Here is a 57,671-nt window from a genome sequence, read left to right on the forward strand (position 1 = left end):
AATACATTGATAAGCTCACTCGTATAGATGTACTTGCCGTTAGATTTACCGTGTACCTCCATTTTAGTGATTTGAGCCGTTGGTGAAGCGTCCGATAGTGTTAGGGTCTTGATGAGAACGCCATTTTCGTACAGGTTGAACAACGTGCCATTATTTCCCCACCACATGTTCATTGTGATCATATAGTTGCCATCCTTGAAACCTGAATATCCGTTGTCGGAGGATAGGACCGGCTGCCCAGGAGCACCCTTGGCAAGGGTAACCGGAGCCGCAGGAACGGTATACGCTACACTTGAACTCACAACGGATAGATGACCCAAGCCATCGTACGCCATGATGGAATAATGATAAATTCTGCCTTCCTCCAGATTGCCGTCGATGTATGAAGTATTGAACGTTCTGGCTACTTCCGTACCATCCCGATACACGATATACCCTACTTGACCGGGATCTTGAGACGCGGAGAGTATCCGCACTTCCTTCTTCAGATCTTGCACTACGGCTACCGGTGTGCCAGTCGTCGCTGTGGTAACCATGTTGGAGGCATCAGAAGCGGCCGTTCCTATCACTGCTGCAACTTTATAATAATATGTCTTCCCGCTTTGGAGTCCCGTGTCGGTGTAGGTCACCGCGGAACCGGTATATACCATCTGGTAGCCTTCGTTAGCATTAGTGGAACGGTACAGCTTGTAGCCTGTAGCTCCCGCTGAAGCACCCCAAGTTAATTTGATGCTTGAATTGGTGTTTTGGCTTGCGGCTAATGCCGTTGGCATAAAAGGCTTGAAATATGCTTTGACATTGTCAAATTCGAAGCTGCTCACATTGTCGACAGCCATTTTCACGCCGTAAACTGCGTTTGTGACGGTTCTAAAATTAAATTGGCTCGCAGCCGCCGTAGCAGAATCATTTAAGAATAAATCGTATTTCTTCGTGTTTGTATTCACAACAAGCTTCGTTCTATACCAAGTCCCGTCGAAAACAACCGGAGAGAAGACCGTTGTCTTGGTGCCGGAATTGTAGGCAATGATTTGGCCTCCGCTAAAATACACGTGAGCGGCTGCATTATTGCTAGCATCTATGATGACAGGTATATTCTTCCAGTTTGTATCTTTCGGTAAAACCATCGTTTCTACCGTAACAATGCCTTGAATCCCTTGCGGATTTCCGAAACTTCTTAATGCACTCGTCTCGAGCTTATTACCACCGGTAACTCTAACCGCATGGCCTGGCGCAGCCGCATAGGTAGCATTGACAACCGTCACCGGTCTGCCGGTGTCCTCTACAATCGTCCAACCTGCAGGATCGGCTCCGAGCGCATCGTTATCGAAATTATCGTCAATGAGCGTCTGCACGACACCGAATGCGGAAGAGACGATATTCGAATCCGGGGAAGTACCTTCCTCATTCATTGCAACGACCTTATACTGATAGCTCGTCACTCCGTCAAGTCCCGAATCCACGTAGGACAGAGAGGCCGTGCTGCCGATTAGCTCGAACAAGTCACCGCTCGCTGTAGATCTGTAGATCGCATAGGTAGCCGCATCCTTGCCAGGCTTCCAGTTTAGCTTAATAGTCGAGCCTATGGAATCACTGGCGTATAGCTCTGTAGGCGCTTTAGGGATGTCCGTACCTGAGTCATTCGTTGTTGCCGCCCTCAACACGCTCGATTCTGCCGAGACCGCACCGCCGCTTAACGTTACGATTTTGTAGAAATGGTTCGTATTCGGAGTTAGACCACTGTCCGTAAAGGTGGTACCGGAAGCTACCTCCGCCACTTGTGTGAAGCCAGCAGTCGGATTCTGGGAACGGTACAAGCGGTAGCCTGTAGCTCCCGTAACGGAATTCCATGTCAGCTTTATGCCTGTTCCATTTCTCTCAGCTACCGCTAAATTCGCTGGAGCAGCCGGAACATAGGATATCTTGATGTCATCCAACGTCATGGCGCTGGTCGTACCTGCTAAAGCAAACATAACCGTATCCAGATTGTTAACCGGACTTTCTCTATAAGACCAATTGGAGCCTAATAATTGATCATCCACATACATATCGAATTTCTTAGTTACTGTATTGATAACAGCTTTCAAACGGTAAGTTCGATTGAATTCTATCGGATTCAGCAGATCCACCTTGATTGAGCCGCTGTATCCCCAAATTTTCCCACTCTGCATGATGATGTTAACCGCTCTTTTACCCGCCACACTATCCCTAACATCAAGTACGGTTTTGTATTCCGAGTTTGAGGCACTTACGGTTACTTCTGCCGTTACATAAGCTCCAGCAGGTACGCTAAAGGCATGGCTAACGACAGGATCGCCTGTGCTTTCTTTCTTCAACACCACCTTCGCACCTGTTGCCGAATCTTCCTTGACCGAAACTTCCCCGCCGATGGTTCCTGTTGGTACCGTCGCAATCCACCCGCGTTGCCCGTTCAGCTCACCTCTGGGCATATCATCGAAGTTTTCATTAATGGCATATGCCGGAATGTTAAATAAGGTTGAAATCGGAGCCGATGTAGCAGACAAGCCTCCGGGATTTACAGCAGCGACTTTATAATAATAATTCGTCCCCTCTGCAATTCCTGCATCCGTATAGGTCGCTGTTGTGACAGCCGGCCCCGTCAAAGGCTCGTATTCGCCAGTCAATGAAGCAGACCGGTAAAGTCGATATTCCGTAGCTCCCGGCACTTCATTCCAAGCAAGTGATATGCTCGTTCCCGCAATATTCACGACTTTCAAACCGGAAGGCGGAGCCGATACCGTCCAACCTGAGGCAACGGCTGAATAAGCGGACATTCCATTGCTGTTCATCGCTGCTACTTTATAATAATATGGGCTGCCACTATACAGCTTCGTGTCCGTATAGCTCAAGGCTCCACTCGGAAGATCAGGGATCGAATAATAATCCCCATTTTCTGAAGTGGAACGGTACAGTCTGTAATCCGCTGCGCCTTGAACGGCATCCCATTGCACGCTCAAGCTATTTTCCGTATTTCCGTCAACCTTTAATCCTGTAGGTGCGGAAGGCACTGTAACGGCTCGATCAACACCATTCCACGTCAGCTTGACACTATTGGCGGAGTTTTGTACTGCTGACAAACCGGTTGGCGTAGCAAGAGCTTGGTTTTTCCCCGGCAAGCGAAATTTAACTTTAAACGTTTTTCCTAATGCGTTATTGACATAAACTGACAATTTCGCTTTACCGTCAACATGGTTCAAGGATACGCCCGTATCCAAATAAACGATATCGCCAAAATCTGTATCCAGTACAAGATCAATCGTCCCCGTATTGGCCATCGTAGGATCGGAAACAGACACCTCGGTATCCTCTTCCGTCTTTCTGATCATGACGGAGGCCTTCTTATTGCTTGTAATTTGATCTACAGTCGTAACGCCATCGTTCCAAAAGTTGATCGCAGTGATGCCTAGCTTCGTTTCCTTGACAGCTTGTACATTCGGCGTATTGGCCAGCACTTCAATATCCGGAAGATTAGCGTATTGATCAACTTCTTCACTTGATTTCCCAGGTAGCAGCACATAATCATATGTTCCGTTGGTAGGATTCGTACCGTGATCGAACCACAAATTCATATAGTTGCGTGTATATTCAGTTGTATAATCAGAGCCTTGATAGTATTGGTTCACACTCGACCATTGGTCTGTTCTCGACTCTCGCAAGCCATGAATCGACGCTGCCGTAGGGAAATAGTAGCCGATGTCCGAGCCTGGAGCATTACCAGCCAAATGAATCCTGTTCACTTCGTCCATGGTCTCGCTCCAGCCTATTGCCGCTGGTTTCGTTGCACCGTTTACTGTGAGCGTATTGTCTCCGCTGTCGTTCAACTTGCGATTCTCAACAATCGTTTCCACAATCTTGTTATCTGTGGACGTAATGCCGGCGCCAAGACTTACGATCTCATCATCGAACATGAACCACGATTTCTTCGCTTTGAGACTGTATCCGTTGGCCGTGTACTGCATGCCTGTAGCACCATACAATCCCTCTATCTCCGTGCCTCCAACCCAATTATTCGGATTTTTGGCGTTTGGTGCAGCCGTCGTATTCTGATTGACTGTCGTCCCTGGCAAGCGGTAGCTGTTAACTGTAGGCCAGAAGGAATCCTTGTATTGGCCCAAATCCGAATTGTATAGATACGTCATCCCATCTCCGGTATGCCATCCCTTGAGATTCTCTTCATTGACGATTTCAAAATTCCCGACTTTGTCGGAGGACATACTGATACCGAAGACATATCCCGGTCTATGATGTACGGCTTTGGCCATATTCGGATATTGTTTATTTCCGATATAGGGTGCTCTCGGTGTAATGGAGGAATCGTTTACAATTTGTTTGGTCTGAATAATAATGATGATCGAGCTCAAATCCGCATATTTCGTAGGAGAAGTAGACTCCAACATCCACTTCTTAACCATCGACTTATAAGCAGCCCGATCTTCGGCCGAAGGCGCGGAATAAGACATTCTCACAACCGCCGCACCCAACGCTCCCATGGAGGTTGCTCCGTTATCATCGCTGGCTTTTCTAGCAATATTTCTTCCTCTCACCATGTCAAACATGGAATTATTGTAAAAGAGGGGCTCGAAGGCAGTATAAATCCACTGATAAATATTGTTGACATCTGGATCCGTAATATCCCAAGTCGAGCCTGCTATTATATACATAACCTTGGTCAAATTATCGATAAGATTAATCCCATATCCACCGTTATAGGCGATGAGAGCAGTATGTTGTAGAAATGAACCGTCACTATACATCCCTTCTCCGGAAGTAACATAATCGAATACCGAGCTAAGCTGATCTCTTCCCTCAATCATCTTCGCACTGTTCTTGACGATAATCCCGCTTGAAATTTTGATGTTGCAGGCCCACACGCGATTGGCTCCTGTCAGACCTGCTCCCCAAGTAAGAGCTTGATAGTCGATTACCGCGTGCCAATTGTTAATCTGCGTCGGTGTCAGACTGGAATAAATCATCGTCGTGATGTTGTTAATACTTAACGGTGAGCTGATCTGCCAATCAAACCAGTTGTCGTAGCCTCGATAGACCACACTCTTGTTATATCGATTAGCATACATCCAGTCCATCGCGCTGATGATATCTGCCAGCATGGCTGCGTTATGTTCTAAGCTTGAGCCTCTTGTCGCATAAGCTAGCGTCATCGCTTCCAGCCGCTGATAGCTGCCCGAAACATGCTCCGATTCCGTAGTCGTAGCCATGTCACTCCATAGGTAGGCTCTTCCTTCGCTTTTATTCATCGTGTCCCAGTTATTCTGAGCAATAGCAGTAATGCTTGTGATTTTTTCGGCTATGACCGGGTCTGCCGGATCATAATCCGGTCCGCCGGTTAGCATATCATACATTCTAGCCCGGAGTTGGTCATACTCATCTGCAGCAGCATCCGCTGCAGCAGCAGAAGTCATTGGCAGCGCCACTAAGTTAACTAACATGGCTATCACCAACAAAAGCGCTTTCAAACTTCGTGAGTTACTGGTCATTACACCTATTAACCCCTTTCTTAAAGCAATTTGAATTGACCTTACTTCTTTCAGCTTCAAGCATGAAGGTCACCTCCTAGCTGCGGTGACTAGTTCATCTTACTTGGCTGCTCTCGCCGGCACAATATACAAGATTCCGATTAGTTTACAGGCGTGCGCAGATGTGAACTTATCATATAGCTCTATAGGGTCCGCTTCAATATACAAAATTTTGTTGGGTTAACACGTATCTTCCCCTATGGAAATGAAAAGAAATGGCGGTTACTGGGAGGCAACCCGGTTCCACCATCTTGAGAGTAGGAGAATCCTTAGTTGGCATTTTGAATGCTGGATCGGAGCCGCTTGCATCTTATTCAAAATATATACTAGTACGCGCCGACGTGTTGTTTAAGTGCTGCAGCATTGCCGCCTCTGCTATTGACGAAACCCCATGCTTGCCTGCAATTTCGGCGGGGATAAATATTGGACAAGCAACTTCCAAAAAAAATCCTGTCCTTAAGACAGGTCAGCCTAAATACGTGTATTTAACTACCGCTTCGCCTTATAAAATTCATGATACAGCTTCATCAGCGCCCGCTTCTCAATCCGTGACACATAGCTGCGGCTAATGCCCAGCTCCTTCGCAATCTCCCGCTGCGTCCGCTCTTCCCCGCCAAGCTCCAAACCAAACCGCCCGACAACGACTTCCTTCTCGCGATCATCCAAAATCTCTAAGTTCCGATAAATCTTGCTCTTCTCTATTTTGAGCTGCACTTTATCTACGACATCGTCGGCTTCCGTACCGAGGATGTCAATCAAAGTAATTTCATTCCCCTCTTTGTCCGTTCCGATGGGATCATGCAAGGACACATCCTTGCGTGTTTTCTTCAGTGAGCGAAGATGTATCAATATTTCGTTCTCGATACAACGCGCCGCAAACGTTGCCAGTTTTGTCCCTTTGTTCGGGGAAAACGACTCGATGGCTTTAATCAAGCCTATCGTTCCGATCGAGATCAAGTCCTCTAGATCTTACCGCCCTGAGCGCTTATAATCGCACCTAAAAAAAGAATGGAAGCAGATAAGCCTCCATTCTTTTTTTATGCCGGATTAACCGAATGAATAGGTTTCCCTTGTAAAAATGCAGCCACATTTCCCACAGCAATATCCATCAAGCGGCTCCTGGCCTCGAAGGTTGCCCATGCCATATGCGGCGTTACGATGCAATTCCTGGCAAACACAAGCGGATTATCCTTACTAGGCGGTTCTGAGGAAAGTACGTCTAGAGCGGCTCCTGCAATATGCCCCTCGTTCAAAGCATTAGCCACATGCTGCTCGACCAACAGCCCTCCCCGTGACGTATTAATGAGAAAGGCGGACGGTTTCATAAGGGCAATCTTCTCCGCATTGATCAGCCCTTCTGTCTCCGGTGTAAGCGGGCAGTGCAGGCTTACAAAGTCGGAAGCGACGAGCAGATCCTCCAATGGAACACGTTCCACGAATTCCGCTCCTGCTTCGGACACCGCCCTTCCCTCTCTACCTGCGACCATCACGCGCATGCCAAATACCTGCGCTAAACGGCTAACCTGCTTGCCTATGCGGCCATAGCCGACAATCCCCAACGTTTTGCCTGCCAGTGCGATTTGTCTGCTAAGCGTATAGCAAAAGTCCGGAGATTCTTCCCAATCCCCCGCACGCACACTATCGCGATGCATGCCGATTTTGTGGCATAGTTCCAAGATAAGGGCGAAAACAAATTGAGCAACAGAGTCCGTACCATACGTCGGTATATTGGTTACGACAATACCTTGGCTGGAAGCTGCTTTGACATCAACGACATTATAGCCTGTTGCCAATACCCCGATATATTTCAATCGGTTCAAGCCAGTAAGCACTTCCTTCGAAAGTGGCGTTTTATTCGTCAGCACGATATCCGACTCCTGAATGCGTTCCTTTACTAGCTCTGGCGGCGTTCGGTCATAGACATTGACGGTACCAAGCCTCTCCAACTCTTCCCAACTCAAATCTCCGGGATTGAGCGTAAAACCGTCAAGTACAACGATATGCATTGTTTCACCTCTTGTTAATACAACGTATAAATGACTTTATTCTCTGTATAAAATTGCTGATTCGTACTCCCGATGGAAAAAGCACCGAATCCGGATTGCTTAACGCCCCCGAACGGCATATGCGCTTCACTTGCAGTCCCATGATTCACATGCACCATCCCCGCTTCAAGGCGAACAGCGAACTCATTGGCATCACTCAATTCATCAGTGAATACCGATGCTGCAAGGCCATATTCGGTCCCATTAGCGATACGTAATGCATCCTCTTTGGAATTTGCTTCAATGACTGTAAGCACCGGGCCAAAAATTTCCTCGCGGGCAATGGTCATATGCTCAGTTACCTTCACGAATAAAGCAGGTTCCATATAAGCTCCATTTTCATATGTGCCGCCGCTTAGTACTTCGCCGCCATACAGCAGCTCAGCCCCCTCTTCCTTACCTAGGCGGACATAACGCTGTACGGATTCCAACTGCTCTTTATTCACGAGTGGGCCCATATGAATGCCCGGTTCCCAAGCCGGACCTACACGAAGTTGTTTAACTTCTTGCAGTAACGCCTCTGTTAGCTTATCTGCCTGCGACTTAATTACCACTACCCGGCTAATGGACGTGCAGCGTTGACCGGAGCAAGCAAACGCAGCAGAGACAATCTGCTTTGCTGCTCCCCCGAGATCCGTGTAGTTTAGCACCACAGCGGCATTCTTGCCTCCAAGCTCCAGCTGAGTACGTGCCAAACGGACGGCTGCCGTTTGTTGGATTCTTAACCCCAGCTCTGTTGATCCCGTGAAACTGATTCCCTTCACCCGCGGATGTTTAGTAAGCGGATCTCCGACCCGCGATCCTCCGCCCGTCACCATATTCACAACCCCGCTCGGCACCCCGGCTTCTGTAAACAGCTCCATAAGCCTTGCTGATGCCCAAGGCGTGGCAGATGCCGGTTTGAATACGATCGTACAGCCATAGGCGAGCGCAGGTGCGATTTTGCGAACAGGTGTAACAACCGGGAAGTTCCATGGCGCAATTGCAGCAACAACGCCAATCGGATAACGAACAACCGTATTCCGTACATTCCGGCGTTCGCTCGGAACGGTTTCTCCTAAGATACGTGAGGCTTCTCCTACTGCAAAGCGTGCTTCTTTCACCGCCCTGGCCACCTCGCCCCGGGATTCGGCAATCGTTTTACCCTGCTCGGCGGATAGCCGGAAAGCCAACTCATCGCGATCAAGCTCCATCAAGTCTGCGAAACGCAGAAGAATCGCCCCCCGTTCCGGGCCAGGCAAGGCAGACCAACTCGTGAAAGCAGCATCAGCCGCCTCAACTGCGCTGTTCACGTCATCGGAGTCGGAATCTGCAAAATATCCGATTACCCTCTCATGCTCTGCGGCATGAACAACTTGGAAAGTACGCCCGCCATTTGCGGGCCTCCATTCGCCGTTTATGTAATTTCCATAGGTCTGACCGCTGGATTCTTGTAACCAACTAAGCATTTCATGGTCTGACATCATACTTTCGCTCCTTTCATTACCTTGCAGTAATGGCATTGGTCTTGGACATTGCAGCTCGACATAACTGTTTAAGATCTTCGTGCGTTGGTTTTACAGGATTGACAGGCACATTGCCCGACTGCATCGCTTCTTCAGCGATCATATTGAGGGCCTCTTCTGTTACGCCGTAATCCGAAAGCGTCTGTGTAATGCCAATATCCTCTTTTAAGCGACGTATAGCTGAAACAGATAGATCGGCTGCTTCCCGCAAAGAAAGGTGGTCGGTCTTCTCCCCAAAAATGACGGCTATTTCCTTAAATTTCTCCAAATTCCCAATAAGATTGAACGCCATAACTTCAGGTAAAAGGATCGCGTTTACGATACCATGCGGAATCTTGAAATGTGCTCCCAGGGGGATGGCCAATGCGTGCGAAAGCCCAAGGCGAGTCGGGTTAAATGCCATCGCCGCGATCAGACTGGCAAGCAGCATGTCGTGACGTGCCTGCAAATTCTCCCCCTGAACGACGGCAGTCCGCAGACTGCGGGCAATCATCTTCATGGCCTGAACGGACATACCTTCGGAAATCGGCTGTGTCGCTTTATTGACGTAAGATTCCAATGCGTGCGTCAAAGCATCCATCCCTGTAGATGCAGTGAGAGATGCTGGCAAGGATGCCGTCAGCTCAGGATCGCATAAAGCGAGCGATGGACAATTGTATGGGCTGCCCACGCTGAGCTTGACCTTCGCCTTTTTGTCAGATAGCACAGACCAAATGGTAAGCTCACTGCCGGTCCCCGCAGTCGTCGGAATAGCAATAACCGGCGCTCCTTTCCTCGGCACTTTATTAATGCCGACATAATCGCGAATATTGCCCTCATTAACGAGCATCAAACCGATAGCCTTAGCCGTATCAAGGGAACTTCCGCCGCCAATGCCGACCACCAGGTCGCACCCCTCCGTCTTAGCCAGATCCGTAGCGGCGGCGACCGACTCAATATTGGGATCGGGTTCAATGTCTGAGTAGATGACATACGATATTTGCTCTTCGTCCAACGGTGCAGTCAATCGCTTAACGCCTCCAACCCTCAGCACACCGGGGTCGCTGACGATGAGCACCTTGCTTCCTCCAAGTTCTCGAACATGATGCGGCAATGTTTTTGCAGCTCCATTGCCAAACTCGATAATCGTAGGCATTTCGTAACGAAAAATCCGGTTTATCATTTTGTTTCCTCCCTCTATTTCACTCCATATTCTTGGGTAGCGAAGCCACTACACTAAAGCCTCGATCAGGCCTCCTGTCAACCTGAAGGCCATACTCATTTCCGTACAACATTTGCAAACGCTCATGAATGTTCCTTAGGCCAAGACTCTTTTTCGGCTCAGCATACTTTCCTGCAGAAGCAAGCAATGATCTACGGATTGTCTCCAACTTCTCTTCGCTAATCTCAGCCCCATCGTCTTCCACGCCGATATGGAGCGATTGCTCATCGACAGCTGCCCAAATCGTAATTGTTCCTTGTTCTTCCTTCGTCTCAATGCCATGAAAGATGGCATTTTCCACTAGCGGCTGAATAATCAACTTCGGAATCTGACAGCCCAGAATGTCTTCAGGGATACGTGTTTCGAGCTCGAACCGGTCTCCATACCGGAACTTCTGTATGCTGATGTAATCTTTGACATGTTGAAGCTCTTCATACAAGCTGACGATGGGTGCCCCCTTAATACTGAAACGAAAAATTTTCGCAAGACTTATGGCCATCTCCCCTATATCCGGTGCTTGATGAATATCAGACAGCCACTTAATGGACTGCAGCGTGTTATAGAGGAAGTGGGGATTAATTTGTGCTTCAAGTGAGGCGAGTTCGGCTTCCTTTTGCTTCAAATTAGAAACAAATACCGTAGAAATTAAATTCTGAATGTCTCCGATCATGATGTTAAAATGCTTATTTAGCTTTCCTATTTCGTCTGTATTGTCCACTTTGGCACGGACAGACATGTTGCCCTCCGCTACTTTTTCCATAAGACGAATCAGGTTGGAAATCGGACGCGTAATACGCCGACTTAAAAAGTAAGCGATAATCGTGCTCATCACGATCATGATTAACACCGACACCATAATTATGTTTTTGACTCTGGATGCATCAACGAACAATTCGTTAGCAGGAACAACAGAAATCATTTTCCATCCTGTCGTATGGATGGTAGCAAAGGCAACCAGCATGCGAACATCGTCTTCATCCGTAAAATAGTAGCCATTATCCTCGGCAAAGACCGGTTTGAGCATCAAACTTTTCATTGGCTCCAGCTTTTGAGTGACGAGCGTCTTGTCACTTATGGAGATCACATTGTTGGCATCGTCCAAAATCATGGTGTAACCGTTAGGAGCCACAAGCCCGGTAGTATAAATATTTTCTAAGGTTCGCTCATTGACGTCCATCCACAGAATACCGATTTGATTCCCATACGAATTGCGAACTTTTTTTAAGAAAGAAACTACATTCGCATTCGAACTGACCGTATAACCGCCTACTTTATGTGAAGGCGACCAATTCGCATCTGCTGAACTGGATTCAGTAAAGGTCTGAAACCAGGGAAAATCGGTGAAATTCGGCTTTTCTCTTAATTGATTAGCGGATGAGAAGTAGGTCCCCTGTGTGTCAATGAAATACATGCCGTTAATATCATTGCGGTAAATTGTATATTTGTTCATCTCGTCTTCAATACTGCGGCTGATTTGGCTTTTTTCGTAATCAGACGCAGCCGGGTACGCTTCGATTTGCTTTTTAATTGGATTGGGTAGATTAAAAGAGTCGTAAAATGCGGTATTAGCCGCTTTCTCGGCATCCTCCAATATAACTTCCGAGTTGAGTGAAAGTTGATGCACGGTTTGTTGGATTGAGCGGCTCAAGTTATTGTTGATAATGTGCGTCGCTACGCTGTAAGCGAAAGAACTGACCACCGTCAGAGGCAATACGACTAGACTTAGAAAGGAGAGCATAAGCTTCGTGAATAAATTGAAACTAATTTTCTTCATGGCGCGATTTTCCTGAAGTCGCTCGGCGTCATCCCTGTATGTTTTTTAAACATCTGCCCAAAATGGCGAAAATCTTTGTAGCCCACCGCTTCTGCAACCTCATAATTTTTCATTCCGCCTGCTGCAAGCAATTCTTTTGCTTTCTCAAGTCGCAGAACCGCGAGGAAATCCGAGAAGTTGCTTCCCGTTTCCTGAACGAATAAATAACTAAGATAGCTGCGGTTAAGGAACACACGATTAGCTGCGTCAGCCAATGAAATATCTTCTCCGAAGTGCAGATTTAGAAATTCAATAACATCGCGGATGACTTTACTGTACAGTTTAGGCAGGTGTTGATGCGTTTGTACCGATTCCTGAAATAAAATATCCAAGCTTGCCACCGCGTCGATCAGTGTATCGGACAAATACAACACTTCACGCACCCGCTCCCGCAGGTCTGTCTGACTCTCACGGTTGCGATCCTTCTGCAAGATCTCCAGCGATTCGGCCAACTTCAAATAAAAAGCTTCGATACTTTCCGGATCATAGGTACAGTCTTTGGAAAATCGATCCGTCATCTTCTCCAATTCGTCCAGCAGCGGCTTCGTGCTGCCAAGCTGAAGAGCCTGCGTAACGGTGTGAATGGTGTCATTCACCGGTAAAGATTTACCCGCCCTTTCTTCATTGAAGGCAAAAATGCGTTGGGTCGGACTCATCCAACGTGATTTTAGCGCGCGGTCCGCATCGCGATAGGATTGGCGCAAACCCTGCAGACCGGAAGCTATACTGCCCAGTCCCCAAGTAGTGGGCACACGCAAATAGTCCAGTACTGCTGCTTGCGCCTGCAATACAAATTGATCTATCGGTTTGAATGCGCTCTCATCCTGTCTTAAAACTAATAGGAGACTACCCGGTCGAAGATCAACCAGTTCACCACTGCCTTCCGTTCGAACCAGTTCTTCCAGAATGTTCTGTACGGCAAAATGCAGCAATCCGCCATCACGGAACAATGTGCTTTTCTCTTTAAAAGAATTTATTTTGACCAATGCAACCGCGTTTCTGCCACATATGGAATCATTTAAGCCGAGCACGTGCTCATAGCGTTGAATTTCTTTTTCCCCTGCCTCGCCAAACAATAGTTCTTTCAGCACTTTTTGTCTGGCAATGCCTACCGATTGCTGAAGGAGGTGCGACATTTGATCCTGCTCACGAATTTTACCCCGTTCATCAGCAATTTCCTGGGTCACTTTATCTATCGTTTGTCCCAAAGATTTACTGTCGATCGGCTTCAAAAGATAGTCCGTTACCCCGCAAGCAATGGATTTTTTGGCATAGCTAAAATCATCGTAGCCGGAAATAATGACAATTTTTATAGAAGGCCATCGTTCTTTGACGATTCTAGATAGCTCCAAACCATCCAGTCCCGGCATCCGGACGTCTGTCAGCAGTACATCAGGCTGTTTTTCCTCAACCATTTGAAGAGCTACTCTCCCGTTAGGAGCCGTATTCATTTCGCCAATTCCATAGTTGCTCCAATCAATCGCCTTTTGGATACCCATCCGCATTAACGGTTCATCATCTACGATCAATACTGTCAACATGCTCTTGTTCCCTCCTGCAGTGGATACTTGTATACGGACGATAGGTCTGCTAACTAAGGAATTCAACGAAACTGCCCCTTTCCCTCTTCATTCTTGCATAGATTGAACCACTTCCACTAAATGGAAGATCGTTTGATTACTCTCTAATTACACGGCTCACCGCTGCAAAATCCAGCTCGCCGTTCTCTTTAGCGGCCATTTCATATAGCTGAAAAGCCTGAGACGCTACAGGCAGCGGTTGGCCTTTACCTTCCTGAAGGGCAATACCGATGTCCTTTTTCATTAGATTAAGTTTAAAGCCGGGCTGGAAATTCCGCTCTGCGATCGCCTGCGCTTTGTTTGCAAACATCCATGAGCCGCCGGAACTGCTGCCAATGACTTTCTGTAAAGCATCCAAATTAACGCCAAGCCGTTCGGATAAAGCAATAGCCTCAGAGGCAGCCAGCATATGCACGGCTGCAAGCATCTGGTTGATTGCCTTAACCGCCTTGCCTGCCCCGATAGCTCCGATGCGATGTACCGTTTGCGCCATCGCCTCAAGAATTGGCTGTGCCATCTCCAACGCCACATCGCTGCCTCCGGCCATAACCGTCAGCGTTCCTTTCTCTGCACCAATCGTACCTCCGCTGACAGGAGCATCCAAAACATGCGCTTGTTTGGCTGCATATGCCTCAGCAACTTCCTTCATCGCGCCAGGGGAGCCCGATGTCATTTCCAGCAGCAGTTGGCCTTCCCGCACTTCAGCCAGCACTTCGTCGGCCAGCAGTACCTGCAGCATTTGCCGATCCTCCGGCAAAATACTAATGATCGCGCCGGCTGCGGCTATCGCTCCCGCCGGGGAATCGTGTACCTCTGCCCCCAGTTTGCGTAGCTCATCGGCCGGCCCTGGGTCTCTGTGAACAGTCACATGCAGCTTGAAGCCTGCTCTCACCAAGTTTCTGGCCATCGGCAATCCCATTGCTCCCAGTCCAAGAAAAGCAATTTGGCGCATATCTAGCGGATTCATCGTGATTTCCCCCTTTTGAGTAAACATAATGATGGAATATGGAAAAACCCCGGTATAACCGGGATTTGTAGGTTTAGTAGCCAGCAACAGACGCATCGACAGACAAGCCCATTTTATCGTACAACTTACGGCGGCTCGTTTTATCCGCTTCCATTTCCTGTGTCGCATATTTCGCTACATCCCATGCTTTTTCCAGAGGTACGACAACGATTCCATCTCCGTCTGCAACGATAATATCGTTTGGACGCACGAGTTGGCCATTAATGTTAACAGGGATATCATGGGCTTGATATTCCACACGGCCTTGAACCATCGTTTGCGACACGTGACGGGAGAATACGGGCACCTTGTTCAAGATCAGCTCATCCGTGTCCCGCGCTCCGCCGTTTGTGATGATGCCACGGCAGCCTTGGCTTTTATACTCCAAGCCGTTATTTGAACCAATAATGCCAACGTTCGTATCGCTAGCGTCGAGCACCAGCACATCGTCTTCACCGATACTTTTGCCCCAGTGATAGGTTGCGATATTGCCGTACCAATGATTCGAGAATTTCGTGTACGCTTCCGGCTCCATTGTAGGGATCGTGCGGTTCGTCGGTACGAATTGAACCGTTTTGGCAAACCCGCAGAAGCTTGTGCGGAACAAAGGCTTGATCGTGTCCGTGTGGATGCTGCCCATGAAATGCATCATGTTCCAGTCCATCCCGTCGCGAACATCGGCAACGCGCAGTTTACGGTAAACTTCCATCAGTTTTTGTTTTTCCTCTTTTGTCAATTCGATCATTTTCAGTCACCTCTACATTGGATTTGGTTTGTTCATTTGCAGGCTGTATAGAAAGAGCGATTCCTATTAAAGCTTCAAACCGCTCGATGCCACACTTTCAATGACGTATCGTTGCAGGAACAGGAATAAAACAACCATTGGGATGATGGTTAGTGTAGCAAGGGCAAGACTGCTTCCGATGTACGTTCCATTCGGTCCCAGCGTGAAATTCGCCACACCGATGGAAACGGTGAACATGCTGCTCTTTGATAAAATGAGGAGCGGCCAAAGCAGCTCGTTCCACTTGTGCATCACCGTAATGATGGACAAGGTAGCAATGATCGGCGACGTGAGCGGCAAATAAATTTTCATAAATATCGTAAAGTGATTGGCACCGTCCATTTTGGCTGCTTCCCCCAGTTCATTCGGCAGCGAATCCATGAACTGCTTCACCAGGAATACGCCGAATGGATAAGCGAGTGTTGGAAGAATAACTCCAACGAACGAATTGATCAGGTTTAGTTGGTTAAACACCAGAAAGCGGGTGAACACAATGACTTGATCGGGTACCATCATGGCGGTGAGAATGATCAGGAGCCAGATCTTTTTACCCCTAAACTCCCCTTTGGAAAGGGCATATCCTGCCAGCGTGGCGCCTACAATGTGACATACCACGGAACCAGCGACAATAATGATTGAATTTATGTAATACGTGCCTATCGGCAGGGACTTGAAAATTAAGGAAAAGTTTTTCCACCCGATCTCCTCGGGAACGATGCGAGGCGGAAAGCTAAGCCCGAAATTCGCATTAACGTCCAGAGAGATGCCGATCATAAGCACAAAGGGATAAAGAAAGACTACGGCCAGCGCTGCCAAGACGAGCAGCCGGATCATTTCGAACAATTGATTGCGTCTTGTCATTCGAACCTGCCTCCTCTCATCGTTCCGCTCTCCGGGAGATTTTCAGATTTATGATGGTGATGATCAGAATCATCAGGAACAGTGCAACCGAAGCTGCTGAACCGTAACCATATTGGGACTTCTCCATCGTTTCTTCATAGAAAAAGAGGACGATCGTTTGCAGCGAGCGGAGCGGACTACCAGAGGCACCGCCGAAGGTATACACATCATCGAACCGCTGGAAGGCGCCAATGACGCCCGTTATTAATAGAAACCAGAGGATGGGCCGGACGCCCGGCATCGTAATATATCGCATTTCATCCCAGCGGGAGGCGCCGTCCACACGGGCGGCCTCGTAGTAATCTTTGGAGATCGACTGCAGGCCGGCCATCCAGATAAGGATGTTAAAGCCGACCGACTGCCACAGCGCCAAGGCAATAACGACCCATTTGATGAGCATGGGGTCGTTGACCCATTGTTTCGGCCCGATACCGAACCAGGAGAGTACATAGTTGACCGTTCCTGACTGGTCGGGGAAAAACAAGACCTTGAACACGAGCACCACTGCCACCGCCGAAGTCACATTCGGTAAAAAGTAGATTACTTTCAACAACCCTTTGCCGTACATTGCCCGGTTAATCAGGGCAGCCAGCAGAAACGATAGCGGCAGTCCCAGCAGTAAACCGAACAAACCAATGTACAGCGTGTTATAAATGGCGAGGAAGAAATTCGGATCCGTCAGCAGGTGCTTGTAGTTAAACAATCCTGCGAACTTTTCCAAACTGCCGTCGCCTGAAACATAGAAACTGAGGAGCAACGTTTTGATCATCGGGTAGTAGCTGATTAATGCTAAGACGCCTACTGTCGGAAGCAGATAAAGATACCAGGTAAACTCCTTGAAGAATCTGCCTTTCCTCGGAAAATGCTGTTTGGATATCGGTAGAGCCTGCTTGGCATCTGTAACCGTACTCGCGTATGTCGTCGGTTTCATATTGAACCCTCCTTTAGCGACTTTACGGTTTGCGAGAGAGTTACTTCTGATCGGCGGCTTTGTTTTTAGCGAATTCATCCAATACTTCTTTTTGGGCCGCATCAAGTGCTTCTTGGGCCGGAGTATTTTTCAGCAGCACCTTTTCCATGCCTCGTGTTAGCGCAAATTTGGCTGTCGTGAACCAGATTGGAGACATATATTGCGCTTGACTCACCATCTTGAACATCTTCTCATCGTTGGCATCCGGCTTGTAATCCGGTCCAAGCGACTTGGTCGAAACCGGCATCGTGTTCTTCGTTTCCCAAAGGAATCGCTGTCCGTTGCCAACAGACATCCACTTGACGATTTCCCAAGCAAGCTCTTTATCCTGCGTGTTCTTGACCATTTGTACTCGAATGCCGCCAAGGAAGCCGCCGGTTCCTTGAGGACCTTTTGGAATCATCGCCACATCGTACTTATCCAGCATTTTTAGCGATTTAAATTTTTGCAGCTGGATGGCCGGCAGATTAATGTACATCGCGATGTTGTTTTTCGGCGTGGACCATTTCTCGGCACCTTGCCCTTGAATCATGCCCGGAGGTGTAAAAGGGATCATCGATTTGTAATAATCTGCCGCTTTAACCATGCCGATGCTATTCAAAGTAACCTGATTCAGGTATTCCTTATTACCCATTTTACCCATGTCTGCGCCGAATGTATTGGCGATGATGGAGACTGCGTAGCCCGCTTGGTCACCAGGAATACGGGTGTATACGCCATAGGTTTGTTCGCCTGTTTTTGGGTTTTTGCCGGTTAGGTTCTTCGCTTTATCGAGCACTTCATCCCAGGTCGGATTCTCTGACAGCGGCGCTACGCCGAAATCAGCAAAAATCGTCTTGTCAAAGTAAATTCCTGAACCGTCTACTGCGATAGGCAAAGCATTGTTGACTGTTTTCCCATCCTTATCGACTTCCAATGGACCGGTAAGCAACGTCGGTGATAAATATAAATCTTTGCTCCACTCTTTGTCTTTCTCTTCAAACGGCGTCAAATCCTCGCTCAAGCCCTGGTTCCACATAAATTTACTGTCTGATTCTATGGATACATCGATTTGACGCGATTCTACCAACGCCTTCGCTTTCGCTTGATGATCCTTATACGGATATGTGACAACCTCAAAGTCAATGTTCGGGTAATCCTGCTTAAGCCGCTTCTTCAACTCGTCTGCTCCGTAAACCATTTCCCCCGTGAGCGGGTCAGGTGCTGTCTGATCGTTCAAACCTACATAGCCTATTCGAATTTTCCCTTTTAATTCGGGCTTCGCCTTAATCGGAGAAGTCGATTTCCCAGTTGTTTCACCTACTGTACTTCCGCCTTGAGCAGCATCCTTACTCTCTCCGCTGCTGCAGCCTGCAGAAGTTGCTAGTACTATTGCAGCCATTGATAACGTAAGCCATTTACGATTCATTTATTCGGCCTCCCTAAGCTCTTATGTACGGTACCGCTTACATCATTATTGTAGCGGAGCCTGGACATAATTGTTAGGCGGCCCTGTTTGGATTATGTTGATTATGTTTGGGAGCTTTCAATGACTGGGGCTATAGCAGCTTCGCGAAACTGCAAACCGTATTTCAAGCCAATGTCATTCAACTCATCAACCACCTTGAGCGGAAGCTGAATACCTTCTCGCTTAAGTCTTTCCGTCTGTCTATGTTCGATTTCACCGGGTACCAAAATCTCATTCACACCGGGTGCTTTAGGTTCATTCTTTATTTGGCGGATGTACAGATCGACCCTTTGTTTAAACAACTCCAGCGGAATAAAATGGCTAATGTCCACCGCTATGAAAAAGTGACCTACGTTTTGCGGTTCATCCCAATTTTCATACATGTTATTCACGTACTGCCCATAGCCCGCGCCGGTTAACACTCCCGACAAAATATCAATAAACATGGATATCGCATAGCCCTTCGGACCTCCGACCGGAAGAACAGATCCTTCCAATGCGGCTTCCGCATCGGTCGTCGGATTTCCCTCTTTATCGATCGCCCATCCTAAAGGAATCGCTTCCCCCTTTTGTGCTGCAACGATGATCTTGCCTCTTGCAACAACGCTTGTAGCCATGTCCAGAATAAAAGGGTTCTCCTCTCCAGCCGGAACCCCAATACATAAAGGATTCGTACCGATGAAGGGGCGAATTCCGCCCGACGGCGGCATCGTCTGCGATGCGTTAGACATCACAAGCAGAATCAGATTTTGTTCAATCGCTTTCTTCGCATAATAAGCCCCCGTGCCGAAGTGATTGGAGCCCTTTACGCCCACGACTCCCGCACCATATTGCTTAGCTCGTTTCATTGCCATATCAAGCGCAAAACTTCCCACCACAGCTCCAAAATTATTGCTCCCATCTAGCAAGGCGGTGCTCCCGTGCTCTGACACAATGTTCGGCTCAGCGTGAGGGTCCATCATTCCTTTTTCGACACGTTTCAAATAAATGCCAGTTCGCACTACACCATGAGATTCAACTCCGCGAAGATCTGCCTGTACCAGTGACTCCGCTACCGTGGTTGCACGGTCCGCAGGTACGCCAGCACGAGTGAAAACTTCCCTGCAAAAGGATTGCAGTTTTCCCCAATCATACGTATGAGGCAAACTCATAACCCCTCACAGCCCTTCTGTTTTAAAGTCTGATCCACCCAATCACGGTTTACCGTGCCATCCTCAATGGACTGTAAAATAAGCTGTTCACGTACCTGCTGCTCACGGATGAGCTGTAGCAAGTCTTCTGCATCTCTCAGCGGCACGATAGCCAAACCATCTTCGTCGCCGACAATGATGTCACCCGGTTCAACGATCATCCCGCCGATTGAAACAGGAACGTTAATTTCGCCAGGTCCATCCTTGTAAGGTCCGCGATGGGTTATACCCCTCGCATATACAGGAAAGGTGTCATTCGTAAACGCCACTGTGTCACGGATTGCACCGTCAATAATAAATCCGGCAACTTCTTTCTTCTGAGCTAAGCGAAGCATAATTTCCCCAACGATAGAATTGGTCGTATCTCCCCCTGCATCAACGACAATGACATCCCCAGGCTCTGCCAAATCGATAGCTTTGTGTACCATCAAATTGTCCCCGGGTCTTGTCTTGACGGTTAATGCCACTCCCACGAGTTTGCTCCCTGCTTGATGATATGGACGCAACTCTGAACAAATCGCATGCATCCGATTTAAATTATCACTAATATGCGGGGTAACTACATCTTGAAACTGATGAAGCAATGTAGGGCTCGGGCGCTCTGTCCGCTGTAAAATTCGAAAACCTAGATTTGGCATAAAGGCACACTCCTTAGAAAGTTTAAAAGATAATACATTCGAATGATTATTACGATTAAAATAATAGGTTTATCGATTTAGGAAATCGATTTACAACTAAAACTTAACACGTTTTTTCCAATTCAGCAAGCGGTTACATCAAAAAAAACAAAAAAAAATGCACCAGTCGTAAATGACTGCGCATCTTTATTTATTGATGATCTTCGTTTGCTTTACCGCTTGAACTCCTGATGATCAGATTCGGTTTTAACACGACATGCTTGGGCTTACGCACCGCTTTAGAACTAATTCTTTGTATCAGGTTTTTAGCTGCAATCCTGCCCATCTCATAAGCCGGTTGTTCGATTGTAGTTAATGGAGGGTTTAAGTGTTTAGCCCAGACCGTCTCATCATACCCAATTAAGGAAATTTGTCCAGGAACCTGTATACCAAGCTCCTTAAAACCTTCCAGGATTTCCAATGTCATCATATTATTTGTAGAAAAAACAGCATCAACATTAGGTTTTTGCTTAAAGTAGTCGATCACTGCTGCCTTGGCCTTTCCGCTTGCGTTTACAACTTGAATCACTGTTTGATCTGTCACTTCAAGACCGTTTTCTCTTATTGCCTCAGTAAATCCAAAGATACGTTCCTGCCATGTACTGATGCCTTCCGGCTGGTAAACGAAGCTCACCAGATTACGTCTGCCCATTTGGATAAAATGTTCGACAGCCAGTCGTGCTCCTTGTACGTTATCTACGACTACATCATCAACTTCCAAATCTGAAATTCGGCGATTAATGACAAGAAGGGGATACTTCTTATTGACGATTTCCGTAAATAGTTCTCTATTATTGACAGTTGGATTGACAATAATGCCATCCACCTGGCGCATTTGTAAACCATCAATTAACTCTGCTTCACGTTCGGAATCTTCATTGGAGTTGCATACCATGAGACTATACCCTGACAGACGGCATGTATCCTCAACACCTTCCAATACTCGGGACCAGAATGGATTACTTAAATTAGAAAGAACGATACCGATAATATTCGTCCTCATTTGCTTTAATCCCCGTGCCATGGGGTTGGGACGATAATTCATATCGCGTATGATCTTTAAAACCTTTTCTTTCGTTTCTTCCGTCGCTTGCGAGTAATTCCCGTTGAGTATACGTGAAACTGTTGTTTTAGATACACCAGCCATTTTAGCCACATCATCGATGGTTACTTTCAATGAAATTCCTCATTTCATTCCGTGTATAAGTTTCAGCTTAACTGCGTATTAATCTAACAAATATAACAGATAGCAGAATGCACCGTCAATCTACGGTTATCTCGCTATTTCTCCATCTCATTCAACTTTTAATGATAATCATGACACACTGCTGCACGGATACCAGATCCGTCCCCTCCATATTTTCAACTACACAATAAAAAATAAAAGACGGATATTTACTTGCCTTTAGATCAAGTTGGCAGGTAAATATCCGTTTTCTGTTGAGCTACTAATATAGCCCTGACATAGTATCTCTATTAAATAACCGTATGATCAAGGGCTCTGCCCATGGCCTCATATATTCTTTTCCGTCCCGCTTTATCGCCCTTCAGCTCCTGATGGGCATACTTCGCCACCTCGTAGGCAAGTTTTCTGGGCACGACAATAACGCCATCACCGTCCGCTACAACAACATCTCCTGTTCGAATGACTACGCCTCCGATATTGACCGGCACATCCAATGCGTCGAAACGGATCCGGCCTTGATCCATTTTTTGCGAAATAAATTTGGACCACACCGGTACACCCTGCAAAATAACTTCATCGGTATCCCGTACTCCGCCGTTCGAGAGATACCCGACAATCCCGTCTTTAATACCACCTAGCGTATTATTGGAACCAAGTATTCCCACATCAACACCGCTTTGGTCAATGACCATGAAATCGCCCTTCGTAATGCTCTTATGCCAAGGATCATAGCATACTTCTTTATAGTACCATTTTGCCCATTCCGTATATTCATCAGGAGTCATACTCGGTACGGCTTCTTCAAAAGGCACATATCTGGCTGTCCGTGCAATGCCAACTACCCGGGTTCTGAACAGCGGGCGAATTTCATAATGTACGGAACCGTAATGATGCATCATATTCCAATCCATTCCATCGCGCACATCTGCAACCCTTAGATCTTTATACAACTCTAAAATTTTATCTCTATCGTCCATGTTCATTCATCCCTTCACTATGTATTGGTTAAATGACTGTGTGATCCAATTCTCTATTCATCGCTTCATATATTCTGCGTCTGCCTGCTTTATCGCTCTTTAATTCCTGATGCGCGTACTTGGCTACTTCTACAGCGATTTTTCTCGGCACAACAATGACACCATCTCCGTCTGCTACGATTACATCGCCCGAATGTACAACAACGCCTCCGATATTGACCGGCACATCGTTCGCATCGAATTGGATTCGGCCCTGATTCATTTTTTGCGAGATAAATTTGGACCACACGGGAACTTCCTGCATAATAAGTTCATCCGTATCACGAACACCGCCGTTCGTAATAAAACCAACTGCTCCTTGGGAGAAGTATTGCAGCGAGTTATTAGAACCAAGAATCCCCACATCAACACCGCTCTGATCAATAACGACAAAATCCCCCGGTTCAGAAGCTTTCATTCCTTTATTATTCGTGATGTTGGCGTAATACCATTTTGCCCACTCTGTATATTCATCTGGCGTCATTTTAGGTATATCCCCTTGATAAGGAATGTATCTGGAGGTTTGAGCAATGCCTACCGCTCTTGTACGGTAAAGCGGGCGAATTTCATGATGAACCGTACCATAATGATGCATCATGTTCCAATCCATGCCATCCCGCACGTCGGCCACGCGCAAATCTTTGTACAACGCCAATAAATTCTGTCTTTCCTCTTTGGACATACTGTCCTTGCTCATTTAGCTCACTCTCCAATACCAGATTTATATTTTCATCCCTAAAAATGTGTTGCATTTTTAAGGAATAAAAATCAGCCGCCATGCTTTCTGAAAGTCAATCTTCTACCCCTTCAGTCCGCCTGTTGAAATGCCCTCGATTAAATATCTCTGGAAGAAGATGAACATGGCAAATACAGGAACAAGGGATAAGATCGACATTGCAAACAAAGCTCCCCAGGAGTTATCCCCCATGGAATCCGTAAACATTCTGAGCGCTAAAGCAATCGGAAATCGTTGAATATCGCTGATATACAAAAGCTGACTAAAGAAATCATTCCAGGTCCATATAAACGTAAAGATCGAGGTCGTCATTAGCGCTGGAACCGTAAGTGGAATCATAATATACCAATACATTTTGATAGGACCGCAACCGTCAATTTCAGCTGCTTGATCTAATTCTCGAGGAAGGGAGCGAATGAACTGCACAATTAAAAAAATGAAGAATGCTTCAACCCCGAGAAACTTCGGGAGAATTAAAGGCAAATACGTATTGATCCAACCAAATTTATTAAACATGATATATTGCGGAATTACAGTCACATGAAAAGGCAGCATTAAAGTCATGAGCATAACAGCGAAAAATGCTTGTTTAAGAAAAAAGCGAAGTCGTCCAAAAGCATAAGCTGCCATTGAGCAGGAAATCAAATTTCCAACTATGCACATAGCAACTAGAAAAAAAGTATTCAGAAAAAATTGACCAAATGTAACTCCGGACAGGCCTGCCCATCCTTGCTTATAGTTTTCAAATGTGATTTTATTCGGAATTAATGAGGTATTCGTAAAAATTTCTGTATTTTCTTTGAACGAACTTATGAACATCCATAACAGCGGATAAATCATAATTACACACCCAGCTATAATGCATATATGGAGAGCATAACGGGATGCTCTGCTCTTGACCAAAGGGATCACCCCTATTCTTGATAATAGACCCATTTCCTCGATGTAACGAAGAGCAGCGATGTAACAAGCGCAATGGTGATGAGTAGCATCCAGGCCATAGCTGCTGCGTAGCCCATGTCAAATTGAGCGAAACCTTTCTGATACAAATACAGGGTGTAAAACAAAGTGGAATTCAATGGACCACCAGTGCCGCCGCTCACGATAAAAGCAGGTGTGAACGCCTGAAAGGCATGAATAATTTGCATGACAAGATTGAAAAATAGAATGGGGGTCAGCATTGGAAAAGTAATATTTAAAAATTGCCTAAATGTACCTGCCCCATCGATTTTCGCAGATTCATATAAATCAATCGGGATTTGTTTTAAACCTGCTAGAAAAATAACCATCGCAGAACCGAATTGCCATGTTGACAAAATAATTAAAGTGTAAAGCGCTGTGCTCGGAGTGGCAATCCAGTTCAAACCCTCTGCGCCAAAAAAGTGCAGAATCTTGTTAATCAAACCTTCACCGCCAAAAATTTGCCTCCATAACAATGCAACGGCTACACTTCCCCCAAATAATGACGGCACATAATAAATAGCCCGATATATTCTTATACCTCGTATTCCCTTGTTCAGGAGAAGCGCAACGGCTAAAGCAAAAGAAAGCGCAAGCGGAACAGCCATCAGCACGTAACTAATTGTTACTTTAACGCTGCTGATATATTTTTTGTCATGAACCATCTCTATAAAGTTACTAAGACCAATCCACTTCGGCGAAGAGAACAAATCGTAATTGGTAAATGCCAAGTAGAGTGAAAAACCCATAGGAAATGCGCTTAAACCAATTAATCCAATCAGCCACGGCGTCAAAAATAAATAACCTATCCAGTTGTTTTTCCAGAACGTCTTAATGGCCGTCATGATTTCACTCCCAAAGTTGCGGCCAGATGTCTCCTATATCTTTTACATCCGACCGCAAGAATGAATGGTATAAATTCGCTCGATTATTTATTTAATATGGTTGTTGCTTTATCGATAAAATCCTTGGCTCCTTGATCAACCGTGCTTTTCCCGAAGGCAACGGATTGCGCAGTCTCCGTGAGCAGTGTACGAACCGCGCCTTGACCTGCTGGTGGTAGCGGAAGCTGACCCGCTGTCTTGAGACTCGTTTGAATCGCTTCCGTTGTTCTTTGCTCAGCCGGAGAAAGAAGCGGCTTGATCGTTTCATTCCCCTTTGTCGAACCGAGCGCGCCTTGTTCAAGCTTAAACACCTTCTCTGCTTCTTCATTGTTGACAAAGAAATCTATGAAGCTGGCGGCTGCTTTTGCTTGCTTGGAATTGGCAGATACGGCTAGGTAAGCTCCTTCAACAAATTCTCCCTCTTTGCCATTCGGATCCGTTGGTCTGCGTACCGATCGAACTTCACCATCTTTGATGTAGTTTTGATACAGCGGAATCTGGTTGAACGGGAATACCGTCAGTGCGAGTTTTCCTTTGACGAACAAGCCTTGATCAAGAGATACCGTTAAATATTGCTCTGTAGTAGCCGCATCCGGGATCGCCTTGATTTTACGCAGTTTATCCCAAATGGAGAACCATGCGACTATATCCTCTTTGTTTACGCCCAGTTTGCCTTCCGCCGTGAACAGATCCTTTCCTCTTTGACGGGCAAATACCTGAAGGCCGGTAATATCGTTACTGTTATCGCCAGAAGCCCAGACACCGGGTTCTTTAATCGCTTTTTGAATCTCGGTCACTTTAGCGGTAAAATCATCCCACGTCCAGTTGTAATCCGGATATTTGACACCTAATTTATCAAACATCGCCGTGTTGTATTCCCATCCGGTCATCGTTACGCCTTGTGCGACCATGAAGGTTTTACCGTTCACTTTGCCTGCCTCTTGAACCGCTTCAGGAAAATCCTTTAAGTTAATTGTGCCGTCTTGAACAAAAGTTCCCAAATCGAGCAGCGTATTGCGGCGTGCATAGTCCGCAACATATGTAGCATGCATTCCAACCACATCAGGCATATTTCCGCCTGCCGTTTGAGTCGCCATTTTATCCCAATAATCATTAAATGCACCGAACTCTCTTACGATTTTGACATTGGGGTGCTGTTTCTCATACATATCCGCGATGGCGTTATACTTTTCATGACGCTTCCCATCCCCCCACCAAGCGAAGCGAATGGATACCTTTTCTTCACTTTTGGCCCCCACCGTCGCTGCTGGAGCTGCCGAAGAGTTCGTGGTAGCAGGTGTGGAGCTATTACTGCTGCACGCTGTTAATCCTAAAGCTGATATTAGAGGAATGAATAAAAGCGCTTTCATTTTTTTCATTTAAAGCCCTCCTTTTTTGGCTAACTCATTTATCCACACTATTTCATTAACTTATTCGATTCATGGTTTATGAAATAGCCTAGATCATTAATCAAAGATCGTTTTTGTTGTGGGAAGTCTGGATGGAGGGTACATCTGGTGTAAAGTTGATTGCCTTATATCATTCTCGCGAGGTTAATCGATTTAGTTAATCGATTTCTTAACTTATATTAAAACGAAATTGCCGTTACTGTCAATAGGAAATCGATACACTAAATCGATTTCCTAAAAGACAATCCCAAAAACCTTGTGGAGAGACGCTCTGCATTGCTTTTGTATGGAAGATAGGTCGAAATCTTCTATTTCCGCTTGCCCTCAAATGGAACCAAAAAGCTCGAAATATTAAATCATCTAAACTCCTACTTTTATCATCCATGTGAAATCCTGCGAATGAGCAAGCATTCGTGAGGAAATCCTTATTCTCTGGGGAGTTTAAACCCGTTCCTACGTGTAAAAACAACAAAAAAACCGAAACCCCTTTGGGTCCCGGTCTCATCCTATCCAACCTCACTCAACTTCCCATCCCGAAAATACACTACCCGCTTCGCCTGCTGAGCAATCGCCAGGTCATGCGTAATCAAAACAATCGTCCTGCCTTGCTGATTCAACCTCTTAAAAATCTCCAAAATCTCAACACCTGTCTTCGAATCCAGTGCCCCCGTTGGTTCATCCGCCAATATAATCGCCGGATCTCCCGCCAATGTCCGAGCAATTGCAACGCGCTGCTGCTGACCGCCAGAAAGCTCCGAAGGCACATGCTTCCTGCGATCCACCAAGTCCACCGCTTCCAATGCCTGCATGACAAGCGGCTCCCGCTCCTTCCTGTTCATGCCCCTGTAAATCAACGGAAGCTCCACATTCTCATACGCATTCAGCCGTGGCAGCAGATTAAAGTTCTGGAAAACGAAGCCGATCTTCCGGTTCCTTATTTCAGCTAACTGTGCATCTTTGAGCCGATTAATCGCTTTTCCGTCCAGCACATAGTCCCCATCATCCGCAACATCCAAGCAGCCCAAAATGTTCATCAACGTCGACTTCCCCGACCCCGACGGACCCATGATCGCCACGAATTCGCCGTGATCGATATCTAACGAAACATCATCCAACGCACGAATCGTTTCCCCGCCCATCACATAACTCTTACTCACATGCTCAATCTGGATTAAGGTCATCCTCTTCGCCTCCATTATCTGAAACCAAATAAATGAAGTATGCGATTCATTAGACACGTTCGACCGACCTTACCGCTTACCGCTTCGCCTTATAAAATTCATGATACAGCTTCATCAGCGCCCGCTTCTCAATCCGTGATACATAGCTGCGGCTGATGCCCAGCTCCTTCGCTATTTCCCGCTGCGTCCGCTCTTCCCCGCCAAGCTCCAAACCAAACCGCCCGACAACGACTTCCTTCTCGCGATCATCCAAAATCTCTAAGTTCCGATAAATCTTGCTCTTCTCTATTTTGAGCTGTACTTTATCTACAACATCGTCGGCTTCTGTACCGAGGATGTCGATCAAAGTAATTTCATTCCCCTCTTTGTCCGTTCCGATGGGATCATGCAAGGACACATCCTTGCGTGTTTTCTTCAGTGAGCGAAGATGCATAAGTATTTCGTTCTCGATACAACGTGCTGCGAACGTCGCCAGCTTTGTCCCTTTGTTCGGGGAAAACGACTCGATGGCTTTGATCAAGCCGATCGTTCCGATCGAGATCAAATCCTCCAGATCTTCTCCGGTGTTGTCGAATTTTTTCACTATATGGGCGACTAACCGTAAATTGTGTTCAATCAATTTATTCCTTGAGTAATCATTGCCTTCGGCCATCAGTCTAAGATGCTTTTCTTCTTCTTCTTCCGTTAAAGGTTGTGGAAACGCGTTATTTTTGACGTAGGATACGAGTAATGTTAACTGCTTGATTAACACAGCAATTGCACTGAAAATTCCAGGCATTCCAGCCACCCCCTCAATGTTAGCGGATCTTAGTTGCTTCGGAAGCCTCCGCTTTAAAGATTAGTATTAGTGTATGTGGGTTCGTGCCTAGAAGTGCATGTACGGAATAAGTTACTTGAATTCGTCTGCGTTAGGGAAAGTTCAATTGATACTGAGGTGAGACAGAAACTTCAATCTTCTCTCGTCATATTCAGCCACCACTTTTTCTTTTGAGATTTCCATCAAATAGAACTTTAGATTAACTCCCATAACCTTTTTGTTATAATTTTTACATTTTAACCAATTAAAGGTAAGTAAGTATTATTATTTGTGCATTTAAAAGCCCCGCGTTTATAGCCGCGGGGCTGCTTGTTCACAAAATTAGGAGTTTTATTTAGATATAGCTAAAAAAACTAACCACCATTATTTCTGGAGAGGAAGAAGAATGGAATCAAAGATAGTTTTATTTGGGATAATGCAACCATCTCTTGTCATTTTACGAGTGGACTGCTCCGAATAATCCTGGCTCTCCGTTATTTGTAATAACAATACCTTTATTTAATCGATAATGTACCACTCCAACTGCAATTTCTTGATTAAATACATCGTAGCGTCATCAATTCAAGTTTGCATTTTAAGAATAATTAATCTATTGATGTCCAGATGTCTAACGCAAGTGAGCGAATTTCAATGTTTATGTGATCTCTATATAATCTTAAAAGGCGGGTACAATCCGGACTCCATAATAAAACACTTCCAGTAACTTCAAGCAGAGAAAGTCCAATAAACTGAGATTCGTAACGGCCCTCAGACCATATTACGTCTACAATTTCTAATATTGTTTCTGGATTCCAATACCCTTTGCTATCTTTTAAATTTTGCGCAACTTGTCTATACGCATCTTTCAAAAGATGCGGCTGTTGTGTCATGCAATTAACAACACTGTTTAGATAAGCAACTGATTCCTCTACATCATTCCAATCAATTGATGCTATATACAATTTTATCACAGCATGCTTTAATGTCTCATTTGACGCAAGACAGTCATTTATACCCATATACAAAAGCTTAAGGTTTAGACGTGTGTTCTTTGGCAGAGTTATCAGTTTGTCAGTAAATTTCAAGAGCCGTTGTCGATGAGGCAAATCTCTTTTGGCTGTTGCATTCCACTCATCACTTATTTTAACATTAGCCAAATCCTTAAACACACCAATTACAAATTCATTGACCTTACCATCACGGCATGTTTCTATCAACGTGTTCATTGCCGCATTCCATCTAGTGCTATCTTCTAAATTGACAAGTGCTTCTGCAGTGGCATTCGCAATTATTACTTCATTTCCATTTGTCCAATTTTTCATGCAATTGAAAGCATCTCTTCCAACAGTCGCATCTGTATGACTTGCAATTTTAATGATTAATTCTAAATATCGAGATCTATAGTCTACTGGAAGTTCATTAGGTTGTTGGAATAGTAAACTTTTTGCAATATCACTTTGTGATGAAGAAGCCATTAAACTTAAAATATCCCATCCACGTTCATCATCTAAATATTGTCTCGCTGCATGCCCTATTGCAATGATTACATCCTTATGTGAATTTACTTTTTCAAACTCGTTCATCAATAACAAAATGCTTTCGCTACTTTTATAAGCACCCAGTAACCTGATTGCCTCTTTTCTGACCGTGATTTTAAGTTTGTCTCGATTTAAAAGTTCTTTAAGCATTGAAGTCAATAAAACCGGATCAACTCGACGAGCGCATCTAGGTATCGAGTACATGGCTACACGGGCTCTATCCCCATCTAAATTCTCCACTAGAAGTGGAAGTGCCTTTTCGGGCTCTTGTAATAATGAAAGTGCATAAAGTGCAGCTTCTACTACAGATACTTCCTCATCCTTTAAAAGTTCTAGTATCTTATCTGGGCAAAGATCAGGCATTTTTGCCATTATTTTAATAGCTCTTGAACGCTCAAAAAGACTACGCTTAGCATCGAATGCAACTTTTTCTAATATGGAGCTAAAAGATTTTTGCTGACGTGGCAACCACCTATTAAACCCATCCGTAGCCGGCACAAGATGAATGGTTTTGCCCGTTAAAAACTTACCTTTAATAGCAGTACCAGAAATAAATGGATCCAACCATTCTTGACGTTTTAAATGCAAATGCAGGAACACTTCATTTATTGTAATAAAAGAGGCATCCATCGTTAATAATTCTTTGACTCTTTCATCACGTGTTTTATTTGGTGCAAGCCAATGTCTGGTCGCTTGTACTGCTATAGAATCTGTTTTCGCCTTCGTCGCTTCCTTTAATAAGTTTTGAAGTTTGATTATGTTAAAACCTCTTTTTCCGAATGAGTTTGCCAAACTAATTACAAAATTGTAGTTTTCTCTTTTGTTCGCTTCCACAACTAATGGATAAATCTCGTCAAAAATTATCGTTTCTGTACCCCGAGGTAAACTTTTCTCTAAAGATGGTAGTGTAAGATAACCATTTTGCTTAGCTAGTTTTATAATCGTTCTTAAAGAGAACTTAAAAATCTCGCTTTTGGGATTTAATGCATTATATCGCATAATGGAAAATGCTAATTTTTGGAGAGCAGCCTTTGTACCATATGAAGTATCTCTAGCTTCAATCACACTATCCACAAGTAAAGTAAGTTCTTTTATATTCTCATCCGTAAACATAGAAGAAGGACTGTTTGAAAGCTCTGTAATCACTGCGCCTCGCACAGAATCCTGATCATTTTTGATACGACCTAAGAATACCAAAGTCTTTTCAACATCATGTCTCGATAGAGCAGTACTCTTAATTAATTGCGCAAGTGCCAGTGCGCGTTCGTCTGCATTGGATACATGTGTTGCTTTTTCAAGCATCTCTCTTGAATTATTAATAGAACGACAAGCAGAAATCCTAATCGTTTTCACCTGATTATCATAGATTTCACGAAGACCAAGCATTCTTGTTGCTTCCTTGTCGCGTAATTTATGCGGTAATTTATACAGTAATGTTTCTGGAAAAATGCGCTCTTTACGCTTATCTTCTTCATATATTGACTCAAAAATCACTTCACGATTTGAAGGAGCAATACAATGGAGTAATTTCACAATATGTATTGGATTATCTGCAAGTAATTTTGCTATTTCAATCCACTGATCTATTGTTAAACAATTTCTTTTTCTTAAAATGCCATCAGGTACACCATGAGAAATTAGATCGCTTCGCGACTCTATTCGTGTTAGCAGCATAAACACTGCATCAGGATTTATGCGAACTAAAGTACCAAGTTGTTTTTTTAGCGCAGGATGTATGACACCCATTGAGCCATGATTCATAGCACATTCTAGAACTAAATCTGCCTTTAAATTGCATAAAATTTCGATAGCTGATGAAAACCTCCACCACACATATCCCTTTTCCCTAAGTGGTGTGCTTTCTAAAGTTGTTTTAAAATACTCCGCAACCACTTCAAGATGTCGTCTGGCTAATTTGTACCAATCTTTTATGACATACCCAATATCCAAAAGCCATTTACGAACAGTTTCCTTATAACACGCTGGTAGTAAGATGGATGCCTCCTGCGCTCCCCATCGAGCATAAACAAGAGGCAATAAGCGCTCCGCCCATTCTTGTCGATTTAAAATCGAAATACTGCTCAATAATTTGTGACGACAATCATGTGATAAATTTAGTATTTCACGTTCAATATCAATATCTGAAGCCACTTTGGCCAAAAGGCCTGCTGCCTGAATTCTAATAGTGGCCATAGGATGCCTTAACGCTAACAAAATAATATTTGCATCTTGTGCCACACTAGCACCAATTAATGCAAGCTGTGCCTCATAGGCACCATCCTTCAGTAACGAAGAAAGCAATCTTGAAAACTGGATTGATCCATTATTATTACGACCTAGTATTGCCATTTTATTAATTCTGTCTGAATATCTTAGTGAATCTAATTCTTTAAGTAAATTCTTTTTATCCATTGGATCTTTTTTAAAAATCATAAGTCTCCCTCTTTCACTTATTCTTATTTATTCAAACTTTATTCTCCGCATAACAAGTTGTAATATCATTATCTCTTATGCAAATGTCGTTGAGTAGGGTGTAAGTATTACGAGGAATCCAAATAGCTTACTAAACACACAAATTCGAACAACAAAAAGTCCAAGTAGCGCATTTAACTTGGACTTTTGAAGAAATAAATAAGTTAAGCGAAATAGCCAAATCTCATTTTCGAACCATCAATATTACCGACTCCACATGTGTTCTATGCAGAAACATCCCTGCTTGTCCAACAAAACTACAGCGTTTCGTGTCCACAACCTCTGAAAACACGTTATTTTTGACGTAGGATACAAGTAATGTTAACTGCTTGATTAAAACAGCAATACGCACTCTGCCACCGAAGGATTTCCTATTACTTAAGAGGCGCCCTGCAAGCATACAGTAACGCCCCTCGGATATTTCATTCAATTTCCGTCTGCAGTAACAACGGTTCCCGGCCATTTAGGCGTCTGATCGAGATAGCCCTGCGGCACGTGACGCCGTGCATCATAGCTTACTAATTGATCGCCGTTCAGCGCTTCGGTAAAGCCATACGATTGATAATATTGCGCCATGGCTTCCCGGCATTGAAGGCACAGCTCAGGATGCTCCGCTGAGATATCCGTAAACTCCTCCGGATCGTTCTCCAAATTGAACAAGTTAATTTTGCCGCCATTGGTATGGTAAATAAATTTGTAATTGCCCCAGCGCAGCATCATCTTCATCACTCGGCCCCGGCCGACCTCAGCGAAGATGCGGTCCCGCAAAGGTTGGTCCGGGTCCGAAGCGGCAGCCAGCAGATTCAATCCCGAAGAGGCTTCCGGCACTTTGCCGCCGGATGCGGTGATGAAGGAAGCATAAATATCCTGAAGCAGCGCCAGCTGTTCCCTTCGTTCGCCCTGTGGCACCGACGCCGGCCAGCTGACAATAAGCGGTACCTTGGCTGACGCTTCATAGAAGGTGCGTTTACCGTAGGAATAATGATCACCCAACATCTCTCCGTGATCCGATGTAAATACGATGAGGGTATCGTCGATCAATCCGCACGACTCCAGTGTGTCGAGGATGCGCCCGATTTGCTTATCCACCTGCGATACGCTGCCATAATAGTAGGCCCGCATTTTCAATTCATCTTCCAATGTCAGGCTATCTATACCGTTAACCTTGTAATCGTTCATCACGTCGATGGCATAATCGTCGGGTGTACGTTCAAATTCCCTGCGTACAGGCAGCGGAACCTGCTCCAGCGCGTACATCGTATCGTACGGAACGCACGGATCGAACGGAGGATGCGGTTTAATAAAAGAAGAAAAGATGAAAAACGGCCGGTTTTGGTTTTGACGAATAACACGGCACGTCGTATCCCCCGTCCAAGCGGTTGTATGCAAATGCTCCGGCAGTTCCGAAATTTGAGGAACGTAATACAGCTCGCTTCGTTTGCCGTGAGGTTCGGTCAGATGGCCATAGCCCTGCTCACTTAAGAACTGCAAATACTCATCATCGGCAAAGTGGGCAGGAATTTCTTCCGACAGCAGCATGCGGTCAAAGCCGTAATGCTTTCTTTCCGGTTGGAAATGCATCTTCCCTACAGCGCATGTGAAATATCCCTGCTCACGAATCAGCTCAGGCAGTGGATGATCGATTTCCTTTGCCAAATTTTCATTTTTAAGCAAGCCCAATTCAAATGGGTTGAGACCGGAAATCAGCCCGTGACGGGCGGGGACGCAAACCGGTGTTTGGCTGTAAGCTTGATCGAAGCATATTCCCCTCTGGGCAAGCCGGTCGATGTTCGGCGTCTTCACGAGTGGGTTGCCGTAGCACCCCAGCACATCAAAACGCAATTGGTCACACATAATGAGCAGTAAATTCGGCTTTTTGGCCATGTCATTACCTCCGAAACTCCCTTTATTTATGCTGGACGTGTCATAATCTCACTGTGTCACATTATCACAGCCTTAGTCAGTCCAACGTCAGACGCCGCCCTTTTGCAGAATTCCCTCCTGCCCTTCCCACTTCGGAAATTCCGCTTCATCCTGAAAGATGCCCTGCTTAATCCATTCCTTGCACGCAGGGTCCGTCAACGTTAGCGTATAATCCTCGCCATTGCTGCCGATCAGACCCAGATCACGCTTCGCTCTCAACGAAACCACTTCCGGATCGACAATCTCTCTCAGCAAAACTTCAAATTGGTGGAGAAGCTCCTGGTAGCTTTCCTCCCCTGCCAGGTCCGTCATTTCCTGGGGGTCCTCCTCCAGGTTAAACAGCGATGGCCGGTCATTGACGTAGTAGGTAAACTTGTAGCCATCCTTCACGAGCATATACCAATCCTGTTTAAAGAAATTGCCATGATACTCGGAGAACGCGTAGTCGTGCCTTCCCTGCTGACGGCCGTCCTTGATCAAAGGAAGCCAGCTCATTCCCGGACGATCCGGCTCTGTCTCCAAGCCTGCGATATCCATGAGCGTCGGATACAGATCAACCAAGGTGACCGGTTGATCAATGCGCTGCCCGCTTGGCAGCCCCGGACCTTTGACGATAAGAGGAACCCCGACAGAAGCGTCGTAGCTGCATTGTTTAAAGAAGAGCCCATGCTCGCCAAGGTTTTCACCGTGGTCGGACATGTAGACGATATATGTGTTATCGTACAAATTTTGCGCTTTCAGCTCGGCAATAATTCTGCCGATATTGTCATCCAATGCCGTAATCATCCCGTAATAGGAAGCAAGGAGGTTGCGCAGATCAGGTTCGGTGATTTCCCCGAGACCGAGAGCATTTTGCATATTGCGTACCTGTGGATGCAGCCGGTCGTTCGGGAAATGGGCGTCATGCGGCATGACCACGTTATCTGGATAATACTTATCGTAATACGGCTTCGGCACTCTGTACGGCCAATGAGGGAACATGAGTCCGACGTACATGGCCCACGGCTTCTGTTCCTCGTTCTCCCCCTTGTGCTTCAAGTAATCGATTGCCCAATCGGTGACCACCCGGTCGTGATCGTAAAATCCGAGATCCTTATCGTATCCTGTGTTACCGTCCGTGACGACATCTTCGCGTATGCCCGCATTAAGAATGGTCTTGCGCTTATCTTCCCGCACATGGCCTTCGAGTCTGGAATACAGTGGTGTGGTCCGCGGATAAGGGTTGAATGCCGGACGTTTCTTGATAATTTTATACTCGCTGAATCCGCCGTCCTGATAGTCACCGCAGAAATCCATCTTTCCAAACATCGCTGACGGAATTCCCGCCTGATCCAGCTTTCGCGCCCATGTCATTTCCTCGCGGTCCAGAGGGCAGCCGAGAAACCAGCTGTCGATTTGATTCGGATATTTGCCTGTAACAAAGCTCATTCTGCTTGGCGTACAGACAGGGCAGTTGCTGTATGCTCTGCTGAAGTAAGTCCCCTCTGCCGCTAATTGATCAAGATTTGGCGTCTGAATATACGGATGCTCACGGTATCCCGTGATCAGAGGATGATGCTGGTCGCTGCAAATGACTACAATATTAGGTTGGCTCATAGGTCGGTACTCCCTTCACGTTTGATCCTATACTCGTAAGCGAAAATTTTCGGTAATGGGTATGACTGCCTTCCGCATTCGAAAACCCAATCATGCCGTTCAGAAAAGAACCCTCGTCATCGGAAAAGTCGATGACCGGCGCGCCATTCACCGATATTTGGAATCGATTTCCTTCAGCCCTTACAGCTAAGGTGGACGCGATTCCCAATTGCCAATCATAACGGCTCTCGGACAGCACCCGGTATCCGTTATCGTTTTTATACAGCACCAGCTTGCCTTCCGGGGCAAATCCTACCGCATAGGAGCGAATGCCTCCCTGCACGCGAAAATTGATCCGATGGTGTTCCCCCAGCTGCGGGACGATAACGGTCTCAAACGCATAATCCTCCCAATCCAGCCTGCCCGTATAGCTTTCCGCCGTCTCGCCGAAATAGCTTCCGCTCAATTCACCGTTCTCCAGCGTCCAGATGCCTCGCAAATAAGTCATTTGGCTGACTTCGAGATGCAAGCCATTCCATTTTTCGAGCTTTTCTTGAGCAAAATCGATCGCATAATCCGGCTTCCCGCCAAAAATAACGTCATCGATATAACAGACGAGACTTGGTCCTTTGTCGCCTTTGCCATCCATCGGAATGAACTCGATCCCCGCCTGCTCCAGGCAGCAATTATTCAATCGGGGAATTTGGAAGACAAGTCGGATCCATTGGCCGGCGCTTAATAATACGGTGTCACCGTAGTATCGCGTGCCGCTGTTCCCATCCTTGACATACAGTCGAGCCGTCACACGCTGGTTCGTGGAACCGGGCAGCATGACTTGGGCTTCCACCGTTTGGCCGGGGTATAAAATAGGCGAGAAGCTCGGGTCATAACGGCTGTCATTAAAATCGTCGGGGCGGTAATACGTTTGATGATACACTCGATAAGCGCAGCCTCCTTGAACACAGTCAAAGAGCACCTTTAATGACCTCTCGCCGGAAGCGGCAAACTGATCCGTGTTCTCGATCCGTTCCGTCAATGGCAGCGGGTCGTTGTGCTCAAGGCGGAACGCATGCGTAGAACCGGGATACTCGAAGTGGAACCTCATGTTCTTCTCTGCGAATATCGAAGCCCAGCGCTCCGGAGCCTCCTCGCCGGCAAGCTTATAGCCAAGTCTGGCGATATAAGTGGCGCACCATGGAATATCCAGTATATTCAGCGACCCAATGACGCTCGAGCAGCACAGGAAATCATTAATTGGCTTCCGCCACTTGTCATCGATGGCTTCAATCCCCCCGCGCACTCCCATAATGGTAGCCACGTTGGCAACGTTACAATCCGTATCCCAGCCGCACATATTGCAAATGTTAATCGTCCTGGAAAAATCGCCTTCACCATACAGCAGCGATAAAATCATGACGGCCGAGTTCGGTATGATGTGGCAGTGTCCAGGGTACTTGTCGTAGCCGTAATGAGCCTTGACGAATTGAAACGCTTCCCGCCAATCGTGCGGGCTCGCCTTATAAAAGGCGATGACGTCGCGTGTCACTCGCGCATATTCGCAATCCGCAGGGATATGCGCCAGCCCCGTCTCGATGATTCGCTCGATATCCCGCTCAACAAAAGCGGAGGCGATGCAGGCAGCTATGAACATCCCTCCGAATTTGCCGTTCCCATCGTGCGACACCGAAGCGATTTTCTCCGCAAAATGCGCCGCCATTTGGGGATTTCCAGGGGCGATCAGTCCCCAGCAGTCGATAAAAATCTGCCCTCCGATCTGTTCGGCGACAGCGATTCCGTTTTGTTCGATAGACCCGGAACGCGGGGCCATGATGCCATTTTTCAAGTTAAGATAGGCGGTATGCTCGGTTGATTTCCCGTAGCCTCCCCACCAATAGAAACCGTGGCCGTCCGGGGCGTAATTCAACCAGGTCAGCCCCATTTGCTCCGCCGTAATCTCCATTCCACATACGTAATCCTCTAGCGCTCTCAGGAAGAACATCGGACCGTTCGTATCGTCATCTGCTGCAAAATTTTTAAATTCATGCAAATACTCCGTAATTTCACCGAACGTCCGCTCGATCCGGTCATATGTCCAGTTCTCGATGTTTCCTCCGTGCCTAACGCCAATCACCTTGGCCAGCCATCCGGCATACACTCTTTCCACGTAATCGTTTGGTATGGTCATGAATCATTTCACCTTCGCTCGTTAGATTTGGGGAAACGCAGGTTCGACCACCGCCAAGCGGCCAACCTACCTCTGTTTGACGGTGGACTCCCTGACAATCAGCCGGGGCTCCAAGGTGATTCTCTCAAAAGCTCTAGCCTCATCATCAATACGGAGCAGCAGACTCTCTACGGCAATACGCCCCATTTCCGCTACTAAATTGGAAACCGAACTCACTTTAGGTCTGGTTAAATTACACCATGGAATATTATCGATGCCCACGACAGCGACATCCTCCGGTACGCGCAGCCCCAGATCGATCAGACCTTGAACGACACCGATAGCCACAAGATCATTGGCTGCGAACACCGCATCGGGGATTTCATTCAAATTGTAAAAATAACGGGCTGCTTCGAGGCCGGTATCGATGGCCAGTCTTTCGCCGTTGTACACTAACGCGCTGTCGAACGCCATAAAATGAGAGGCAAGCGACTGCTCGTAGGCTGCATAGCGGGCTCCACGGTGTACCGTCGTGCTGCCGGCGTAGGCAATGCGCCTTCTGCCGATCCGAATCAGATGATCCATCGCCATGTATCCTTCGTTTTCTCTCAGCCCTACCGTATCTGCCGGCATATCATCCTCGTAATTTCCGATCAGGGTAACGGGAACGCTCGCTTTTTTTATAATCTTGCTTAACGTCTTCGGATGGCTGATCGATAGCAGAACAATCCCGTCCACATGCATATCGCTTGCTTCCTTGATGACGGCCAGCTCCTCGGAAGCGTTGCCGTAATGGTTGATCAGCACTACGCGAAAGTTGTTTTGCTTCGCCACTTGTTCGGCGCCCCACGCAAGCTCCGGATAATACGGATTGCGAATATCGTCAATGGCGAGCGCGATTTGGCGGCGCAGCTTGGTCTTCAAGCTTCGCGCCATCATATTCGGCGAAAAGCCAAGCTCTTCAATCACCCGGTTCACTTTTAACCTTGTGACGGGTTTCACCCCGGGGGCATTGTTAATAATGCGAGAAACGGTAGATTTGGCCACCCCCGCCGTTCTGGCGACGTCATTAATGGTTACCTTGGGTCTTGTTTCCAATGTCATTCCCCCTCTCGAACCCGCTTTGGAATCGATTCGATTTTCATATTCCTACTCACGCAGCTATCCCTTGACCGAGCCCATCAGCATCCCTTTGTTGAAATATTTTTGCATAAATGGATAGCCGACCAATAGCGGTAACGCAGTCAAAACAATCGCAGCCATCTTCACTGCCGGACTGTACTGGAAGGTTGTTGCCATAGTCTCCATGCTGCCGTTAGCTTCGTTCATCATTTGCCGCAGGAATACCTGCAAGGGCCATTTATCCGAATCGTTCAAATACATGACGGCATTGAAGTAGGCGTTCCAGTTCTGCACCGCATAGAAGAGCGTAAACGTTGCTACCGCCGGTAAAGAAAGCGGCAGGATCACTTGCCAGAACAGCCGCAGTTCCCCGCAGCCGTCGATACGGGCGGATTCTTCCAGCTCTATAGGGATGTTCTGAAAAAAACTGCGCAAGACGATCAAGTGAAACGGCGCGATCGCTCCTGACAAGAAAAGCGCCCAATAGCTGTTCAGCAGATGCAAGCTTTTGACAACCAGATAAGTCGGGATAATTCCTCCCCCGAATAACATGGTGAACAGCACCATGAAATTGAGCACCCTCCTTCCCCCCAGCCATGACTTGGAAAGCCCATAGGCCATGAGAGAAGTCAGCGCCATGTTCACCGTCGTGCCGACGAGCGTGATATATACCGCATTTTTGAACGAAATAACGAATTGTTCACTGTTCATCAGATAGCCGTACGCATTGATCGTCCATTGATGAGGGATCAGAAAAAATCCACGGGTTACGATCTCTTCTCTTGGCGCGAACGAAGTCAGCACCACATATAAGAACGGAAATATCACGGATATCAGGCTGATCACCAATATCCCTCTGGATATGAAGGTAAACATGAGATCTTTATCGCGGATAGGAAAGCCCTTCATCCTAGTACACCCCCTCATGACCGAACGCTTTGGCCAAACGGTTGGCCAAGACGATCAACAGCAGCCCGATCACCGATTTAAATATGCCTACCGCCGTGGAGTAGCTGAAATTGCCCTGTAGTACGCCATTGCGGTAGACATACGTATCAAACACGTCCGCTACATCCAGATTCACCGGATTTTGCAGCAGCAGAATGTGCTCGAAACCAAGATCCATGATCTGGCCCAGCCGCAAAATAAATAGGATGACAATCGTTGATTTTAACGCCGGCAGCGTGATATGCCATACCTGTCTCCAGCGGTTCGCCCCGTCTACGACGGCTGCCTCATAGAGCGTCGGGTCTACGGCCGCAAGGGCAGCCAGAAAAATAATGGCATTCCAGCCGCTTTCTTTCCAAATATTTTGGACCACATACACGCCTCGAAAATAATCCGAGCTCGTCAGCCATTCGATTCGCTCATACCCCATACCTGCAAGCAAATTGTTGATCGCGCCGTCCTGTGTGGCAAGCAGCAGCGTCGTGATACTGACGACAACAACCCAAGATAAAAAGTGCGGCATATAAATAACGGTCTGCACGATCCTTCGGAACCATGACTTCTTTGCCTCGTTCAACAGAATGGCGAACAAGATCGGTGCGGGAAAAAACAAAAACAAATTCAGCGCGCTCAGCATCAGCGTATTGCGGAGCAGCGTCCAGAAGTCCGCATCCGTAAACAAACGCTGGAAATGGTCCAGACCGACCCAGGGACTTTCAATAAAGCCCGAGAACGGATCATATTCCTGAAATGCGATCACCAATCCGCCCATCGGAATGTATTTGAAGATAACAAAGTATAAAAAACCCGGGAAAATCATCAAGTATAGAGGAATACCGCGTTTCCAATTCACCTGCCGAATCCTATTCGCTACAACAGGGACATAGGCTTGGGAGGCTCTATTTGTTTGTTTTCCGCTTCTCATTTCATCTACCTCTGAACTATGTCATGTTATTGCTGAGATTTCTGATAAGCTTCGTTATATTCTTGGGTAATCTTGTCACCGCCGTCCTTCTTCCACTGTTCCACAGCTTGATCCAAAGAATCGATCGGCTGCTCGCCCATAATGACTTTGATGAAAGCGGTCATGAATTTCTGATCAATGGTCGCTCCGCTTTTGACATCTGTCGGCGATTCCAATCCAGCCGCTACATTCGTCCATTTGAACGGTTCGCTGTTTTTGAACCATTGATTGACGTCGTCAGCCGTCTTTTTATCGTCCCAGAGACGAATTTGCGTATTAAGGTCGAATCTGCGCAAATACCAGGCTGAAATCAGGATCGGACGGTCCTTATCGAATGCATCCAGCTTCGTGTACTTGTCGCCGTCTTTTTTATAGTGAACCCCTTCTATCCCGTTCTTCGTCAAGATATTCCCTTCATCGGACACCAGATAATCAAACAGCTTCAATAGTCTTTCTTGCTTCTTCGGATCACTCTTGGAATTAATAACGATTCTTTGGGTTATTGAATTTGTCGATGTTCCTTGCAGTCCCGTAGGCCCTTTTGGCGGCAGGAGCTGCACAGTTTCCGCTTTAGGATCGATTTTCTTCACATTCGGCACAATGGTCTGATATAAAACATTCGGCACGACATCATCGATACCGACTTTGCCCGCCTCGTATTTGTCCTGCGGGTCCTTCACCTTATTGATGGCAAAATCTTTGTCCATCACGCCCTCTGTATACGCTTTATTCAAAAAGACGGCAAAGTCCTTGAGCTCTTTATTCTGCGTATGCCAGCTGATCAACTTGCCATCCTTCACCCCCCAAATATTGACGAGACCGAATGCCGCCTTAATCGGATCGATATGCTTGAAGTCCGTTTTATTCGGTGCCAGCGAAACCGAGAAACCGTACGTATCGTTTTTCCCGTTTCCGTCAGGGTCTTGCTTAGCGAAGGCTTTGGTGACGTCGTAAAATTCATCTACTGTCGTCGGCATTTTGAGATTGAGCTTATCCAGCCAGTCTTTTCGAATGCCGAACGACGTCTGGGTTTCGATCTGATAATAAGGAAAGCTGTAATATTTACCCTTCGGGCTCATAAACTGCAGCTGTTCTTCTCCGCCTAGTTGTTTGGCCAAGTTCGGATATTTGCTGAGAAACGGTTTGACGTCAAGAAACACACCTTTATCCCGCCATTTCAAAAAGTCATCTTTCATTAGCAGGAACGAATCCGGAAAATCCCCTGAGGCGGCCAGCACGTTCATCTTCTCTTTATAGTTATCCTGTGAAACCCACTGGAACTTAAGATCCACATTAAACTTCTTATTGAGATAATCGATCATCGGATTGTTTGCCGGCCATCCCCCTCCTTCGTAGCTGATTGCCATAATATTCAGTTCTAGCTTATCCTTCAGATCATCCGTCGTGCTTGAATCGGTTGTTGCTTTACCCGCTTCCGGGGTCGCCGTTGTACCGCTGGAGCACCCTGCAACCGCCCCTGTCGCTAACAGAACAGCTAAAGTGATTGGAATCCACTGCTTCATTTTGAATACGCCTCCCGTACATTGATATATAAAATATGCATCCCCCGCTGGCCGCCTCCTTCTCATTCCGCTGCCGATGGCTTAGGCGAAAAGAGCTGCATTCAGAGCGCTGCTGTCGAGAGTCAAGCTCCTTGGAACAAAGCTGCAACATTGGAACCGGTTCGATTTTAATCTATGTAGCAACTTCCTTTTCCATGCCGAAACGCAAAAAAGGAGACTACGCCAATTAAATGCGTGTCTCCGGTGGTCCGGTCAACAAGGATATGTCGATAACTTATAATTCCAATCTAGTTACTGTGTTTTATTCTAACGAGTTCTCTTTAAACCGTCAATAGTTTTTAGGTCTGAGAAAATGAGTCTTGTAATCGCCCCAATAAAAAAAACTGCCCCCAGCCAAAATCTCGCTGAAAGAGCAGTTCGAAAAACATTATTTCGGTTCGTTCAAAATATAGTCAACCAATTCGTCAAGCGGCACCGTCGCAAGAGCGATCGCTGTGTCCGTTACACCATAATAAATATATAAAAGTCCGTCTTTCACTACATTGCCCGTCGGGAAAATAACGTTTGGAATTTGGAAGCCGAACTTCTCGTAATACGTTTCCGGCTCCATGATGAAATTATGAGTTCTGGCAATGATTTTTTCCGGATTCTCTAGATCGAGCAGCAGTGCCCCAACTCTGTACACGGTATCTTTATCAACACCATGATACAGCGTTAGCCAGCCTTTATCTGTTTTGATCGGAGGTGTGGAGCCGCCGATTTTCTTGAATTCCCAATCATCGTTTTCCGCTTTGGCGAGCAATTTCGGCTCTTCCCAGTCGATCAAGTTGTCGGAATAGGTGATCCACATCGCCGCTTTTTCCGTACCGTACTTCTCGCCGATATACTCTTCCGGACGACGCAGCAGTACGTACTTGCCGTTAATTTTCTCAGGGAACAGGATGTTGTCCCGGTCATTAATATCAAGCGGAGTCGTATCGCATAGGTACTCCCAGTTAATGAGGTCCTTCGACGTCATGATTCCGGAACGTGTCAGCCAGTGCTCTGGCTTCTCTCCCCAACCGTCCGGATATGTCGGAACTGAACGTTCCGGAATGCCGGCTCCGGTCGGATAGTAGCTCATTGCACAAGGACGCAATGCGTAGTTCAAGTAAAACGTATCGTCGATTTTCACGACACGCGGGTCCTGTACGCTGCCGTACGGAAATCCGAGCATGTCCGGCGTAACGATCGGTTGATCCACCACATGGCGGAAATTAACACCGTCTTCACTTTCCAAAAGTCCTAGAAAGTTTTTGCAAGGCGTCAACGATTCTGCCGTACGCTCAATCATGTAGAACTTGTCGTTGTCGATAATAACTGCTGGATTAAAGACCGTCACTTTACGCCAGTCGTATATGCCCGGAACCACGATTGGGTTAGCGGGATGTCTTGTGATTTTCATGGTGGTGCCTCCTGATCAATAATTGTCTGTTGTCCATTGCGTCTTGCCGTTCACCTCATTATATAACTGTCCAGTGAACGCCTCATATCCGTGAAAGTTTAGAAAACATCCAGATTTTTATGGATGCCATCGGAAAATCTAACGTGTGATGTGAAGCATCGTTTCGGCCGTATGCTGCGAATCGCTGCCGACCATGATTTTCACATTTCCCGGCTCTACTTTGAATTCCATTCCCGAATCCCAGATCGCCAATTCCTCGAAACCAAGATGGAAGATTACGGACCTCCGTTCACCGGGAGCCAGCTCCACTTTCTGGAATCCTTTGCATTCGATGATACGCCGGGTAACGCTCGCTTCCATGTCTTTGATGTAGAGCTGAACAACTTCAGCTCCCCTCATTGCACCTGTATTTTCAATGTCAACCTCGACAACAACAGAACACCCGTTCTCCAATTCTGCTGTAGAGATGCTCGTTTGAAGGAGGCGAGGTTGTCCGTAATCGAACGTCGTGTAGCTGAGGCCATATCCGAACGGATACAGCGGATCCGAGGTCATATCGCGATAAACGCGCTTTCGGCCTGGATCCTTCTGGTTGTAATATACCGGAAGCTGTGCGGTTGACCGCGGCAGCGATACTGCCAGCCGGCCGCTCGGATTGACATCTCCGAACAAGATTTCGCCGATCGCCTGTCCGCCTTCCTGGCCCGGATACCATCCGCAAAGGATGGCATCACAAGCATCCACGATGCCGGTTAGCGCATGCGGCCGCCCCTGGATCAAGACGGCGATGACCGGCGTTCCCGTTGCGGCAATCTCCTTCACAAGCTGCTCCTGCACGCCTCCAAGCCGCAGATCGGACAGATCGACGCCTTCACCGCAGTCCATCTCGGAAGGATTGCCTGCCGTAATAATAGCAGCCCCGTTCGTATCAAACCCCTGATCGAAACGGCGGGCGCTGCTTCCTCCCAATACGAGAACAGCCACATCCGAAGCTTTAGCGGCGTTGACCGCTTCTGCGAATCCGGCGGTAGACTCGTCGCGAATGCCGCAGCCTTTCGCGTAGACGACCTCCGTCTCACGCCCGGCGCCCATACGGATGCCTTCCAGCACCGTGGTTCCTTTTCCTTCCCGCTGTGTGGACGTATAATCGCCGAGCTGGTTATAGAGTTGATGCGCATTCGGTCCGATGACGGCGATGCGTTTCAACGTTTTACTTAACGGAAGTTGATTCTGTTCATTTTTGAGTAAAACCGCCGATTCCCGAGCAACCTGAAGATTGGTACGGCGGAACGCTTCGTTGCCAATAACGCGTGCAGCCGTCGTTTCGTCGGTAAAAGGCTGGTCGAACAGACCCAACAAAAATTTAAGCCGAAGCACACGGCGAACAGCGCGGTTGATTCGCTCTTCATCCGTTACCCCATTCATAACCGCATTCTCTAATGTCGTGAATGCCTTATCCCACAAGCTGAGATCGACGCCAGCGGCTAACGCGGCGGATGCGGCCGACTCCGAATCGGCTGTCTGTTGGACGAGCCGGTCCACCGCTTCTCCGTCCGCCATAACGATGCCCTGAAAACCCCATTCTTCGCGCAGAATGCCAGTCAGCAGCTTCGTATTCATATGGCATGGCACACCGTCAATTTCGTTGTAAGCGGCCATACACCCCATCGCTCCCGCTTCGACGCCAGCCTTCATGCCCTGCAGATGAATTTCCCGCAGCTCTCGTTCCCCGATATTCGCCGGCCCAGCATTGCGTCCACCAACGCAAGCGCCTTGCGCGCTTAAGTGCTTCAGCAGTGCGACGACTTTATCCGGTCGCGATAACTCTTCCGGCGTCCGGCCTTGCAAGCCCCGTACGACGGCTTCGGTCATGCGTGAAGCATGGTACGGATCTTCGCCGTAGCATTCTTCCGACCGCCCCCAGCGCGGTTCGTGCAAAATATCGAGGGCGGATACCAGCGCAAGATGTGCGCCCCGGGCCCTGATTTCTTCCGCTGCATGAGCGTATGCTTGCTCGATCAACTCAGGATTCCAGGTCGATCCCGCGCCGATATTTACCGGCAGCAGTGTTCCGTCCAATGCCTGGTGGCCATGGGGACACTCTTCCGACAACAGAACAGGAATACCGAGCCGGGTATTCTCGATGACATACCGCTGCACCTTATTGGCGATTTTCGAGCTATCGCCTGCCGGAATGCCGTTCTCATAGGTGACCGCGGACCAAGGATCAGCACGGAACAGACCATACAATGCGCCCATCCCATCGCCGAAGGCCACCTCCCGTTTGAATGCATCCGTCAATTCAATGTCATGTTCCGTTCGGCGGTAGGCATCCCAACCGTACATCTTCTGATTAAGCTGGCCGACCTTCTCCTTTAACGTCATGCGCGACAACAGATCGTCCACCCGTTCTTCGATGGAAAGTTGCGGGTTTCTATATGTCTCCATCCCCAAATTCACACTCTTTTCTTGTCATAAATAGCAAGTTGCGAACCGATTCTCAAGTCGTATTTAGATCGCGATATTCTGTCGGCGTCATGCCCGTGTACGTTTTAAAAATTGAAACAAAGTATTTGTACTCCTTGTAGCCCACTCTGTCGGCGATCTCGTATACCTTGTCATGCGTTTGCAAAAGTAACTGTTTGGCCTGCTCGATACGAAACTGGTTGACGTACTCCGTGAAGCTTTTTCCTGTGCTTTGTTTGAAAATATAGCTGAAATAGCTGGGCGTAATTTTCAGCCAGGCTGCCACATCAGCCGCCTTCAATGCGCTCCCGTTGTGCTCAAGGATATATTTTTTCGCTTTTTCGATAATCCAATAAGGCTTGGAAATTCCGCTCATCTCGATTAATGTAAGGACGGCCGTCAAATCTTCCTTCGCAATTTGGCTTATAGCCGCATAAGAGTTAAGTGCATCTAAATCCAATGGCGCTCTATTCAAAGCATCCAAATCTTTGATCCCACTCTCCCTAAGCCGCTGCTGCAGCAGAACGCGGATTTCTCCGTACGCGATAGCCGCTTCGTCCAACAAATAACCACGACTTCGGAAAAATCCGAAGATGTCGGCGATCAGCGTTTCAATCTCTGCTAGATCATACCGGAACAGCGCATGCATCAAATTTTGTACCATTTCAGCGCCGGGAAAATGTTCCGGAACCCCATCACGCTTACGGTCAGCCTGATCTTTAAATTCCGCTGTTAGTATGGCCTGTTCATCCAACACATGATAATTCAACAGAAGCCTGGCCTCGCCACAGTGTTCTGCCGTATCGGCAAGCGAGTCATAGGCAGTCGAAATGCTGCCGTACAATGATTCCGGACCTTGCCAAGCCTGCAGCATGTCATCTATCGCTTCGTTCCACGCAAGTTCCGTGGCGAGCCGGTTCGATGTATCCACGCATAGTGTAAACAGTAAATTGGTATGATCGAATACCGATAAACAATGAATCGCATGCTTTTCAAGCGAGAGGTGAACATGGGTCATCCATGCTTCCTGAAGCGATTTATGCTCGGCAGATGATGTGACCGAAAACCATTGGTAAAAACGGTTCATCTGTGTAGCGATCATCCGGAATTGAGCCCCAGGTTGAAGCGCTGGCATGACGCTCGAGAAATCGTAAGAAGAGTTGACGCCTCGAACGACATTGGAAAGCCACATCATTCTGTTCTCATTGTCACGATTGACCTGCTCCGCCTCCTTGCGCACCTTGGCCACAATGTTGCGGACGAGTCTCAGCAATTCGTCTATATCCACCGGCTTGAGCAAGTAATCGGATACACCTAGTCGAACCGCCTGCCTGGCATACGCAAAATCCTCGTATCCGCTTATAATCACGATTCGGACATTAGGCAAGGCTGACATAAGATGCTCAGCAAGCTCCAGGCCGTCCATCCCGTTCATCCGGATGTCGGTCAGCACCAAATTCACCTTGTGCTCCTCAGCAAGCCGAAGCGCTTCCGTTCCGTTATATGCCTCCCCGATCACTTGAACGCCAAGCTCCTCCCAAGGGATCGTGTATCTTAAGCCTTCGCAAATAATCGGCTCATCATCGACAATTAACATTTTAACGTTCATGCCATTCACCGCCGTTCTGCGATTCATAAGGAATGATTAAACGAATCCAGGTCCCTTCTACAGAAGCCTCAACAATTTCCAGCCCGTATCCCGCTCCGAATACAATTGACAAACGCTCGTGAATATTCGCCATCGCTCCCCGATGATCACTATGGCCTGATCTTGTGAGCGATTCCCGAATCTCTGCGATCTGCTCGTGGCTGAGTCCTCTGCCGTTATCCTGCACGTCAATCCATATATCCTGATTAACTTGATAGCATTTCACTTTAATGAAATTTCGTGGTTGACCGCTATCGAGGCCATGCTTCAGGAAGTTTTCCACAAGCGGCTGAATGGTCAGCTTCAAAATAGCCGCATCAGCGATATGTGCTTCCGCTAACAGAGAGTACTCCAGCTTGCCGCCTAAGCGCTTCTGTTGAAGAAACAAATAAGATTGAACGAATTCCAGCTCCTGCTGAATGGTCGATCTGTCTTGTTCCCGGCCCAGGCTGGAGCGAAAAAACTTGGATAACATCTCGATAAGCTGGCTTGTCCGGGAAGCTTTCTCCAGCCGGGCGGTCCAGCGAATCATATCTAAGGTATTGTATAAAAAATGAGGGTCCATCTGTTTTTGCAGCAGCTTCAGTTCGGATTCCCGCTGTCTAAGCTCCAGCTTGTACTTATATTCAATGAGTTCTTGGATCGTCATCACCATACCGTTAAACTGCCTGTTCAGCTCGGAAATTTCATCGTGCGACTCAATCGGTACTCGGACCGTAAAGTCGCCCTGCTTCACACGACCCGTTTCCCGCTTTAAACGCAAAATCGGAAGAATGATCGTGTAGTGGAATCCAATCAACGCTGCTAACCCAAGGATCAGCGTCGCGACGATAATCAGCAGCATGATAAATTTTAAACCGGCTGTATTTTCGTTCATCGTAGCCTCTGGAACCATAGCGACAACTTGCCATCCGGTATTTTCCATCGACTGATGAAACGTGAGATAAGAGGCTCCGTCCAGCTCATAAGTGAACGTATCCCCGCCATGCTTGCGCAGTGTATCGAGCAGCGCCTTGTCTGTATCCCGCTCGCCGGTCACCTTCTCATCCGAAGTGAGGATTAAATTCCCCTCTTTGCCCACAATAAAGATAATTCCGCTTTCTTTGAAAATACCGCTTTTCAGCAAATTCACGATGCTTGACGCATCAAGACGGATGATGAGTTTGCCCAAGGGCTGCGTAATTTCATCGAACGAATTGATAATCCGGAACAAGGAAATGACCTTCGTTGGCCCGTACCAATCACTTGTAACCGGATATGCTTCGCTCCAGACCAAACCGCCTTTGCGCTGCGCTGCTCGCTGAAGCCATTCGTTCTCATTCCCGCTGACCGGCTCCCCCATATGGATCCGATTTTCGTTCAAGCCTTGAATCATGATCGACTTGATATAATTTTTGGACATTAATTGAAACGTAAGAAAACCCTCGATATTCTCCTTATAGAGCTCCGTCTGTTCTCCTGTCATCCATAAACCCGACGGGTGCAAAAAATTGCGGATATCAGGGCTAAATATCATATAATCCGCGATATCCTCCACCATCTTCGTTTCTTCCGTCAGCTGATTCGTAACGGTATCGAGACTCCTTTTGGTGGATTCAACGAATTGCTGGGTCAAGATGCGACTGAACTGATGCTGAACGAGAACTCCGACTCCGAATGTAGGCAAAGTAACAAACAGCAAAAATATGAGGAACGCTTTCCGCTTTAAGCTGAAGTTTCCGAACTTCCACAAACGAGCCCGCATTGTACTTTTCTCCTCATGGCCAAAGTCGGTTGTTACCGTATCTGCACCTGCTTATCCCTTGACCGCACCTGCTGTCATGCCGTTCACAAGCTGCTTCTGAAGAATCAAATAGAAAATGATGATCGGAATCAGAGCGATCGTGAGTGCAGCCATCTGCAGTGTAAGGCTCGCCGTTTCAATGCCGACGAAATTAGCGAGTCCGAGCGGCAATGTTTTCAATTCGCTGGAATTGATCAATACAAGTGCAAACAAGTATTCATTCCAATTATAAACGAAATTCAAAATGATGACCGTTGCCATGGCAGGTCTCGTAATCGGCAGGATAATGTACCAAAAAATACGAAAAACGCCACACCCGTCCATGACGGCGGATTCTTCCATATCTTTCGGAAAACCTCTCATAAACCCTTCAAGAATAAAGATCGTGAGCGATAAATGAAAGGCGGTATACGGCAAAATGAGCGACAGACTCGTATCGAGCAGCCTCAATTTTTGCATAATATGAAAAATCGGTATCAAGGTCGCATGAATCGGAATTAACATACCGAGCAAGAAAATTCCGTAAGTGATTCCCCGCAGCTTAAACTCAAACCGGGATAAAAAATAAGAGGCCAACGCTCCGAGCAAAACCGTGACAATAACGGAGACAGCTGTAATGATGATGCTGTTTTTGTAATATGTCCCCATATTCGCCACTTCCCACGCCTTCGCATAATTGCTGAAGTGCAGTACGGTCGGCAGCGAGAACGGGTTCGCAGCATAATCCTGCTCACTCTTGAAGGAATCGACTACCATCCAAAAAAGCGGTAATAGATTAATAATGGCAAACAATATTAAAAACGCGTATATGATGAAATGCTTAATTTTCCCTATCCGTTCCATTCGGCTTCAACTCCCCCTTCTTCAGCTCTTTTTTTCCATGCCTAATTTATTCACGACAGTGACCACAATCAGGCTGAATACAAGGATCAGAATGGATACCGCACTTCCGTAACCGAAACGCATGTTTACGAATGCATTGTTATACATGTAGATCGTCATGACTTCTGTATAATGGGCCGGTCCACCGCCGGTCATGACCTGAATCAGGTCGAAGACACGGAAGGAACCACTGATGCTGTACACAACAGCGACGACGAGTGTATCCCGAATCATTGGAATCGTGATGAGAAATGTTTTCTTCAGGCCGGTAGCCCCGTCCATATGAGCAGCCTCGTTAACTTCGGCCGGTATATTTTGCAAAGCGGCAAGCAAGATGACCATATACAAACCGCAGTTTTGCCATATATAAGTGATGCTAATTGACAGCATGGACCACTCGGTGCTTCCAAGCCAGTTCTGCTTCAAGCTGTCCAAACCAAAGAGTCCGAGAACGGAATTGAGCATGCCGTATTCCGTATTATAGATCATTCCCCAAATCAAAGAAACGATAACGGAAGAGATGACAACCGGTAGAAAGCCAACCGTGCGGAAGAAACCGGAACCTTTCAATTTCTTATTGAGCAGCAGCGCCAGAAGCAACCCGAATGGGATCGTTCCTACGATACCCGCAATCATAATGAAAATATTGTTTTTGAGCGAATTCCAAAAAATCGGATCTTTCATAATTTCGATGAAATTATCAAGCCCGATGAATGTCATGGGCGAAATACCGTCCCAATTCATGGCGGAGTAGTACAGCGACAAGCCGATCGGTACGACGGCGATGCCTAAATAAATGACAAGCGCGGGCAGCAGCCCGATGAAAATCGAGAACTTCGTTCCCTTGAGCGTATGCATGGCATTTCCTCCTTTTCCCAAATTTGCCCCTTAAAAAGGGAAGAAAACTCGAACCCTCGAGTTTTCCTGCCTAACTCATTTACTTTTTAAGATTATCAATCGAATTCTGCAGATCTTTGGCCAACTGCTCCGCAGACCCTTTGCCTACTGTTAGAGCCTGCAGGCCGTTTTGCATGACATCGACCACTTGTGCAGGGATCACGCTATCGAATACCGGAGCGATTCCTTTACCCGTAAGCGCCATCATCTCTTTTAAATAAGGGCTTGCATCTTGCGGAATTTCGACTTTCGCAGGGACGACGACACCTTTGCTAATCAACGTCTTGTACAAGTCTTCTCCAACAAAGAATTTCAAGAATTCAATAGCTGCCGCCTTCTTTTTCTCATCCAATCCGTTGCTGATGGAGATTCCGTATTGAACGACACCTGCGCTTTTCTCAGGATTCCCCTTACCGCCAGTAACACTAGGGAATAGAGCGATACCGAATTTATCTCCTTCCTTATTGTTGATACGGACTCTACCGTCAACCGTAGAAGAAGAAATATGCATAGCTGCTTTGCCTTGGATAAAATAATCTTGCGCCTGAACAGAATCCATATTGTTCATGTCTGTGTTGAAAGCGGATAGTTTGGTCAGTTCTTCAATGACTCCAAGCGCTTTCACATATTCGGGATCTGTAAATTTAGCTTGCTTATTCAGCACCTGGTTCAAGAAATCGCTGCCAACAAAACGATCCCCGATAATTGACATATAGGAAGATTGAAGCGGCCATTTCTCTTTGTTGCCCATGGCAATCGGAGTCATTCCTGCAGCTTTCAGCTTTTTGATCGCATCGATAAAGTTATCGTACGTTTTTGGGAACTCGGTATAACCCACTTTTGCAAACATGTCTTTGTTGTAATAAATAATGTCGACGAATGATTGCTTGGTCGGAATGGCATACTGCTTCCCGTCCACTTTCATGCCGGCCAGCGCATCCTCAGGAAGGATGTTTTTCCAGTTATCCATAATCGAATCGATCGGCATTAACAGATTTCCGGCGACGAGCGGCGTAATATCTGCTCCCGGCCATACGACATTAATATCGGACAGGTTGTTTCCAGCTGCAAGCGTACGAAGCTTTGTTTTATACTGGGCAGATGGCACCCCGTCTTGCTTGATTTTAATATTCGGGAACTTTTTCTCAAATTCTTCGATTCTCGCCTTATAAGCATCATTATCGACATTCGGCGACGTCCAAGGATGCATCATCGTCAAAGTCACGGTTTCGCCCGCTGCTGCTGTTGCCGGTGCTCCTCCGGAAGTTGCTGTGCCTTCTTTTTTACCGCAAGCCACGCCTACCGTCGCAAGCATGGTAACCATGCCGATCAATAACGATTTTTTAAACTTACGACTCTCCATCTTCAACCCTCATCTCTGCGTATTTTGTCCTAGTTTTAATGCCCATTTACTATTCCTTTAGATTATAGTTCCTATGAAATGAATCTAATATCCTACGAAATTTTGATAATATCCGAAATATGCCACTAAAATGCGGAGCGCTTTCAATTTCCTCAGCTAATCTGCCTGAATCATCGGCGAATCCTCCTAGTTCCAACCGAACGATGCTTCTATACTTATCTTATAAAGGAACGCCAAACCAATACGGAAAGGACGATCGCCATGAAGGATCAGCTATCCGGCCAACATCCGGCAGACCGTTGGATCTCACAGGATCAGATTGAATTTTATCAGGAGAATGGATTTGTTCAAGTCGATGATTTGCTGGATGGGGATGAACTTGCCACATTACGCGAATATATGGAGGAGTCGATGAGTGCGAAGGAAGGCTTATCGGTGAAAACGGGGAAAGACAACGCTGCATACGCCAGAGTGCTTAATCAAAAGGTGAACACCTGGAGAGATCACGGCGGCATGGCGACCTTCGCCTTTCACCCCCGATTTGCGGAAATAGCGTTACGTTTGACAGGTGCTAAGGGGATTCGTTTTTTCCACGATCATGCGTTATGGAAAATGCCCGGTGACACGAATGCCACGCCGTGGCATCAAGATTCTCCGAAGTGGCCGATGAATGAGGACGGCTGCATGAGCATCTGGATTGCGCTTGATAATGTGGATGAGAATAACGGCTGTATGATGTTCGTGCCGAAATCTCACAAGGTGGGGAAGTTAACGAATATCTCGTTGCATGATCCGGTTAATATTTTCGACTTTGTTCAAGGGACCGAAATAGCTGAACGGAAGCCGGTCATCGTACCTCTGAAAGCGGGCAGCTGCACATTTCATGACGGGCTTACCTTTCATTATGCGCATGCAAATAAAACCGACAAGCCTAGACGCGCTTACGCCATCATCTATATGCCGGACGGTACTACGTTTAATGGGAAACCTCACATGGTTTTGGATGGGCAGACCTATACGCCGGAGGAACCGCTGCGCGGGCCTATGTTCCCGCTGCTTGCCAAAGTCCCTGCTCAAAGCTGATCCTTTCGATACTGGCTGGGAGACATGCCGGTCCAATGCCGGAACGTGCGATTGAATAAGCTGACGTCCTCGAAGCCGACCTCTTGGGCAATCGCTATCATTTTGAGTTCCGTCTGGACCAACAGCCGTTTGGCGGCCATAATTCGCATTTCATTGCGATATTCCAGAAACGTACGTCCTGTATTCGCTTTAAACTTGGCTTTGAAGGTGGAGACACTCATCCCGCACAGACGGCTAACCTCGGCCAGCTTAAGCTGCTTCTCCAGATGACGTTCAATAAAGCGGGCGATTTGTTCCATCGCCTGCTTTTCTGATGGACTCGCAAGCCTTACGCTTTCGTTGTTCTTGCGGTTGCAGCGGCTTAGAAAAACGAAACATTCCACCAGCTTGGATCGGATCATCGATCGGTAACCGTGGTCTTTCACCGTAAATTCCCGAACAATTTCGTCGAGCAATGACTTAAATACGCTCTGCTCGACGGGGGACAGCCATAGTGAGGGCTGATCTTTGACCGATTGGCGCATAAAGGGAACGACATAATAAAAATCAAAAAAGGAAGCGTCTTCCTTCAACTTTTCCAACTCATGAAAAATCAGCGACGGATGAAACAAAACATTATAGACAAGAAGCTGTTCATGCTCCCCCACCCTGTAGGAATGTTCCATACCGGGTTCAATGATGAACGCATCACCTGTATGAAGCCTGTGTTCAATTCCTTTATATGTATGCACGCCGCTACCTTCGACGATGTAGACAAATTCGACGAATTCGTGGCTGTGCGGAGCTACGTACCGTCCTGCCGGGAGTTCGAAGGGGGCTGCGTAGAATGGAAAAACATCGCTTTCCAGAAAGCGGTCATTGGTATGATTAACCATAAGCTTAGCCCCCTCTCCCTCTACATTTGTCCGCTTACTCCGCTCTTTTAACCGTGATACCAGGCGGGAAGCTTTCGGTCCACACCCCGTTGTTGTAACGGAGCTGAATCTTTCCAGTTGGAACTTGTACCTGCAGAGAAAACGATGTCCAAGATGCCGGAAGCTGCGGATAAAATGCAATTTCTTCCCAACCCGGCTTGGCAGGCTTGAGTCCAATAATGTCTTCAATCAGTACAGGAACGGGTCCGCTTGCCCAAGGATGGCATAGGCTGGTGTTCCATTTCTGATCCTTCCCCCACGCCTCGAAGCATGTTGTTGCTCCTTCTTTCAGCATATTCCCCCAAGAATGTTCATCCTCTGACGATAGCAAATCATAGATTAATTCATACTCTTTCACCTCTGCAAGTGCCTTCATGACGAAGTAGGAGAAATAAACGCCGCACGCGAATCGTTTGGTTCGGATCATGTCTACGATAGCCACGACGGATTGATCAGGGGCGATGCCGAATAATAAAGGAAGAACATTCGCGTGCAGAGCATGATGCCTACTTTCCTCGGAATCTTTAAACAAGGCTTTCTCCTCATCATAGAAGGCGTCCAAGAAGCTTTTCATTAATTTTGGCAGCCGATTCTCATAAGTGACGCCCAGCAAATCCCGCATCTCGTTCACCGTACGCACGCAGCCGATATATAAGGCATTGATGACATTATGACAGCCAGGGCCAATCGGCTTAGTTAGTTCAAAATCATAGTTATCGCGCAAACCTTGCGGCCAATCGACAAGATTCCATTTATCTGCAACGCCTTGCAGCAATCCATCTTCACGCTCAAATTTCTCAAAATGCTGCAGCAACCCTTCCGCATACGGGTACATCTCTTGAAGAAAGGCCGTATCTCCACTGTAATTGAAATACGTCATGACCTGCATCGGCCACTGTAAAGAAAAATCAGCTATTTCCTGCATAAAATGTCCCGGCACAACGGCCATGAGCCCGCCACAGACGAAAGAGCTGCGTCCGAATTGCTCAATCGCCTTGCGATATAACCGTAAATCGCCGCTAAGCAGCATATGCGAGTGACCAATAATCGTATTGTCGCCCAAATATTGGCCTTTCTCCCGACTGGGACAATCCACGAAGTTTTCCTGTGATCCGTATTGGACACCATTTTTGCAAATGTCAAAAATTTGATTCATCCGCTCATCCGAGCTGTGCAGCAAACAGCTTTGTTCATCAAACGGATAATGTCTTACCAGAGCATGGAAGGATGCAGGGCTCAGAGATTCCTCCGGTCCTCGCACCTCTACATAGCGGAACGCCTTGTAATCAAACGTTTGGAAGAAATCGCTGTCACCGGATAGTGTCCACTGATCATGGTAAAGGCAATTGCAGCGCATTTCGTAGCGTACCGCCTGATCCCCCGGCAGCAGTTCTTCTCCAGACCAGATTTGCACTTCTTCTCCCGCTTTTCCATGCGCCATCATGGCGAATTGGCCCGTCAGTTCTCCTCCGAAATCGATCAGATAATGACCGGGCGCCAGTTGTTGGACATTCGATGGCTGCTTCGCATAGACGTCAACTAGCGGAGTTGGCTGCAGAACAAAGGTATAATCGATATTTTCCGCCGATTCTGCATACTGCCAATCGGAATCGTCATATCCGACTTCTGTCCACCCTCTCTCCGATTGCCTGGCGTCCACATGCTCGGTGAATTGCGTGTCATAGCCGAAAGCGACACCGGGCCGATTGTCATATACCCGCTTCGCTTTCCATGTACGATCTGTTTTAACCAGCAAATTCTCGCCTGCCCACAGTTCTGCTACCACACCTTGCCTGTAGTCGGCGCTGTTATAAGCGCGATTTAACAACCCTTGATAATAGACATGAATGGCAATGACATTTTCCCCGGCCTTTAAACTTGAAGCAATATTGATACGATTGAAATAGTAATGATTCGCATCGCTCTGAGCCGGTCCCTGACAAACGAACTCGCCGTTTATATACAGCTTGTAATAATCATCCGCCGTTAGATGAAGCCGGATCTCCTCCTCATTCAAGCTCTTCTCATCCAACCTAAAAACGGTTCTTACATACCAGTGGTGATGCTGCAAATCGGTTCGATGCGGTTCTACCTCACGTACTTCAAGCTCTTTATGGTAGAGAT

The 57,671-nt window shown here is 46.9% G+C and carries 39 protein-coding genes and 1 pseudogene (2 of these 40 only partly in view); 1 reads left to right on the forward strand and 39 read right to left on the reverse strand.

The genetic code is table 11. From position 1 onward, the window contains the following. From ACKTT9_RS31000 to ACKTT9_RS31180, 37 genes and pseudogenes are all read right to left on the reverse strand, one after another. A protein-coding gene (locus ACKTT9_RS31000) for a polysaccharide lyase family 8 super-sandwich domain-containing protein (protein WP_407869033.1) crosses the window boundary here: on the reverse strand, positions 1-5,513 show its 5' portion. The gene continues 328 nt to the left of window position 1, outside the view; 5,513 of the gene's 5,841 nt are visible here — the first part of the coding sequence; its start codon is at positions 5,511-5,513; its stop codon lies beyond the left edge, outside the window. 528 nt (positions 5,514-6,041) lie between these two features. Further along, positions 6,042-6,521, reverse strand: a pseudogene (gene sigK, locus ACKTT9_RS31005) (RNA polymerase sporulation sigma factor SigK); the annotation flags it as partial. Positions 6,522-6,589: 68 nt separating this feature from the next. Then, on the reverse strand, positions 6,590-7,558 hold the full coding sequence (locus tag ACKTT9_RS31010; RefSeq protein WP_407869034.1) for a D-2-hydroxyacid dehydrogenase: 969 nt from the start codon (positions 7,556-7,558) through the stop codon (positions 6,590-6,592). Positions 7,559-7,572: 14 nt separating this feature from the next. Further along, a complete protein-coding gene (locus tag ACKTT9_RS31015) occupies positions 7,573-9,063 on the reverse strand; it encodes an aldehyde dehydrogenase family protein (RefSeq protein ID WP_407869035.1) in 1,491 nt (496 codons plus the stop codon). Between the two features lie 16 nt (positions 9,064-9,079). Next, positions 9,080-10,264: an iron-containing alcohol dehydrogenase gene (locus ACKTT9_RS31020; RefSeq protein WP_407869036.1), complete on the reverse strand. Its 1,185-nt coding sequence runs from the start codon at positions 10,262-10,264 to the stop codon at positions 9,080-9,082. Between the two features lie 19 nt (positions 10,265-10,283). Further along, positions 10,284-12,077: a sensor histidine kinase gene (locus ACKTT9_RS31025; protein WP_407869037.1), complete on the reverse strand. Its 1,794-nt coding sequence runs from the start codon at positions 12,075-12,077 to the stop codon at positions 10,284-10,286. Beyond that, positions 12,074-13,657, reverse strand: a complete 1,584-nt coding sequence (locus tag ACKTT9_RS31030) for a response regulator (RefSeq protein WP_407869038.1) — start codon at positions 13,655-13,657, stop codon at positions 12,074-12,076. The genes ACKTT9_RS31025 and ACKTT9_RS31030 overlap by 4 nt, the downstream gene beginning before the upstream one ends. Before the next feature lie 136 nt (positions 13,658-13,793). Continuing rightward, positions 13,794-14,663, reverse strand: coding sequence for an NAD(P)-dependent oxidoreductase (locus ACKTT9_RS31035; RefSeq protein ID WP_407869039.1), 870 nt, complete (start codon positions 14,661-14,663; stop codon positions 13,794-13,796). A gap of 73 nt (positions 14,664-14,736) precedes the next feature. After that, positions 14,737-15,447: an RraA family protein gene (locus ACKTT9_RS31040; protein ID WP_407869040.1), complete on the reverse strand. Its 711-nt coding sequence runs from the start codon at positions 15,445-15,447 to the stop codon at positions 14,737-14,739. 66 nt (positions 15,448-15,513) lie between these two features. Continuing rightward, positions 15,514-16,347, reverse strand: coding sequence for a carbohydrate ABC transporter permease (locus ACKTT9_RS31045; protein WP_407869041.1), 834 nt, complete (start codon positions 16,345-16,347; stop codon positions 15,514-15,516). 16 nt (positions 16,348-16,363) lie between these two features. Then, positions 16,364-17,317, reverse strand: a complete 954-nt coding sequence (locus tag ACKTT9_RS31050; protein WP_407869042.1) for a carbohydrate ABC transporter permease — start codon at positions 17,315-17,317, stop codon at positions 16,364-16,366. A gap of 40 nt (positions 17,318-17,357) precedes the next feature. After that, positions 17,358-18,764 (reverse strand): ABC transporter substrate-binding protein, encoded by a 1,407-nt coding sequence (locus ACKTT9_RS31055; protein ID WP_407869043.1) that lies wholly within the window; start codon positions 18,762-18,764, stop codon positions 17,358-17,360. Positions 18,765-18,865: 101 nt separating this feature from the next. Beyond that, positions 18,866-19,954: an Ldh family oxidoreductase gene (locus ACKTT9_RS31060; RefSeq protein WP_407869044.1), complete on the reverse strand. Its 1,089-nt coding sequence runs from the start codon at positions 19,952-19,954 to the stop codon at positions 18,866-18,868. Beyond that, positions 19,951-20,631, reverse strand: a complete 681-nt coding sequence (locus ACKTT9_RS31065; protein ID WP_407869045.1) for an RraA family protein — start codon at positions 20,629-20,631, stop codon at positions 19,951-19,953. Before ACKTT9_RS31065 ends, ACKTT9_RS31060 begins: the two co-directional genes overlap by 4 nt. Before the next feature lie 190 nt (positions 20,632-20,821). After that, positions 20,822-21,847 carry a LacI family DNA-binding transcriptional regulator gene (locus ACKTT9_RS31070; RefSeq protein WP_407869046.1) on the reverse strand — a complete coding sequence of 342 codons (1,026 nt, stop codon included), beginning with the start codon at positions 21,845-21,847 and terminating at the stop codon, positions 20,822-20,824. A gap of 299 nt (positions 21,848-22,146) precedes the next feature. Further along, positions 22,147-22,833: an RraA family protein gene (locus ACKTT9_RS31075; RefSeq protein ID WP_407869047.1), complete on the reverse strand. Its 687-nt coding sequence runs from the start codon at positions 22,831-22,833 to the stop codon at positions 22,147-22,149. 28 nt (positions 22,834-22,861) lie between these two features. Beyond that, complete coding sequence (locus ACKTT9_RS31080) at positions 22,862-23,569, reverse strand: RraA family protein (RefSeq protein WP_407869048.1); 708 nt, start codon at positions 23,567-23,569, stop codon at positions 22,862-22,864. A gap of 102 nt (positions 23,570-23,671) precedes the next feature. Next, positions 23,672-24,448: a carbohydrate ABC transporter permease gene (locus ACKTT9_RS31085; RefSeq protein WP_407869049.1), complete on the reverse strand. Its 777-nt coding sequence runs from the start codon at positions 24,446-24,448 to the stop codon at positions 23,672-23,674. A 74-nt stretch (positions 24,449-24,522) separates the two neighbouring features. Then, complete coding sequence (locus tag ACKTT9_RS31090) at positions 24,523-25,413, reverse strand: carbohydrate ABC transporter permease (RefSeq protein ID WP_407869050.1); 891 nt, start codon at positions 25,411-25,413, stop codon at positions 24,523-24,525. Positions 25,414-25,496: 83 nt separating this feature from the next. Next, complete coding sequence (locus ACKTT9_RS31095) at positions 25,497-26,831, reverse strand: ABC transporter substrate-binding protein (RefSeq protein ID WP_407869051.1); 1,335 nt, start codon at positions 26,829-26,831, stop codon at positions 25,497-25,499. Between the two features lie 536 nt (positions 26,832-27,367). After that, positions 27,368-28,042, reverse strand: a complete 675-nt coding sequence (locus tag ACKTT9_RS31100) for an ABC transporter ATP-binding protein (RefSeq protein ID WP_407869052.1) — start codon at positions 28,040-28,042, stop codon at positions 27,368-27,370. A 76-nt stretch (positions 28,043-28,118) separates the two neighbouring features. Next, positions 28,119-28,820, reverse strand: a complete 702-nt coding sequence (gene sigK / locus ACKTT9_RS31105) for an RNA polymerase sporulation sigma factor SigK (RefSeq protein WP_127452517.1) — start codon at positions 28,818-28,820, stop codon at positions 28,119-28,121. A 623-nt stretch (positions 28,821-29,443) separates the two neighbouring features. Then, positions 29,444-32,809: a HEAT repeat domain-containing protein gene (locus ACKTT9_RS31110; RefSeq protein WP_407869053.1), complete on the reverse strand. Its 3,366-nt coding sequence runs from the start codon at positions 32,807-32,809 to the stop codon at positions 29,444-29,446. Between the two features lie 465 nt (positions 32,810-33,274). Next, positions 33,275-34,732 (reverse strand): sulfatase, encoded by a 1,458-nt coding sequence (locus ACKTT9_RS31115; protein WP_407869054.1) that lies wholly within the window; start codon positions 34,730-34,732, stop codon positions 33,275-33,277. Between the two features lie 87 nt (positions 34,733-34,819). Then, positions 34,820-36,367: a sulfatase-like hydrolase/transferase gene (locus tag ACKTT9_RS31120; protein WP_407869055.1), complete on the reverse strand. Its 1,548-nt coding sequence runs from the start codon at positions 36,365-36,367 to the stop codon at positions 34,820-34,822. Beyond that, entirely contained in the window at positions 36,354-38,531 is a 2,178-nt protein-coding gene (locus tag ACKTT9_RS31125) for an ADP-ribosylglycohydrolase family protein (RefSeq protein WP_407869056.1), read from the reverse strand. The genes ACKTT9_RS31120 and ACKTT9_RS31125 overlap by 14 nt, the downstream gene beginning before the upstream one ends. Positions 38,532-38,597: 66 nt before the next feature. Further along, the gene (locus ACKTT9_RS31130) at positions 38,598-39,614 is read right to left on the reverse strand and encodes a LacI family DNA-binding transcriptional regulator (protein ID WP_407869057.1); all 1,017 of its coding nucleotides are present in this window, start codon (positions 39,612-39,614) and stop codon (positions 38,598-38,600) included. A 57-nt stretch (positions 39,615-39,671) separates the two neighbouring features. Beyond that, on the reverse strand, positions 39,672-40,541 hold the full coding sequence (locus ACKTT9_RS31135) for a carbohydrate ABC transporter permease (protein ID WP_407869058.1): 870 nt from the start codon (positions 40,539-40,541) through the stop codon (positions 39,672-39,674). A gap of 1 nt (position 40,542) precedes the next feature. Further along, complete coding sequence (locus tag ACKTT9_RS31140) at positions 40,543-41,505, reverse strand: ABC transporter permease (protein ID WP_407869059.1); 963 nt, start codon at positions 41,503-41,505, stop codon at positions 40,543-40,545. A gap of 26 nt (positions 41,506-41,531) precedes the next feature. Further along, a complete protein-coding gene (locus ACKTT9_RS31145; RefSeq protein ID WP_407869060.1) occupies positions 41,532-43,067 on the reverse strand; it encodes an ABC transporter substrate-binding protein in 1,536 nt (511 codons plus the stop codon). Positions 43,068-43,494: 427 nt separating this feature from the next. After that, the gene (locus ACKTT9_RS31150) at positions 43,495-44,511 is read right to left on the reverse strand and encodes a glycosidase (protein ID WP_407869061.1); all 1,017 of its coding nucleotides are present in this window, start codon (positions 44,509-44,511) and stop codon (positions 43,495-43,497) included. Between the two features lie 138 nt (positions 44,512-44,649). Next, positions 44,650-46,959 (reverse strand): glycoside hydrolase family 3 N-terminal domain-containing protein, encoded by a 2,310-nt coding sequence (locus ACKTT9_RS31155; RefSeq protein WP_407869062.1) that lies wholly within the window; start codon positions 46,957-46,959, stop codon positions 44,650-44,652. A 52-nt stretch (positions 46,960-47,011) separates the two neighbouring features. Then, positions 47,012-48,586, reverse strand: a complete 1,575-nt coding sequence (locus ACKTT9_RS31160; protein ID WP_407869063.1) for a response regulator — start codon at positions 48,584-48,586, stop codon at positions 47,012-47,014. Then, complete coding sequence (locus tag ACKTT9_RS31165) at positions 48,576-50,369, reverse strand: sensor histidine kinase (RefSeq protein ID WP_407869064.1); 1,794 nt, start codon at positions 50,367-50,369, stop codon at positions 48,576-48,578. The genes ACKTT9_RS31160 and ACKTT9_RS31165 overlap by 11 nt, the downstream gene beginning before the upstream one ends. A 51-nt stretch (positions 50,370-50,420) precedes the next feature. Further along, positions 50,421-51,251, reverse strand: a complete 831-nt coding sequence (locus ACKTT9_RS31170; RefSeq protein ID WP_407869065.1) for a carbohydrate ABC transporter permease — start codon at positions 51,249-51,251, stop codon at positions 50,421-50,423. A 21-nt stretch (positions 51,252-51,272) separates the two neighbouring features. Beyond that, positions 51,273-52,148: a carbohydrate ABC transporter permease gene (locus tag ACKTT9_RS31175; protein ID WP_407869066.1), complete on the reverse strand. Its 876-nt coding sequence runs from the start codon at positions 52,146-52,148 to the stop codon at positions 51,273-51,275. Between the two features lie 79 nt (positions 52,149-52,227). After that, positions 52,228-53,550, reverse strand: a complete 1,323-nt coding sequence (locus ACKTT9_RS31180; protein ID WP_407869067.1) for an extracellular solute-binding protein — start codon at positions 53,548-53,550, stop codon at positions 52,228-52,230. Positions 53,551-53,811: 261 nt separating this feature from the next. On the opposite strand from ACKTT9_RS31180, the gene ACKTT9_RS31185 reads away from it, so the two are divergent. Continuing rightward, positions 53,812-54,633 (forward strand): phytanoyl-CoA dioxygenase family protein, encoded by an 822-nt coding sequence (locus ACKTT9_RS31185; protein ID WP_407869068.1) that lies wholly within the window; start codon positions 53,812-53,814, stop codon positions 54,631-54,633. Here ACKTT9_RS31185 and ACKTT9_RS31190 read toward each other — a convergent pair. Together ACKTT9_RS31190 and ACKTT9_RS31195 are read right to left on the reverse strand one after the other, a co-directional pair. Beyond that, positions 54,624-55,508: an AraC family transcriptional regulator gene (locus ACKTT9_RS31190; protein WP_407869069.1), complete on the reverse strand. Its 885-nt coding sequence runs from the start codon at positions 55,506-55,508 to the stop codon at positions 54,624-54,626. The genes ACKTT9_RS31185 and ACKTT9_RS31190 overlap by 10 nt on opposite strands. Before the next feature lie 34 nt (positions 55,509-55,542). Further along, on the reverse strand, positions 55,543-57,671 hold the 3' portion of the coding sequence (locus ACKTT9_RS31195) for a family 78 glycoside hydrolase catalytic domain (RefSeq protein WP_407869070.1). The gene runs 64 nt beyond the window's last position; 2,129 of the gene's 2,193 nt are visible here — the last part of the coding sequence; its start codon lies off the right edge, out of view; its stop codon occupies positions 55,543-55,545.

Source organism: Paenibacillus sp. P36 (genome assembly GCF_045866505.1).
In the GTDB taxonomy this organism is placed as follows: Bacteria; Bacillota; Bacilli; order Paenibacillales; family NBRC-103111; genus Paenibacillus_E; species Paenibacillus_E chondroitinus.

Excerpts from the sequence above, each read along its gene's own strand:
- ACKTT9_RS31010 (WP_407869034.1), bottom strand. The coding sequence starts at position 7,558 with ATGCATATCGTTGTACTTGACGGTTTTACGCTCAATCCCGGAGATTTG.
- ACKTT9_RS31015 (WP_407869035.1), bottom strand. The coding sequence starts at position 9,063 with ATGATGTCAGACCATGAAATGCTTAGTTGGTTACAAGAATCCAGCGGT.
- ACKTT9_RS31020 (WP_407869036.1), bottom strand. The coding sequence starts at position 10,264 with ATGATAAACCGGATTTTTCGTTACGAAATGCCTACGATTATCGAGTTT.
- ACKTT9_RS31025 (WP_407869037.1), bottom strand. The coding sequence starts at position 12,077 with ATGAAGAAAATTAGTTTCAATTTATTCACGAAGCTTATGCTCTCCTTT.
- ACKTT9_RS31030 (WP_407869038.1), bottom strand. The coding sequence starts at position 13,657 with ATGTTGACAGTATTGATCGTAGATGATGAACCGTTAATGCGGATGGGT.
- ACKTT9_RS31035 (WP_407869039.1), bottom strand. The coding sequence starts at position 14,663 with ATGAATCCGCTAGATATGCGCCAAATTGCTTTTCTTGGACTGGGAGCA.
- ACKTT9_RS31040 (WP_407869040.1), bottom strand. The coding sequence starts at position 15,447 with ATGATCGAATTGACAAAAGAGGAAAAACAAAAACTGATGGAAGTTTAC.
- ACKTT9_RS31045 (WP_407869041.1), bottom strand. The coding sequence starts at position 16,347 with ATGACAAGACGCAATCAATTGTTCGAAATGATCCGGCTGCTCGTCTTG.
- ACKTT9_RS31050 (WP_407869042.1), bottom strand. The coding sequence starts at position 17,317 with ATGAAACCGACGACATACGCGAGTACGGTTACAGATGCCAAGCAGGCT.
- ACKTT9_RS31055 (WP_407869043.1), bottom strand. The coding sequence starts at position 18,764 with ATGAATCGTAAATGGCTTACGTTATCAATGGCTGCAATAGTACTAGCA.
- ACKTT9_RS31060 (WP_407869044.1), bottom strand. The coding sequence starts at position 19,954 with ATGAGTTTGCCTCATACGTATGATTGGGGAAAACTGCAATCCTTTTGC.
- ACKTT9_RS31065 (WP_407869045.1), bottom strand. The coding sequence starts at position 20,631 with ATGCCAAATCTAGGTTTTCGAATTTTACAGCGGACAGAGCGCCCGAGC.
- ACKTT9_RS31075 (WP_407869047.1), bottom strand. The coding sequence starts at position 22,833 with ATGGACGATAGAGATAAAATTTTAGAGTTGTATAAAGATCTAAGGGTT.
- ACKTT9_RS31080 (WP_407869048.1), bottom strand. The coding sequence starts at position 23,569 with ATGAGCAAGGACAGTATGTCCAAAGAGGAAAGACAGAATTTATTGGCG.
- ACKTT9_RS31085 (WP_407869049.1), bottom strand. The coding sequence starts at position 24,448 with ATGATTTATCCGCTGTTATGGATGTTCATAAGTTCGTTCAAAGAAAAT.
- ACKTT9_RS31090 (WP_407869050.1), bottom strand. The coding sequence starts at position 25,413 with ATGACGGCCATTAAGACGTTCTGGAAAAACAACTGGATAGGTTATTTA.
- ACKTT9_RS31095 (WP_407869051.1), bottom strand. The coding sequence starts at position 26,831 with ATGAAAAAAATGAAAGCGCTTTTATTCATTCCTCTAATATCAGCTTTA.
- ACKTT9_RS31100 (WP_407869052.1), bottom strand. The coding sequence starts at position 28,042 with ATGACCTTAATCCAGATTGAGCATGTGAGTAAGAGTTATGTGATGGGC.
- sigK (WP_127452517.1), bottom strand. The coding sequence starts at position 28,820 with ATGCCTGGAATTTTCAGTGCAATTGCTGTGTTAATCAAGCAGTTAACA.
- ACKTT9_RS31110 (WP_407869053.1), bottom strand. The coding sequence starts at position 32,809 with ATGATTTTTAAAAAAGATCCAATGGATAAAAAGAATTTACTTAAAGAA.
- ACKTT9_RS31115 (WP_407869054.1), bottom strand. The coding sequence starts at position 34,732 with ATGGCCAAAAAGCCGAATTTACTGCTCATTATGTGTGACCAATTGCGT.
- ACKTT9_RS31120 (WP_407869055.1), bottom strand. The coding sequence starts at position 36,367 with ATGAGCCAACCTAATATTGTAGTCATTTGCAGCGACCAGCATCATCCT.
- ACKTT9_RS31125 (WP_407869056.1), bottom strand. The coding sequence starts at position 38,531 with ATGACCATACCAAACGATTACGTGGAAAGAGTGTATGCCGGATGGCTG.
- ACKTT9_RS31130 (WP_407869057.1), bottom strand. The coding sequence starts at position 39,614 with ATGACATTGGAAACAAGACCCAAGGTAACCATTAATGACGTCGCCAGA.
- ACKTT9_RS31135 (WP_407869058.1), bottom strand. The coding sequence starts at position 40,541 with ATGAAGGGCTTTCCTATCCGCGATAAAGATCTCATGTTTACCTTCATA.
- ACKTT9_RS31140 (WP_407869059.1), bottom strand. The coding sequence starts at position 41,505 with ATGAGAAGCGGAAAACAAACAAATAGAGCCTCCCAAGCCTATGTCCCT.
- ACKTT9_RS31145 (WP_407869060.1), bottom strand. The coding sequence starts at position 43,067 with ATGAAGCAGTGGATTCCAATCACTTTAGCTGTTCTGTTAGCGACAGGG.
- ACKTT9_RS31150 (WP_407869061.1), bottom strand. The coding sequence starts at position 44,511 with ATGAAAATCACAAGACATCCCGCTAACCCAATCGTGGTTCCGGGCATA.
- ACKTT9_RS31155 (WP_407869062.1), bottom strand. The coding sequence starts at position 46,959 with ATGGAGACATATAGAAACCCGCAACTTTCCATCGAAGAACGGGTGGAC.
- ACKTT9_RS31160 (WP_407869063.1), bottom strand. The coding sequence starts at position 48,586 with ATGAACGTTAAAATGTTAATTGTCGATGATGAGCCGATTATTTGCGAA.
- ACKTT9_RS31165 (WP_407869064.1), bottom strand. The coding sequence starts at position 50,369 with ATGCGGGCTCGTTTGTGGAAGTTCGGAAACTTCAGCTTAAAGCGGAAA.
- ACKTT9_RS31170 (WP_407869065.1), bottom strand. The coding sequence starts at position 51,251 with ATGGAACGGATAGGGAAAATTAAGCATTTCATCATATACGCGTTTTTA.
- ACKTT9_RS31175 (WP_407869066.1), bottom strand. The coding sequence starts at position 52,148 with ATGCATACGCTCAAGGGAACGAAGTTCTCGATTTTCATCGGGCTGCTG.
- ACKTT9_RS31180 (WP_407869067.1), bottom strand. The coding sequence starts at position 53,550 with ATGGAGAGTCGTAAGTTTAAAAAATCGTTATTGATCGGCATGGTTACC.
- ACKTT9_RS31185 (WP_407869068.1), top strand. The coding sequence starts at position 53,812 with ATGAAGGATCAGCTATCCGGCCAACATCCGGCAGACCGTTGGATCTCA.
- ACKTT9_RS31190 (WP_407869069.1), bottom strand. The coding sequence starts at position 55,508 with ATGGTTAATCATACCAATGACCGCTTTCTGGAAAGCGATGTTTTTCCA.